Below are 57,671 nucleotides of genomic sequence, written 5' to 3'. Positions count from 1 at the left end.
TACTCCTGTGGGGAATAAACATAAGTAGATAATGTTTGTTGTTTTTCTTTTAAAGTGATTTTGATATTAGGCAAAGCCAAGCTTTTGTCATAGTAATTGATCAGTTCACCCGTAAATTGTGTATTCACACTATCTACACGTTTCACCTTCACGCGATTTGCTGAAACTAGGCTAAAGCGTTCTTCAAAATTATTACAGTTGAAAAATTGACAGACTTGGGTGAACACAGAATTCAGTGCAGGGCTGTTATTTAAAAACTTGGGGTTAAACAACAGAATTTGAAAGATCAACAAACCAATCAATAAAAAATTAATACTTCCCCAAAGTAAGTAGTAACCATTGCCCTGCTTTTTTTCACTTTCAAGATCAGGCGCAGACAAGTTCATTGCAGGAATGTTGCCAATCGGTTCGGTACTAAAATAATTTAGGTTATTCAGATAGGTTTTCAGATCAATATTGGAATGTTCCGCTTTACGCTGAAAAATATCTAAAATATGTTGCGTTTGCGCAAGTTCAGCTGTTGCCTGTACAAAACTGTGGTTTTGAATGTGATTTAACTGTGATGTAACTGAATTTTTATTTTGTGGATAGGAAAATACCAAATGCGAAAGAGCATTAAAGGTATTGTCGCATTTAGGACAACAAACCATCCCTTGCGCAACGGTTAGCTGCGCAACGGTTACTTTATAAACAGACTGGCATTTTGGGCACTTGGTTTGCTTGTCACTCATAACTCAAAAATTACAGTTAGTGGGGATGGCGTTTTCCCGAAATACGACACCAGTTTTCTTCACGTTTTTCGACTTGTACTATATCAAAAAATTCAGAATAAACACTAGAAACTTCAGCAACTTGCTCTTCAATTACACCTGCAAGTGCGAACTCGCCCTCAGATTTAATTAAAGTTGCAAACTCTTGCGCAAGCATCATCAATGGGCTTGCCAAAATATTGGCAACCAAAATGTCTGCTTTTTCATTGCTAATGGTTTCATTGAACTCTTCTGGAAGTGCAACATATAAGTTTTCAAGTACGCCGTTGAGCTCAGCATTTTGTTTGGTCGCTAAAACTGCTTGCGGGTCAATATCAGTCGCATAGACTTTTTTTGCACCGAGCAACAAAGCCGCTACCCCTAAAATGCCTGAACCACAACCGTAGTCGATCACAACTTTATCTTTCACATCAGTTTTACCTAACCATTGTAGGCACAGGAACGTACTGGCATGGTTACCTGTACCAAAAGCCAAACCTGGGTCAAGTTTAATATTGACTGCATCTGCCTCAGGTGGTTCTAACCATTCAGGTACAATCCAGAATTTCTCTGCGATCTGGATTGGCTCGTAGTAATCCATCCATGAGCGTTCCCAAACCTGATCTTCCAAAAATTCACTGCGTAAAGGGGCATCTGGCATTTGCGCACGAATAAAGGTTTCTAAGGCTGCAACATCAATTTCTTCATCTTCGTCTTGTGCATAAATACCTGTCACAATGACTTTGTTCCAGAGTGGTGTTTCACCTGGCAGTGGCTCAAGTAAGTCCTGATTTTCCGCATCATCTAAGGTTACGCTGACTGCACCCAATGAACTGAGCAGGGTTTCAGTAAAATCGACTTGCGCTTGATCAACAGTAATATGTATTTGTAACCACTTCACGGAGATAACCTAAAATTTAATGCGAAAGCGCTATTGTAACTGAACTGGTGCAGACGCTGTTATTTTTTATTCTGATTGCGAAAGGGAAAACTCTATACGATTGGAAGTTTCAAATTCGGTTTATGCTTATAGTCGAATAATGTGACAAAAATATAACTCTAAAAAATATAAGTTAAGAATTTGTTTGAACCATCATCGCTCAATCATCCCCAAAACAGTCAAATTGCTGGATTGGGGATGATTGAGGGACTTGTTTTAGAATGCAGACTGTTCAGAGGCAGATGTCGGCGCAAATTGATTGAGTAAGGTGCCTAAAATTGCCGCAAAGATATACATGAAAATAGAATACACCGCAGCAGGCATGGCAATGGTAGAGCTTGCCATAACAGTTAGGGCAATGGTCATTGCAAGGGTGCTGTTGTGAATGCCAATTTCAAAGGCACAGGCTCGGGCTTGTTGGCTATTCACACCAAAGAAACGCGGGACAAAATAACCAACTAATAAACTGCAGGCACAGAAAAGAGCAGTGGCAAGTCCTACATCTGCCAAATAAAGCATGATGTTATTTCGCTCTTTGACGATTGCGCCAATAATAATCACAATCAGAAAAACCACAGCAAAAATACGTACAGGTTTGTTTAACTGGTCTGCCGTTTGCGGACTAAAATGACGTACCAACATCCCTAAAGTGACAGGGATAATAATAATTAAAAACACCTGCAACACTTTGGTAAACTGTAAGCCGACTTGTTGCCCATCCTGCATAAAATGCTGAATGGCAAAGTTGACAATGAGTGGCAAGGTAAATGCTGCAATCACGGAGTTTACGGCAGTAAGGGTAATGTTTAGGGCAATATCACCTTTATATAAATAGCTAAATAAGTTGGCCGTTGGCCCACCAGGAGATGCTGCCAGTAGCATGAGTCCCACTGCAAGCAGTGGTGGTAAATTCATTAGTTTACAAATGAAGAAAGCAATTGTGGTCAAAACAACTAATTGACAAAATAAAGCAATAAATACTGCTTTTGGGTGTTTGCTCACCCGTTTAAAGTCGTTAGGAGTGAGTTCTAAGCCAAGTCCAGCCATGACCACAGCCAAAGCCAGTGGCAAAAATATTGTGATTAATCCTGAATCCATAAACACTCCTTTGTTTTTATATCTACAATAATTTATTTGATATTTAACTGTTTGTTTAATCTGTGGTTAATTTAATCTTACGCACGTCTTAAATTGTGTTTTTATTGTGGTTGAAACTCTGTTCCTGTTTGTGTCGAAGGGCAAGTTTGGCAGATTGTCTAGCCAACATACTCCCTAAAATAAAGCTGAACATATACATGAAAATGGTGTAAATAGCAGAAGGAATAGCAATTTCAGTGCTTTGCAAAACCGATAGTGCAATGGTTAAAGCAACGGCAGTATTATGAATACCAATTTCAAAACAACAAGAGCGTGCTTGTTGATCAGGCACCCCCGCTAAATACGGTACAAGATAACCAATGAGCAAACTTAAAAAGCAAAATAGAGCTGTTGCGATACCAATAGCGCTGAAATAGTCAAAAACATTGGCGCGTTCGCGGAAAAGTGCATAAAAGAATAAAACGAAAATAAAATAAATGGACATCAAACGCATAGGTTTACCCAATTGTAATGCAATTTGTGGAATCGCATTACGCACCGCCATTCCTACACAAACAGGCACAATAATCAGTAAAAAGACCTGTGCCATTTTTTCAATGGGCATACCAATTTGTTGCTGATCGGTCATAAAATACAGAAAAGACAAATTAACAATAAAAGGCAGGGTAAAGGTTGCCATTACAGAATTCGTTGCGGTTAGAGTAATATTTAGGGCAACGTCACCTTTATAGACATAGCTAAATAAGTTCGAAGTAGGTCCCCCGGGTGAGGCAGCAAGCAGCATTAATCCAATTGACAATAGTGGTGGTAATTCTAAAAACAAACAAATTGAAAATGCTAAAACAGGCAAGATGACCAATTGTGACAAAAGCGTTAAAAAAATGACTTTAGGAAATTGACTAACCCGAATGAAATCCCTTGGCGTGAGTTGTAAGCCTAAGCCCATCATCATCACAGACAAGGTCAATGATAGAAAAAAGGTAAAAAAGCCTGAATCCATAGCACATCCTTTATTCTTTTTTTTGGTTTTAAGTTTTCCTTCTCTTTTGTAGTGTAATTGTTTTTTTTGATTGTGCAATAAACAAAGCAGTCATTTATTTACAATGACTGCTTTGGAGGTTTTATGCTTATATTCAGGTGAGTAGGGTAACCCATCAGTTCGGGAAAAACGATCCCTTCGTGAAGAAATGTGACACCCGACGATGGGGGCTCACATTGCAGCAGGACGTGGTGGCGTAAAGCCTAAAGCACATTTCCCTTTTAACTCCGTACCATTAAATGTAATGACTGTAGTTTGTGCATCTGCCGCACAAGAACGATATAATTCAGGCTCATTGCCTTGTAATTGAATTGCTTTAGATGAACTAAAGAATTGTGGTTCGCAAGTACCATTCCAGATAATTCCGCGATAGGCAAAGCTTACAGGTGCGCCCTGAGTTTTACCTTTACATACTTGCTGGAATTTTTGTGCGTTATAGACGGTTTCGACTTTATCATTTGCCTGCAATGCAAATGGACTGAACAATAAGCCAAAAAACATAGAAGAAAGTAAAATTTTCTTATTCATGATGTTTCCCTTTGTTTCTCATATCTGTGCTATTAGGATAAAAAATAGACAAATTAAAACAATGGTGATCTGGTTAATTTTTAGGTCTAAATGTTTTTATGTACAGTAAAAATGCAAATTTAGATTACAAAATATTAATTATGTAGCAGAATTAGGGGGCAATAAATCTCAATAAATCGACTGAATCTGTCAACTTATGCCACAAGTTTTGCTATAATATTCTGTCTTTATTTTTTATCTCTCCTTGACCATTATGCACTATCCTAAAGTTTACGATGTCATTGTTATTGGTGGCGGTCACGCAGGCACCGAAGCGGCGCTTGCAGCAGCACGTATGGGTCGTCAAACCTTACTCTTAACTCATAACATTGAGACTTTAGGGCAGATGAGCTGTAACCCTGCAATTGGGGGAATTGGGAAGTCGCATTTGGTGCGTGAGGTTGATGCATTAGGCGGTGCAATGGCATTAGCTGCCGATAAAAGCGGGATTCAATTCCGTATTTTAAACTCCCGTAAAGGTGCTGCGGTTCGTGCAACACGTGCGCAGGCAGACCGTGTTCGTTTTAAAGCTGCGATTCGTGCCACTTTAGAAAACCAAGCTAATTTAGATATTTTCCAACAAGCAGCAGATGACCTGATTGTAGAAGGCGATACCGTAAAAGGTGTCGTCACCCAAATGGGAATTCGCTTTGATGCGAAAACCGTGGTATTGACTACAGGTACATTCTTGGGTGGCGTGATTCACATCGGTTTAGAAAAATCCAGCGGTGGTCGTGCGGGAGATCCTCCATCAATTGCTTTGGCGGCGCGTTTACGTGAATTAAATTTACCTGTTGGGCGTTTAAAAACAGGTACGCCACCACGTATTGATGCACGCTCAGTTGACTTTTCTGTCATGATCCCGCAGCCCGGTGATTTCCCATCACCAACTATGTCATTTATGGGTGATGTGTCGATGCACCCTGAACAAGTGAACTGCTATATCACCCATACAAATGAACGCACTCACGAAATCATTCGCGGTGGTTTAGATCGTTCGCCTATGTATACAGGTGTAATTGAAGGTGTTGGTCCACGTTATTGCCCATCGATTGAAGATAAAATTCACCGTTTTTCTGATAAAGACTCGCATCAGGTATTTTTGGAGCCTGAAGGTTTAGATACACATGAATTGTATCCAAATGGGATTTCAACGTCTTTACCGTTTGATGTGCAGTTCGAGTTAGTTCGTTCAATTCGTGGTATGGAAAATGCGCATATTTTGCGTCCAGGTTATGCGATTGAATATGATTACTTTAATCCACAAGCCTTGAAATTTACTTTGGAAACCAAAGCCATTAATAACTTGTATTTTGCAGGTCAAATTAATGGCACGACGGGTTATGAAGAAGCAGGTGCTCAAGGTGTGTTGGCTGGTTTGAATGCGGCACGTCGCGCTTGGGATCAGGAACAATGGACACCAAAACGTGATGAAGCTTATATTGGTGTATTGGTTGATGATTTGATCACACTGGGTACCAAAGAGCCGTACCGCATGTTCACCTCACGTGCGGAATACCGTTTGATGTTGCGTGAAGACAATGCCGATCAGCGTTTGACCCCAATTGGTCGTGAGCTTGGTTTGGTGGATGACACCCGTTGGTCGGCTTACTGTGAAAAAATGGAAGCAGTAGAACGTGAAACAGGGCGTTTACAACATTTGTGGGCTGCACCAAATAACCCAATGGGCAAAAAATTTGTTGAAATGACAGGTGCAGATTTGTCCAAAGAATGTTCTGCAATTGATCTGTTAAAACGTCCAAATATCAGCTTTGCGCAAATTGCTGAATTAACGGGTTCAGATGTTTCTGCACAAGTAGGTGATCAAATTGAAATTGCGGTGAAATATGCAGGTTATATTAACCGTCAGCATGAAGATGTTGCACAATTAAAACGCTTGGAAGATACCAAAATCCCCGCAGATTTTGATTATGATGCAGTTTCAGGTTTATCGCGCGAAATTACCCTAAAGTTAAAGCATGTTTTACCAGAAACTTTGGCACAGGCCAGTCGTATTCCAGGTGTAACTCCAGCCGCTGTTCAATTGGTGATGATCACCATTCGTAAAAATGCACAGTCCCGTAAATCTGCATAAGATTTGATAGTTTGATAAATGCCCGCAATTTAAATATCGCTGGCATTTTTGTGCCACAAAGTAAATCATCTGCTATGTAAAGAAGAAAAGGTGTATAAGAAAAAACTTGATTTCTACTGCGTATCTTATGATTTCACAGCTAAATCAGGAGTAGTTAAATTAACACTTATAGACACACAGAGGAGTAAAAGATGACTTTAAAAATCATTCGTTATAATACAGCTGAACTAGCATGCCCATGTTGTGCAATGCCGAGTCAATTTTAACTTTAACTTCAATCAGTAATCACAATAACTAAGTTTAAAAGAAAACGATAATATTATTGCCCCAATATTTGGGGCTTTTTTAATCCTGATTCTGATGCACCGCATTGTCAACTTCAACAGGCTCAACCTGAATCAGCTTTTTACCAAAACTACGCAACCACCAAACCAATTGTGAGGTAAAAGGAACAGTGGCTGTCACCAACACATCACCATTTTCCAATGTTTCCATGATTTGATCTTTGCTTAATTGGCTTTCATCAAAGTAAATGGCATCAGCTTTTTGCATGGTGAGTTTGAGCTGAATATTTTCAGTGGCTTTGCTGTAATCGACTCTGAAACCTAATTCGCCAGATTCAATATAGGCATCTATGTCAAAATCAACTGGATGCAGGGCGCGTGAATCTAAAACTTTGGCTGCTTTAAAACGATGCAGGGCAAAGGTTTGAATATCAGTTTTGTCAAATCGGGTACAAATTAAGTAAATTACTGCACCTTTTTGCACTAAAGCCAAAGGATTCAGGACATAGGTTTTATCTTCGCCTGAACCGCTACGTGATTGATAAATACATTCCAGTTGTTTGTCTTGCAGTAAACCCTCATAAATTGCCTGCTGTGCATTGCGGTCTACGACGGGCGGAATTAACGGTTGAGTTGCAGGCACAATCCTCACGCGGTTAATCCATTGGCGGACATTGTTTTGAGTCGACAGGCTGCGTCTAGCTAAGTCAAACCATGGGTTCATTTCTTCAATCAAACTTGGTGGTAACAAGTGCTTTAAATGTTCCTCAACCATCATGAAGGTCACCGCTTGAGAGCTGGTCATGTGCGGTAAACTTTGAATCGGCGCATCTGAACGCCAGCGCCAACCTTGTGGTACGGTACCATTACTTTCAATTGGAAAGCGCTGTGAAATTTGATTTAAGTCACGTTGAATCGTACGCAAACTAATATCGATACCTTCACGTTGCAAGACATCGTGTAATTCACGTGTGCCCATCCATTTACCTGTAGAAAGGCGCGATAAAATTTGCCATTGGCGATACAAACTATTCGATGTTTCTTTTTCTTGTATAGACATATTCAATATTTACTAGATCAATGCACACTGAGGAAAACTTGTTCCTCCACACAATAAGAAAACTCGGAATGTTTAGCAAGTTTTTTACTAAAAAAGGGCAGCGTTGCACCGCAGATTTTGCAGTAAATATCACAAAATTGGGATGAGTAAAGTTAATTAAATATTGGAAGTCCAAATCATAAACCACATTTGGATCATTGAGAAAAGCAAGACTGAATAGTTGTGTTTAAGTGAAAACCCGTCAGCATTTTGTATGGTAGATACAGGTTTATGTAAATAAAAGCGGTCTGAGTGGATGAGTGCTGTAGGTTAATTGGGCAAGGCGATTGAGGTGCTTTATCGCGATGAATTATCAACAGACCAGAAGCAGGAGGATGAAACAACCGTGAATTTATCTAGCAGTGATGCGCGAGAAATTTTTTGGTTAGCCCGTTATTTAACCCGTATTCAATATGTATGTCAGCAATTTCCGTTTAAACAAAATGAGGCTGCTTTGACTTATGCACATGCTTTTTGTTTGCCAGCTTTTGATGCTGCTTCTTTAAATGAATTGATTTTAAATGAAGAACAGCCTGCCTCATTTGTGATGCAGCTTGAGCAAACACTGAGAAAAATTAAAAACCTGGCACAGGTTTTCTCTAAATCCACTTATGCTGAATTAAAGCATTGTATTCAAAACGCATGTGATAACGCGAGTTATATTGGCGAAGTGTTACAGGACTGTGAAGCACTATTAGATGCAGAACCACAGCAGATATATTTATTTTTCCAATTGGGGCAGAGAATTGAACAATTAGACCGACAAATTCGGTTAAAGCAATCGACTGAAAAGACTTTGTTGCAATTGGAAATGATTGTGCAATGTCTGAAAGATTTAGGTTGGACATCACTTGTAGATGCATGGGTAGAACTGAAACAGCAACCCGATACCATGCATTTTTATCACTTTAGTGATCATATTCAGCACTTACTTTCGGTGGATTAAGCAGCACCTTGTCATATAAAATTGATCGACAATAAGATCAGAGCTAAATCATATTTCCCTCTTTCCATTACATAATTTACCTCATCTTTTTGGGGAATGTATTCCGCATCATACAGGGCAAATAACTGTCAATATGAGTTTGACTCATCTTTCACGTTCATTGTTTCATTAATGAAAAAAGCAATTATTTATAAATTATGCGTAGTTAGAAAAACATAATGGAAGCCGAAGCTCCCATTAGATCTAAAATTAATTGCTAACTTTAAGTCACTATTATATTTAACAAACTGCACTCTTGCAGCTTTTTGGCGTGATCACTTAGTCGCGTTCAACCGCAAGTGCAACCCCCATACCGCCGCCTATGCAAAGCGTGGCTATGCCTTTTTTCGCATCACGACGTTGCATTTCGTGTACTAATGTCACAAGGATACGACAACCTGACGCACCAATCGGGTGACCGAGGGCAATTGCCCCACCATTCACGTTTACTTTATCTAAGTCTAAGCTTAGTTCTTTGGCAACACCTAAAGCTTGTGCGGCAAAGGCTTCGTTAGCTTCAATCAAATCGACTTGATCTAAGCTCCAACCTGCTTTATTTAAGGTTTTCTTCACAGCTTCAACCGGGCCAAGACCCATAACTTCAGGCTCAATACCCGACATTGCATAGGCTTTAATACGTGCTAAAGGTTGTAGACCTAAGGCTGCAGCTTTGTCTGCGCTCATCATTAACACTGCTGCTGCACCATCGTTGATACCAGAAGCATTACCTGCTGTTACGCTGCCATCTTTTTTGAACGCAGGGCGTAATTTATTCAGGCTTTCAAGCGTAGTATTGGCTTTGATGTATTCATCTTCGGCAAATACAATTGGGTCGCCTTTACGCTGTGGAATGCTTACAGCTGCAATTTCATCTTTAAATTTACCAGCCGCTTGTGCTGCAGCCGCGCGTTGTTGTGAAGTTAGTGCCAATTGGTCTTGTTCTTCGCGGTTTAAACCAAGCTTTTCTACAATATTTTCTGCAGTAATACCCATGTGGTATTGGTTATAAGCATCGGTTAAGCCATCAGCCACCATGCTGTCAATTAACTGAGCATTCCCCATTTTTTGCCCGTTACGTAACTGCATATAGTGTGCGCTCTGTGACATGGATTCTTGACCACCAGCAACTACAATTTCTGCTTCACTGCACTGAATCGCTTGTACAGCCAAATGTACTGCACGTAAACCTGAGCCACATACCACGTTTAGTGTTGTTGCAGGCACTTGCACAGGAATACCCGCAGCAATTGCAGCTTGACGCGCAGGGTTTTGTCCTACACCTGTAGTGAGTACATTGCCCATAATCACCTGATCAACTTGTTCAGGCTGTACTTTGGCACTGTCTAATACCGCACGAATTGCTATTTGCCCCAATTGTGGTGCAGATAAAGAAGCGAGGCTACCCAAAAAACTACCAATTGCAGTACGTTTTGCAGCTACAATGACAACATCGTTCATTTTATATCCTTAAATTTAATGTACATCTTTTTGTATAAGCACAAGGATTTATAACATGTGCTTGGCTGTTGATATATGACTGCTTAAAATAAATTTACCAAAACTGAGCGACTTGGTGCTGCTTCAATCGTAGGTAATGCGCAAAACAGGGTAGGGGCTGGAACTTGTTCGCCCGCATACGGTGTGACACAAGTCTGCCACCAAGACTTAGAATGATACTCTGTACATGCGCGCCATTGTTTGATGACATATCACACGAACAAATAGAGCAGATAGAATTTGCAGTCAACTATCATCCATGAAAAACATGAGGTCGGTATACGCCAACGGAAGTTATGGCTAGATTTTATACTGCTGCGCATGCTTCTTGAATCTACCAAATTAAAAGCGAGAAGAAACTATCGAAGCGAGTAAAGAAAGTCGCTTAGACGATTGCATGCAACAAAACTGCTACATGCAACAGATCCAAAAAAAGAATGCTAAATGCTAGTTGCCTTACGCTGTGGACGAGAACTTAAACGACATAATAACTCATAACCAATCGTGCCATTGGCCGTAGCAACATCATCCACTAATCGGTGTTTGCCCCATAATTCAACTTGTGTGCCTAATTCAACGTCCAAACCTGTGACATCAATGGCAATCATATCCATTGACACACGACCAAGCACGGGCGTTAATTTTAAACCAATCGCAACAAAATTCGGCTGCACAAATGTACGTGGATAGCCATCACCATAGCCAATTGAAACAATAGCGATTCGCATGGCTTGTTCTGCAGTAAAGGTTGAACCGTAGCCAACGTGTTCACCTGCATCAATTTCATTGAGTGCAATGACTTCTGCATTTAAAGTCATCACAGGCTTCAAGTCCAGTGTATGCACATTATGTGCGGCAAAAGGCGTTGCTCCGTAAAGCATAATGCCTGGGCGTACATAATCAAAATGCAATTCGGGATAACGATAGATTGCAGCAGAGTTGCAGCAAGAAGCAAGAATAGGACTGCAATTGTCTTTGACATGCAAAAATTGTGCAATTTGTTGATCGTTTAAAGCATGGTCACCATCAGCATTTGCAAAATGCATGGTTAACACACTGGTAAAACCTTCGGCTTTGAGCATGTGAATCACATCAATAATTTCAGGAATTTTAAAACCTAAACGATTCATGCCGCTGTTGAGTTTGACCCAGACTTTTAAGCCTTGTGCGATGTAATCATCTTTATGTTGCAGTAGCCAATTGAGCTGTGCTTGATGATGCACCACACATTCTAATTTGTGTGCCAACACACTTTGCATTTCTTCAGCAGAAAAGACACCTTCAATCAGGGTGATGGGCTGTGTATATCCCAACTCTCGGATTTCTAAGGCTTCTTCAACGCAAGCGACACCAAAGGCATCGCTATCCTTTAAGGATGCTAAGCAGTCTTTTACACCATGTCCATAAGCATTGGCCTTGACCATACTGACAATTTTCGCTGTTGGGGCAAGTTGTTTAACACGGTTTAAATTATATTGCAGTGCCTGACTGTCAATATAAATTGTTGCTCGGCGCACCCTCGTGACTCCTTGGGAATGACAATTGGTAATTTGTGTTAGATACACTGTGGATTGATAAATAAATACTAAAAATAGTTCTATTTAAAAATATTCACTATTGTAGACTTATCGACCTCAAATAGACATGACCATCTAAGTTTTTGATCATAAATTGTCATAAGATCGAAAAATCTTTTAGGTTATTGATTGCAAGTAATTTGTAAAAGTTTCAGGCTCTATTTTATATAAAATTATACATTCTAAAAGCTATCCTGGCTTTAGATGCTCTCACTCAGGAAAATTCTGAACTGTACGAGTTGGGCAAGAATCAAATGAGTGCGGAGAGTGGGTTCGTAATTTAAATGAACTCAAAGAGAGATTAAACAATGCATTTTAAACTTGGATATGTTGAATAAATGATGAAAATATTTTGTTATCTGGGATGGAGTACTTTATTTTTTTGTCAGTCAGTTATGGCTTGTATGCCACATTCACCCAATGACGTATTTATTGCCCGTTACCAAGATTCACTGGCAGTACAGGAGAGTTCAGACTTCATTTTTGAAATCAGTTCAGGTCAATTTATTTTTCGCTCAATACTAGATGAGGTTAAATATAAAAAGCCTACCCAATGGTACAGTGGATTTTCAGGTAAAAGTACAGCTAAAAACCAATTAATTATTGGTTTAGCTTATGCACCAGATGGTGCTAAACCCCAGCAATATCAAGTAGTTTCATTTGCAACATTAAACTGTAAGAATGACCAGCTTGTTTTATCTAAACCGATTGTCCCATTTTTAGCTTGGAATAAGCAGACCTCAAATTGTTCTACAGTCGATAGAGCAGAGGTTGGGATTTTAGATGGTTTTATACAATATGATCAAGCGCATTACTTAGCAAAACTTCAACAAAAATATCCAACATGTGAACAACTTAATAAAGCATTTCCATCATTTGAAATGGAAGACAATAGTCAAAATTTAAATTTAGTCTCAAGTTGGAAACTATGGTGGGCAAAGTTAATAAGTCAGATTAAATTATGGTTTTAATAAAAAAGACCAATGCAAGCATTACTCTTCATCATCATACTGAGCATAATACTCAGGAGATAAGTTACTAAAACGCGTGTATTGTCCTTCAAAGGCAAGACGTACCGTACCAATGGGGCCGTTACGCTGTTTACCAATAATAATTTCGGCAGTGCCTGCTTCTTTAGATTCTTTATTATAAACTTCGTCGCGGTAAATAAACATGATTAAGTCCGCATCCTGCTCAATCGCACCAGATTCACGCAAGTCTGACATTACAGGGCGTTTATTAGGTCGGTTCTCTAAGGAACGGTTCAGCTGCGACAAAGCAATCACAGGGCAGTTCATCTCTTTGGCTAAGGCTTTTAAGCTACGTGAAATTTCTGAAATCTCGCCGACACGGTTATCGCCCATGCCTGGGACTTTCATTAATTGCAAGTAATCGACCATGATGCAGCCAATTTTACCGCCATGTTGTTTGGCAATGCGTCGTGCACGTGCACGTACTTCCGTAGGGGGTAGGGCAGATGAGTCATCAATATACAAATGCTTTTCTTGAAGTTGTAAAATCGTGCCTGTGACTTTTGACCATTCATCGCCACTGAGTTTGCCTGAACGTAAATTCCCCTGATGCACTTTGCCGTAAGCAGAAATCAAACGCATTGCAATTGAATCTGCAGGCATCTCCATAGAGTAGACAAGAGCAGGCAAGTCATTGTTAAACAGAACACTTTCGACCAAATTCATGGCAAACGTGGTTTTACCCATAGATGGACGCGCAGCGACAATAATCAAATCACCCGCTTGCATACCTGAGGTTTTATTATCTAACTCTACAAAGCCTGTGGTTAAGCCTGTGATGTTACCTTCCATTTTAGAAAGTTCGTCAAGTTTGTCGAATACGTCGGCAACGACACTCGATATGGCTTTTGGGCCTTGTGCTTTTGCATTGTTATTGTGTTGTTCGGCAATTTGGAAAATATTAGTTTCAGCCAAGTCTAAAATTTCACTCACGCTACGACCTTTGGTGTCATAGGCATTTTGTAAAATTTCAGAACTAACTTTAATCATGTTTCTGAGGGTCGAGAATTCTTTAATTTTCGTGGCATAGGTTTCTAGGTTATAAAAACTAGAAGGCGAGTCCGCCATGAGCTGCATTAAATACTCTTCACCGCCCGCAGCTTCAAGCAAATTTTGTTTAATTAGCCAGTCATTCACCAATACGGCATCATAAGGTGAGTTTTCTTTAGACAAAGAATCAATGGCACGGAAAATATATTTATGGCGTGTCGCGTAGAAATCAGACTCTTGTAACACATCACCCACTTGTTCAAAAGATTCGGCCACAGTCATCAATGCAGCCAAAACAGCTTGTTCAATGGCTAAGTTATGCGGTGGGGTACGAAACTCTTTAAGCGGGCTGTTCTCATTTGGTTTTAGATCAGACTTTGCGGTATGTTGCTTTGCGCTAGCAGTCGCCTGTGACATATAAACCCCTGATTTTTAAAACAGTAAATGCTGAATAATGCACGGGGGATAGAATTTGAAACTCATATTCTTTCCACTTCCCGATGATACGCCCTCTAGAAAAAAAAGCGAGTAGATTTTGGCGAAGGAGAAGTCAAAGCGTGCAGGACTATTTAGGAAATTTGTATAATTTGCATATTTTAAAGATAAAAAAAGAGCATGCGATTAGGCATGCTCTTTCTTTTTGCAGAAAATTACTCAGATACGATAGTAACGAGAACTTCAGCAACAACATCATGGTGCAATTGGATTGCGATGTTGAATTCACCAGTGTGACGAAGCGCACCGTTTGGTAAACGAACTTCTGCACGGTCAACTTCAAGACCAGCATTCGTTAACGCGTCAGCGATGTCACGAGTACCGATAGAACCGAAAAGTTTACCTTCATCACCAGCTTTAGCAGTGATTACGATGTTAACTTCGTTCAATTGGTCAGCACGTGCTTGAGCAGCAGCTAAAATTTCAGCTTCTTGTTTCTCAAGTTCAGCACGACGAGCTTCAAATGCAGCAGTGTTTGCTTCAGTTGCAGCAACTGCTTTACCTTGAGGGATCAAGTAGTTACGGCCGTAACCAGCTTTAACTGAAACTTTATCGCCTAATTTACCAAGGTTCTTAATGCGTTGTAATAAGATAATATCCACAGCTCAACCTCACTTATGATTGTCAGTGTAAGGGATCAACGCTAAGTAGCGAGCTTGTTTAATAGCAAGCGCTAATTGACGTTGGTAACGAGCTTTAGTACCTGTAATACGGCTAGGAACAATCTTGCCATTTTCAGTGATGTACTGTTTTAGTGTATCGATATCTTTGTAGTCGATGTACGTAACGTTCTCAGCTGTAAAGCGGCAGAACTTGCGACGACGGTAAAAACGTGCCATTGATGTTCTCCTTAAGCTTCAGCAGAGTCTTGGTTAGCGTGTTGTGCTTCTTCACGTTGAGCTTTACGCGCACGTTTTTCTTCAGCACTCTTAGCCAATAATGACTCTTCAGTGATAGCGTTTTCACGACGGATGATCAAGCTACGAAGGATCGCGTCGTTATAACGGAACAATTCTTCTAACTCATCAAGCGTAGTTTGACCACATTCAACGTTCATAAGAATGTAGTGCGCTTTGTGAATTTTGTTAATTGGGTAAGCCAATTGACGACGGCCCCAATCTTCTAAACGGTGAATTTGACCCTCAGCTTCTTTGATGTGAGTTAGGTAACGTTCTACCATACCCACAACTTGATCGCTTTGGTCTGGGTGTACCAAAAGTACGATTTCGTAGTGACGCATTGTCAGCTCCTTACGGTTTATGCAGCCCCTGACTAAATTGAGCCAGAAGCAAGGAGTCACAACCGAAGTTGTGTCGCAAAATTGCGAAGCGTGAATTCTAGAGCTTTTGCCAAGTAAATACAAGGCTTTGTCTAAGAAAAGATCGGCTTGGATAAAAGAGTAGGGTATTTTGAATCTATGATTAGAGTTTAAATTTTTACTGTGTATTTAAATGTTACTTACTTTTGGTGAGTTTGGTGTGGGAAGTTATTAAAGAATGAATTAATTGAAGGGAGCTAAATAATTGTTGTTGAAATTGTGAAATGTGCAGAGGGTACTCCATTAAAAGATAGAGCTAAACTCTATCTTTTAAAAAAATATGATTTGCGTGCTTGGCGCAGTTGCTGTAAAGCTAAAACATAAACTCACAACCGTAATTAAAATAACCGAAAATAGGAAAAAGCGTTTTGCCCATGATTGATCATTTTCTGCTTTGAAGCCAATGACGCCAATATAGAACCAATAAATACAAAGTGCATTTAAAATAACCAGATACAGCCAGTTTGTATAACCAAATACAAACAGTCCATTCATGGCAATAGTAAATAACACCACATAAATCAGTGATTCAATTTTCGTTCGAAAAATTGAACGAGCAACTGGCAAAATTGGAATACCCGCATTTTTGTAATCATCAAAACGGTAAATTGCAATCGCCCAAGAGTGGGGCATTTGCCAAAGTGCATAACCTAAAAAGATAAGTAGAGCAGCTAAGTCAAATTGATTTGCAACAGCGGTATAACCAATCACAGGTGGGCTTGCGCCTGAAATACTGCCAATAATGGTTTGATGAATTGTTGTGCGTTTGGTCCATAGACTGTAAAAGCCGACATAAACCACAAAACCAATCAGTGCAAAAAGAAAAGCGTATGCGTTAACTCCAAACCATAAAATGTTAAAACCAATGACGCCCAATACCACTGAATAAATCAGCGCAATAGGAACAGAAACAGTTTTTTGCACTAAAGCACGGTTTTGTGTGCGTTGCATTTTTTGGTCGATGTCTTGATCAATAATATTGTTGATCACACATCCTGAGGCGACAACAAGCGTTGTACCAAGCAGAGTAAGCAGTAGGAGAAGGAAATCTACAGAACCTTGGGCAGCTACAAAGTAGCCACCCAAAGTGGTAATAAAATTACCAAAGAGAATTCCTGGCTTTGTCAGGAATAAATACTTTTTTAGCATGACAACCAGTTTAGATCATCATGTTGTAGTGTAGGTAGTTCATGATCCATACAGAACCAACCAAAAGGATGGCAATGGTCAGAATGGTATACACGAATGCAATCACGTTCCAACGTTGCTCTGAAGAAGAATTCATATGCAAGAAATAAATTAATTGAATAAGAATCTGAGCAACTGCTGTAATCGAAATAACAGTAATTAAAATACCACGGCCAAAACCACCTGCCATAACCATACCAAAAGGAATAATGGTAAGGATAACAGAAAGGATAAAGCCAATCGTATATTGCTTAGTGTTACCGTGTGATGCACCAGCAGAGTTGTGATCGTGACTCATTAGAGAACTCCCATCAAGTAAACTACGCTGAATACACAGATCCAAACGATGTCAAGGAAGTGCCAGAACAAGCTTAGGCAAGCTAAACGACGCATGTTCGGAATAGTCAAACCATATTTCTTGATTTGAACCATTAACACGATCATCCAAACTAAACCTGAAGTTACGTGAATACCGTGCGTACCAACCAAAGTAAAGAACGCAGATAAGAACGCACTCACGCTAGGTCCATGTCCAGCATGAACTAAATGGTTGAACTCGTAAAGTTCCATACCAATAAAGATCGCACCGAAAACCCATGTCACGCCTAACCAAGTTAGAACTTTGGCAACATCTTTCTTGTAAGCAGCTAAAACAGCAAAACCGAAAGTTACAGAAGAAATCAACAGGGCAAAAGTTTCTGTTAGAACAAAGCCTAATGACTCGCCAAACAAATCTTTAGCTGTTGGAGTGCCTACTGGAACGTGGCTACTTAATACAGCGAACGCGATGAAGAGTGTACCGAAAAGTACAAGGTCACTCATCAAGTATGTCCAGAAACCAAAGACGGTGATGTCTGTATCATCGTGGTGATGATCATCATGTCCGTGGTTGTCGTGATGAAGTACTTCAGCCATGTCTTAGTCCTTCTTCAAGTGTTTTTCAAGGAGCGCATAGCGTTCGTTTTCAATACGCTCAACTTCAGCAGCAGGAACATAGTAGTCCACTTTCTTCGTGAAAGAGCTCACGATGAAGCTGATGATTGCAGCGATAAATGTAACGAATACTAACCACCAAATATGCCAGATTAACGCGAAGCCCATTACTGTAATAAACATTGCAATAATGAAACCAGCTGCACGGTTGGTTGGCATGTGGATGTCTTCATACTTCGTTGGACGCGCGTATGCAACACCATTTTCTTTGTCAGTCCAGAAAGTATCAATACCATTGATCTTTGGAAGGTGAGCAAAGTTATAGAACGGTGCTGGAGAAGAAGTCGCCCATTCAAGCGTGCGACCATCCCATGGATCGCCTGTAAGGTCTAAACGTTGGTTGCGTTGTAAGAAACCAACCACGATCTGCATAACGAAGCAGAATAGACCAATAGCAATTAACACAGAACCAAAGAATGCAATTGCCAAGTATGGATCCCATTCAGGGTTGTCATAAGTATTCAAACGACGTGTCATACCCATGAAACCAAGGATATACAACGGCATGAATGCAAAGTAGAAACCGAAGAACCAGAACCAGAATGCTGCTTTACCCCAAGTCTCATTCAGTCTCCAACCAAACATTTTTGGCCAGTAGAAAATGATACCTGCGAACATCGCGAATACAACACCACCAATAATTACGTTATGGAAGTGAGCAATCAAGAATAAAGAGTTGTGTACAAGGAAGTCCGCTGGTGGAACTGCCATTAATACACCTGTTAAACCACCGATACCGAAAGTCACAAGGAAGCCAAGTGTCCATAGCATTGGGGTAGTGTAGGTAATACGACCCTTGTACATAGTGAATAACCAAGAGAAGATTTTCACACCAGTAGGAATCGCAATAATCATGGTCATGATACCGAAGAACGCGTTAACGTTGGCACCTGCACCCATGGTAAAGAAGTGGTGAACCCATACAACAAGTGATAACACACCAATTGCAACGGTTGCGTACACCATTGATTTGTAACCGAACAAAGTTTTGCGCGCAAAAGTCGCAGTTACTTCAGAGTAAATACCAAATGCTGGTAATACTAAGATATATACTTCTGGGTGACCCCATGTCCAAATCAAGTTTACATACAACATTGGGCTACCACCCATGTCGTTGGTAAAGAAGTGGAAACCGAAGTAACGGTCAAGCGTTAACATCGCAATTGTCGCAGTTAAAACCGGGAAAGTTGCAATGATAAGTACCGCAGTAACTAATGCTGTCCAAGTGAAAATAGGCATGTCCATAAGTTTCATGCCAGGCGCACGCATTTTGATGATGGTAACAAAGAAGTTAACACCAGTAAGAAGCGTACCTAGACCAGAAACCTGAAGTGCCCATATATAGTAGTCAACACCAACACCTGGAGAGTATTCGATACCAGATAGAGGAGGATAAGCCATCCAACCTGTCGCAGCGAACTCACCTAATGCAAGTGAAGCCATCATTAAACCTGCAGCACCAGCGAATAACCAGAAGCTTAAAGAGTTTAATAACGGGAAGGCAACGTCACGAGCACCAATCTGTAATGGTACAGAGATGTTCATTAAGCCAACAACAAGACCCATTGCCACGAAGAAGATCATGATTACACCGTGGGCGGTGAAAATCTGGTCATAGTGTTCTGGGTGTAAATAGCCTTCACCACCACCTTTTGCAAGGAACAGTTGAAGACGCATCATAAGCGCATCTGCAAAGCCACGCAGTAGCATGATGACAGATACAAAGATATACATGATACCGATTTTTTTATGGTCTACAGTGGTGAACCATTCGTTCCACAAGTAGCCCCATTTTTTGAAGTAGGTAATCCCAGCAACAACTGCAAGGCCACCTAAGATCATCGCTGCAACAGTTACCAATACGATTGGATCGTAAGGAATTGCATCTGGACCTAACTTACCTAAAAAGCTCATGTCTTATTCCCCTTGAGAAGCAGTCGTATGTTCAACTGCTACATGAGTTTCAGAAGCAGGCGCTTCACCAGCCACTACAGGAGCTGAATGGTCAGCACCATGGTAGTTACTCATATAGTTATTGATCACTGATTCAAACAAGCCTTGCTCAACAGAAGAGTAATAAGTCACAGGATGTGGCTGAGTCTTATATGGACCTTCTTTTAAAGCTGTTGCAGCAAGTTTTTTCTCTAATTCAGTTTTGGCGTTACGAACCATTGCGTCAATTTGTTTCTGTGAACGGTTACCGTCACGTAAAGAAGCAAATTCAACTTGGTCTAAAACTGATTTTTGAACAGCTTGAGGATTGATAGTCGTACCTTGACCTGCTTTAACAGCTGATACCCATTGCTCAAAATCAGCTTGAGTTACAGAGTGAGCTTTAAAGCGCATTTGCGAGAAACCATAACCTGAGTAGTTAGATGAGAAACCACGGAATTCGCCCGTGTTGTCTGCTAAAACGTTCAAGTGAGTTTGCATACCCGCCATTGCATAAATCTGACCAGATAATGCAGGGATAAAGAACGAGTTCATTGTGAAGTTAGATGTTAAACGTAAGCTTACAGGCGTTTGCTCTGGGAAGCGCAATTCGTTAACAGTCGCAATGTTCTGTTCTGGGTAGATGAAGATCCATTTAAATTGTTCAGCAATAACTTGAACAGTTAAAGGAGCTTTTTCGGATTCTAGCGGACGGTAAGGGTCGTACTTGTGGGAACCCCACCAAGTTAACCAAGCTAAAATACAAATAATAATAACAGGTATACCCCATACTACAATTTCAATTGCAGTAGAGTGTGACCATGTTGGTTGATAGTCTGCGTCTTTATTCGATGCGCGATATTTCCAACCGAACCACAATGCCATAATTGCAGATGGAATAACCACCAATAGCATCAGGTAAATCGCAGTCATCATCAGGTTACTTTGACCTGCTGCAACTGGACCTTTTGAGTTCAGAAGTACTAAATCACCGCCACACCCAGTTAAGAGTGTAGCCATCGTAGATAAAGACAATACAGCTAAAATCGTTTGTCTCATTTTACAACCTCGGTGAAGAGTCCCATTCCCTAATTTAATATGGGATAGCGATTAAAGTGTCACATGATTAAAAAGATATCAAAAAGATGAAAAAGTCTTCTTAATCATCGGACACCGCTACGTTGTAGGGCATTATGCCTGATATCGACAAACTAAGCTACACATAAAGCGGCTTTAAGTGGAAGGAATAAAAACCAATTTTTATACTCGGAATTATTTGTGCTAATTTTAATTTATTTATATTTATCAATGCTGTAAGAAAAAAGGGATGATCAATCATCCCTGAGTAAATAAAAATCAAATTATTGCTTTACGACTTTGGTTTTGGCAAGTTTATCGTGTAACGCTTGTCGTTTTGCACCAAATGCAAAGCCATAATCTAAAATTGTGATAAAGGGCATAAACATCATATTCAAAATAATGAAAATGATAGAGCGAATAGTAAACACACGCATTAGGCTGACTTTTTCATTGCTTTCAGCATCGACAATTTTAATTTTAGTCAGACGTTTGCCAATACTTTGTCCAGTTTTAGCCAATAGGAAGGCTTGTATGCCCAGCATAATCAATAAGTAAATTGCCATGGCTTGCCAAGCTTGCATTGGAATCAGCTGAAAGAGTTCAGTTTGCAATTGAATGGCTTGATCAGACGTTGTTGCGGTCTGCATTTTTTGTTGCAAACCAGACAATTGTTCAAACTGGTCAGCACTTAAGAAAAAAGAGGGAAGCGCTGCTGCAGGCAACCATAACAACATATCTATAATTTTGGCTAAAGCACGTTGGTTAATGCTCGCCAATTCATTTTTCGTTGCCTGTGTTCTTGAATTTGATAATGCTGAATTTGGTCGTGATGTGTTTGTAGCCGTGTAATCTGTATTTTGAAACGGTGAATGTTCAGGGGCAGGTGGCGTGCTGACATAGCCTTGTGGTTCATATACAAGTTTACCTTGGGTGAGTTCACCTAAAGCTTTCCATTCGCTCATGCCTTGGTGCCAAGCCAAATCTGTCAGCAACACTTGTTGGCTTGCGAGCATTTGGTTGAGCTGCTCTAAGGTGTATGGCCCAGCTTGTTGATTATTTCGTGCCAAGTAAATTTGCATAAATATAAAATCTCAAAAAATGAATTTGAAAAAAAACCCACGCAGGTGCATGGGTTTTCTTTTAACACGTTTTATTACGCTTGTTGAGCTTTTTCTTCAGAAAGGAAGAACCAAGTGTCTAAAACTGAGTCTGGGTTTAAAGATACAGATTCAATACCTTGTTCCATCAACCAACGCGCAAGGTCAGGGTGATCTGAAGGACCTTGACCACAGATACCGACATATTTACCTGCTTTACGGCATGCGTGAATTGCCATAGAAAGTAATGCTTTCACAGCAGGGTCACGTTCATCAAACAGGTGAGAAACAATACCTGAATCACGGTCTAAACCAAGTGTTAACTGAGTTAAGTCATTTGAACCGATAGAAAAACCATCGAAGTGCTCAAGGAATTGTTCAGCCAATAATGCGTTGGTTGGTAATTCACACATCATGATCACTTTTAGACCATTTTCACCACGTTTTAAACCATTTAGCGCAAGCAATTCGATCACACGTTTTGCTTCAGCAACGGTACGTACAAATGGAATCATAATTTGTACGTTGGTTAAGCCCATTTCGTCACGTACTTTTTTCAAGGCACGACATTCAAGCTCGAAGCAGTCACGGAAATTGTCAGACACATAGCGGCTTGCACCACGGAAGCCCAACATTGGGTTTTCTTCTTCAGGCTCGTATAACTTACCGCCAATTAAGTTTGCGTATTCGTTTGATTTGAAGTCAGACATACGCACAATCACTGGTTTGTCAGCGAATGCAGCAGCAAGGGTAGAAATACCTTCAACTAATTTTTCTACATAGAATTCGATTGGTGATGAATAACCCGCAGTACGCGCCATAACTGCCGCACGTGTTTCACGTGGCAAGCTGTCAATGTTAAGTAATGCTTTAGGATGCACGCCAATCATACGGTTGATGATGAATTCTAAACGTGCAAGTCCAATACCTTCGTTTGGAATTTGAGCAAAGTCAAATGCGCGGTCTGGGTTGCCGACGTTCATCATGATTTTGAACGGAAGTTTAGGCATAGATTCGATAGAGTTCTTTTGAACTTCAAAATCTAAAGCACCTTCATAAATGAAACCTGTGTCGCCTTCGGCACAAGAAACAGTAACTTCCTGACCATCAGTCAAAACTTCAGTTGCATTACCACAACCTACAATTGCAGGTACACCTAATTCACGTGCAATAATTGCAGCGTGACAAGTACGACCACCACGGTTAGTAACAATTGCAGCAGCACGTTTCATTACCGGTTCCCAGTCTGGGTCAGTCATGTCTGAAACAAGTACGTCACCTTCCTGAACTTTGTCCATTTCTTTAATAGACGTTACAACGCGAACTTTACCAGAACCGATACGCTGACCAATTGAACGACCTTCACAAATGACCGTACCTTTTTGTTTTAATAGGTAGCGTTCCATAGTGCCGACATTTTCACGGCTTTTTACAGTTTCAGGACGTGCTTGAACGATGTAGATTTGACCGTCATCACCATCTTTTGCCCATTCAATATCCATAGGCGCTTGATAGTGTTCCTCAATAATTAAAGCTTGTTTTGCTAATTCTTGAAGTTCATGATCATTTAAAGAGAATTGTTGGCGATCTTGTTTTTCAACATCGACCACAACTACAGATTTACCAGCCGCGCCTTCTTCACCATAAATCATTTTTTGGTGTTTAGAGCCAAGGTTACGACGTAAAACTGCATGTTTGCCTGCTTTTAATAAAGGCTTAGAAATATAGAATTCATCTGGGTTAACCGCACCCTGAACCACCATTTCACCCAAACCATAAGAAGCTGTGATGAATACGGCATCCCGGAAGCCAGATTCTGTGTCTAGGGTAAACATAACACCCGCTGCGCCTGTTTCTGAACGCACCATACGTTGTACGCCTGCAGATAAAGCAACGACATCGTGGTCAAAGTTTTGGTGTACACGGTAAGAAATCGCGCGGTCGTTGTACAAAGATGCAAAAACTTCTTTAATGGCAATTAATACGTTGTCGATGCCACGGATGTTGAGGAATGTTTCTTGCTGACCTGCGAAAGATGCGTCTGGTAGATCTTCTGCAGTTGCAGATGAACGAACGGCAACCGCAATGTTTGGGTTGCCGTTAGAGAGTGCTTCAAAAGCAACTCGAATTTCTTGTTCTAGTGATGCAGTAAGCGGAGTGTCGACAATCCATTGACGAATTTTTGCACCAGTTTCAGCAAGCGCATTCACGTCATCTACATTGAGTGTTTTTAGCTCTGCTTGAATTTTAGCGTTTAGGCCACTTTGCTCGAGAAATTCACGATAAGCAGCAGCTGTTGTTGCAAAGCCACCTGGTACAGATACACCAGCATTAGATAAGTGGCTGATCATTTCGCCCAAAGATGAGTTTTTCCCACCCACGAGCTCAACATCGTGTTTCCCTAATTTTTCCAGACCAATTACGCGCGCTTCCAAAGTTGTTACTCCACTTTTGCAGTATTAATCACTATCTTGTCATGAAATTATAATAAATCTACTTAGCAATTTGGTTTTACTAAGCGACAGTCATGTAAGATCGGTTTACTATAAAGATTATATAGCACTAAGACAAATATTTAAGGAGAATTTTAATGTCAGAAGGTAAACAATTTAAGCGGAGTGTTTTTTTTATTTCTGATGGAACTGCAATAACGGCTGAAACCCTAGGACATTCTCTTTTAGCGCAATTTCCAAATGTGGACTTTGATATTCATATTCATCCTTATATTACGTCTGAAGAAGCGGCTATGAATGTGGTGGCAGAAATTAATGCTCGAGCACAAAAAGACGGTCAATTACCTTTGGTGTTTGATACCTTGGTTGACCTATATGTGCGTGACATTATAAACACCGCTAAAGCGATTAATTTAGATGTATTTGAAGGCTTAATCAGTAAGCTTTCGGAAGAGTTAGGAACACCGCCAACTACTTTAGTCGGGCAGACGCATGCCGTAACAGATTCTGAATCTTACAAGGCACGTATTGATGCGGTGCATTTCGCCTTAGATAACGATGATGGAGCACGAACACGTCATTATGATAAGGCTGATCTGATTCTGATTGGAGTGTCGCGTTCGGGTAAAACACCGACTTCCATCTACCTTTCTTTACAGTTCGGGATTCGCGTGGCCAACTATCCACTCACTGAAGAAGATCTAGATGACAACCGTTTGCCAGCTGTACTGAAACCGCATAAACATAAGTTATTTGGCTTAATGATTGATGCTGAACGCCTTGTGGCGATCCGTACTGAACGTAAAGCCAATAGCCGTTATGCAAGTTTTAATCAGTGCCAAATGGAATTGCGTGCCATTGAGGGCATTTATATTTCAGAAGGGATTAAATATTTAAATGTATCTGAAATGTCGATTGAAGAAATTTCAACTCGTATTTTACAAATGACAGGTTTAAAACGTCGTATTGGTTAAACAAACTATATGTATTTAAAGAGCCAAAAGATTATTTTGGCTCTTTTTTATTGGATTTTAATAGAATAAAAACCAATCTACTATTTATTTATATGATATAGCTTTTAGCGTGACTTAAAATGTAGTGATAATGGTATCAATTGGATGTTCTTGCCCATCAATACTATGCACACTATTTGCGCAGACTTTAACAATTGGCCAAGTAATCAAATGGCAATTTTCACGTTGTAAAGCTAAATAATAATGATCAGATTTGAAATAGTGTTGATGAGTATCAGCAATGTTGGGTGTGAGTTGACGTTTGAGCCAAGTGTCTTTGATTTGAGCATCTAAAAAGCGCAAAGCCAAAATATTTTTGACGCGGTTATTAAACAAGCGTCGATTTTTAAACATCAAAGGATGGCTAATTAGACGATGGATACCACGCTCGGTACTAGGTAAGACAAAATGCGGTGCAATTTGAAAGACTTGAACAGATGTTGCCTGCTGACAAAGTCTGTCGAGTTGTGCCACGCTGTCCTGATTTGCGCCAATAACTGCAACGCGTAAACCAGTGAAATCATGGTGTTTGATTTCAGTTGCAGGAATACATTTGCCTTGGAACTCTTGAAAATCTGTCAAACAGTTTTGAAAAGCGTGTCTATGAACGTCGTGTTTAGGACTGACCATGCTGAATCTCTTGATTTATTCATTTTATAAATTAGAACGTTTGCTCTATTTTGTTGGGGCAGTGCTGTTTGGTAAAGTCTTTTGTGCAGGCGAGCCAGTCATTCCTAAAGATTGAAAATTAATTCGACGGAGATTTAAGTAGCAGAAAACAAGAAAATACAAATTTTATGTATTTGAAATAATTTCCAATCTAGTTGGAAGCTGGTAATGGTGGTATTAATTTATTGATAATAATGGTGTTATTTTCAACACAAGCGGGGTTTGGTTTTATAATCCATAAATATGAGTCTAAATCAATATTAGCCGCTTCACCAGCACCATAGGCAACTCTATCGCCATTTTTATATGTTTTATTATCTATGACTCATACATCATTTCTTGAATCCCAGTAAGCACGTTGAGTTGCAAAAATAGGCAAAAAATTCGTCTGGTTTACTGAGAAGTATAAACATTTTCCTTCAAGGGTAATTATTGCTTCACTGTAGCTAGCATTACTTCCATCACCTGAATATTGTATTTTGGTATGATGATTTCTGTTTGATTATTCAGTGACGATTCAGAACAGCCTAGCACTGTAAACAAGGTGCCAAAGAAAACGGGTAGAAGCTTCTGTTTAAAAATTAACATATGATCCAATAATACCTTAAGAATTTAGTTACCTTACAGCCCTTGATTTGGCTGTAAGGTGTGTTGAATGAATTAAATATTTTTCTTCATTTGCATGAGTAAATCAAAGTTGTATAAGCGTTTTTCTGTGTCATAGATATCACAGGAAAAAATAAACTCATCGACATCATACTTTGCCAATAAGTTTTCTAATCCTGCTTTGACTGTAGCCTTAGAACCAATTTGTGCCATGCCATAAAAACTATCGACGGACATTTTTTCTGCAGGCGACCACAAACCTTCCATACTTTCGACTGGAGCTTTGAGTTTTAGGCTTTGTCCACGCATTAAACCTAAAACACGCTGATAGGCACTGGTCGCTAAAAATTCTGCTTCGTGATCGGTATCTGCAACCACGGTTGGCACACCCATTGACACATAAGGTCGTTCTAAATATTCCGAAGGCTCAAAATTGTCCCGATATAACTGAATGGCTTGAGCAAGCATACGCGGGGCAAAGTGTGAGGCAAATGAGTAGGGTAGTCCTAATTTTGCAGCTAGCTGTGCGCTAAATAAACTTGAACCGAGTAACCATACAGGAACGTGTGTACCTTGTCCTGGCGTAGCAACAATCCGTTGTTGTGGTTCAGCATCTTTGAAATAATGAAGAATTTCTAAAACATCTTGCGGAAATTGATCTTCAGTTTCTTGGCGCCCACGACGTAGCGCGCGCATAGTAACTTGATCAGTGCCTGGAGCGCGACCTAAACCAAGTTCAATACGATTAGGATATAGAGTCGCTAAAGTTCCAAACTGTTCAGCGACCACTAACGGAGCGTGGTTAGGGAGCATAATACCGCCCGAACCGAGTCTAATTTTTTTAGTATTTGCTAATAAATAACCCAAAAGTACAGCTGTTGCCGAGCTGGCAATGCCATCCATATTATGATGTTCTGCCAACCAAAAACGATCATAGCCGAGTTGTTCTGCGTGTTGAGCTAATTCAAGTGCATGATGCAGCGAAAACTGTACTGACTGATCATCACGTACAGGCGCAAGCTCAAGAATGGCAAATTTTGTGTCTTGTAGGGAACGCATCATTTATTCCAGCTTGATAAAGATAGTTTTATCATACGACGGTGCACTAGTTTTGTATATCGAAAATTTTCGATATATGGGCGAGTCATGAGATATTACTGCTTAAGAGCGCAAGACATTCAGAAAATAAAGCATACTTTATAAATGCATTTATCCATGAAAGTCGTCAGCAAACAAAAAAGCACCCGAAGGTGCTGAATGTTAGAAGTATCGCAAGTAATTAACGACGTTTACCATTTTTATAGTGACCTAAATGTAAGCCATTGTCTTTGCGATAACGGTCATTATAACGGTAATCATTGTAACGGTAGCCACGGCTATCATAGCGGCGGTCATAACGATCATCGTAGCGTTTGTTGTCATAGCGGTCATCACGACGGTCTTCGCTAACTTTTTGACCTAATACTGCACCACCTGCTGAACCGAGCCCTGCACCGACATAGCCACCATTGTTGCCCGCCATATTGCGACCAACGCTATATCCACCAGCCCCACCTAAAGCAGCACCAATCATGGCGCCATTACGGTCACGTTTATTGGCAGAAGCCGCCGCACCACCTGCACCACCAATGGCAGACCCAATCATTGCGCCAGTTTGTCCGCCCATTTGCTGACCAATCGCAGCGCCGACAGCACCACCCAAGGCGGAGCTTACAGCAACACGCGTACCGTTGGCATGTGCAGTACCCATAAGCAAGGCAGAACTTGCGATAACACTACCTAATAAAACACGATTAAGTTTCATGCGGATGCTCCTAATATTTATCGATATGCTATGTAATGAAGATATAGAACCAGATGGCAAAGATCGTGAAGGCTAATGAGGTCAATTTGCTATATTTGGTAAAGACTTTGTAATTGGACTCCTAAATTACTTCATATTGGTTAGGATTGGATTTGAGTGGATATAAGAAAAAAATTATAAAAAAAGCATCAAACCTGTGTTGATGCTTTTTTGCTGATCTATACTTGCTCTATCTATTCTTTAGACTTAACGACGGTTGCGTTTTTTCTTCCATTTACGTTCTTGGTAACGGTCATATTCTTTATCTTTTGAGATTTTATTGCCGAGTGCGGCACCACCGGCTGCACCTAAAGCTGAACCAATATATCCACCATTGGTGCCACCCATATTTTTACCAACGGTATAACCCGCACCACCACCCAAAGCTCCACCAATTGCAGATTCAGTACGATGACGTTTATTACTTGCCACAGCTGCACCACCTGCACCGCCTAATGCAGCACCCAATGTTGCTCCAGTATTGCCGCCCATATTTTTACCAATTGCTGTACCTGCAACACTGCCTAAAGCACTAGCTGCGGCAACGCGCGTGGTATTATCTGCATAGACATTGGCACTGAGCATAGAAGCTGAGGTTAAAGCTGCAGTCATTAACATAGCATTAAGTTTCATGTTGAACTCCATGTCCTTTTACAGGACTTATTTATGATCAATTTCGATGGGCTCAATTTAACAAAGTACCGTTTATAAAATGTGGAGAGTACAGACGAGATTGATGTGCTTTGGTGTGGGCTTTGTATGAGTTTGATTAAAATTGCAAAAAAAATAATCAAATACATGCGCTAATTGCAGCATTTTATGAACTTACATGGACCACAGTGCACCAAAGCATAATCTAAAATGCCACTTGCACTTGAGCAGATGAGTATTGCAAACATCGTACAGACGGAATAATGATGTTATTTGATTGGCAGAATCGGTAAACTATGCGCAATTTTTATTTCGCTGTGCTGCGTGTTGCATGTAACAGCCTTTGCATTGAGATTTTTTAAACAATGAAAGAATCGTTGCGTTTACGATTAGATCAGCTTTCTGACAGGCATGAAGAGTTGACTGCTTTATTGGCAGATATTGAAGTGATTTCAGATAACAAGCGTTTTCGTGAATTATCACGTGAACACAGTGACTTAGAAGAAATTACGGCAGTTTGGTCACAATACACACAAGCCGAAGCTGATATTGAAACAGCTGAAGCGATGTTGTCTGATCCTGACTTTAAGGAAATGGCGCAAGAAGAAATTAGAGAGAATAAAGCACTGATTCAGCAACTTGAAGCTGATTTAAATATTTTAATGATTCCCAAAGACCCGAATGATGCCAACTCGGCTTATTTAGAGATTCGCGCAGGGACTGGTGGCGATGAAGCCGCAATTTTCTCGGGTGACTTATTCCGCATGTATAGTAAATATGCAGAAAGTCAGGGCTGGAGAATCGAAATTTTATCTGAAAATGAAGGCGAACACGGCGGATATAAAGAAGTCATTTGCTTGGTGAATGGCGAAGGTGTATATGGCCGTTTGAAGTTTGAAAGTGGTGCGCATCGAGTGCAACGTGTTCCTGCGACTGAATCGCAAGGTCGAGTGCATACATCTGCATGTACCGTTGCAATTTTACCTGAAGTAGATGTAGATACTACGGTAGATATTAATCCTGCCGATTTGCGAATTGACACATATCGCGCGTCGGGTGCCGGTGGTCAGCACGTCAACAAAACTGACTCTGCAGTGCGTATTACCCACATTCCGACGGGGACTGTGGTGGAATGTCAGGAAGAGCGTTCACAGCATAAAAACAAAGCTAAAGCGATGGCGTTATTGGCATCGCGTTTAGAAAATGCCAAACGTGCAGCGGCAGATGCAGCGACTTCAGAAATGCGACGAGATTTGGTGGGTTCGGGTGACCGTTCTGAGCGTATTCGTACCTATAACTATCCGCAAGGACGGATAACAGATCATCGAATTAACCTGACTTTATATAAGTTGGATGCGGTAATGGAAGGTGATTTAACTGAATTGTTAGATAGTCTGCATCGTGAATATCAGGCAGATCAGTTGGCAATGCTTGCACATCAAAACGGTGGTTAATGAATATTGCACAAGCCTTGGCGCTACGTGGTGAAGTCGACAGTTACGAGCGTCAAGAAAATATTTGGTTGCTTGAGCATTTTTTAAGACTGAGTGCGCTGGAATTAAAGTATCGTGCAGATCAGGAATTGAGTGCCGAACAAGAGCAAATGTACGTGCATGCTTTAGCACGTATAGCAGCAGGCGAGCCTTTGGCGTATATCACAGGTTCTCAGCCATTTTGGACACTGGACTTAAAAGTCACGCACGATACTTTGGTGCCAAGACCTGACACTGAGATTTTGGTCGAAACTGTATTGTCTTTGCCATTACAACGTGATGCTGTTGTTGTCGATTTAGGTACAGGTACAGGGGCAATTGCTTTGGCTTTAGCATCTGAACGTCAAGGTTGGCAAATTACTGCAACCGATATTTACCTCCCAACGCTTGCAGTTGCCCAAGAAAATGCAAGTAAATATGCTTTAAATCAGGTGCAATTTGCCTGTGGTGCATGGTTTGAAGCATTAGCTTCTGAAGCTGAACCACGTTTTGATTTGATTGTCTCTAATCCTCCGTATATAGATGCTAATGATGCACACATATCTGCTTTAGCAGCAGAGCCTGAACGTGCATTGGTGGCAGCAGATCAGGGTTTGGCAGATATTGTGCAGATTATTTCGCAGGGTAAGTACTGGCTAAAAGCAAATGCTTGGATTGCACTGGAACATGGTTATGACCAAGCATTAGCTGTGCAAGCGATTTTTGCAGAACACGGTTTTTCGGAAATTCGTACAGTCAAAGATTATGCAGGCAATGATCGGGTGACTTTGGCGCAATGGCTTGTTGGCGAATGATCGAATCAGCTAAAGAACCTGTGAGATTTACTTCTTTGCTCGCAAACATAGACAAATGACGAGCAGGGTCTAGGTTTAAGACTCATATACGAGTCTCAACTCAACTGATTTCAGCTTAGGTTGCCTTTCACTGCCAAAATTGCAGGCGGTAATTCCTCGCCAAGTGAACTCAGCATTTCTCGTTCAATTAAACGCACCATAGAGTTGAGTGGCAAATCATTGTCTTGCAAGCCAAAAGGTTCTTCAAGTTGTTCGCTGAGTGCATCTAAACCTAAGAATAAATAGGCAATTAAACCCACTAAAATGGGTGTCCAGATTCCTAAACTTGCTTCTAAACTAAAAGGCAAAATAAAGCAGAAGCAATACACAGTGCGGTGTAACAGAACCGAATAAGAAAAAGGCAAGGGGGTGCTGAGAATTCGATCACAACCTGCTTGCACATTACCCAATTCAACTATGTGTCGATTCAAGCCTTGATAAATAATATCGGAAATTTCACCTGTTTTAAGTGCGCGGACTAACTCTTTTTGAATGCTTTCTAAAATAAACTGTGCAGCATTGATATGTGGAAATAAAGCATCATAATCTGCAGGTGTCAGATTGACTTTGTTTTGGTAAAAATCAATGGGTTGGTTTTGATTGCGTAAACGGTTGCGCAATAAATTACTAAACAGCATCACCCGATACATCAAGACTCGACGCTGCTGATCTGGCAATACGTATGAGTCACGTGAAATATGCCGTGATGTTGCGATTAACGTCCCCCATAATTTTCGACCTTCCCACCAACGCTCATAACTGGCGTTATTTCTAAAACTGAGGAAAATCGACAAAATAATCCCGAAAATAGTAAAGCCAATAGCAGGTACGCTAGGCACTTGAAAAAAGTGGTGGGAAGATAAATACACCAAAATAGTAGAAAGGATGACCACAATTGCAAGTGCCGGTAATACCGTGGGCAAAATTGTCCCATACCATGCAAACAGGAGAGTAAAGCTGTTGTTTTTATTGCGAATAATCATCTTGATCCATCCTTAAATCTTCCTTAGTGTTTCATAGACAAACAACACTTATCAAGTTGGTAACCAGCTTTTGATTTAAAAAGTAGCAAGCAACTTAAATTCTTTTTTTATTCGATAATATAATAGGCAATAAAAAAGTGATGCCATCAAAACATCACTTTTCAATACTTTCAGCAACTGAATGCTCAAAGTTTTAGCTTACATCGGGTAATCTTGCAAACAGTCAGGAATTTCAACGTGTGCCAAACTGTCTGTTTCTAAAGCTAAACATAGCGCAACAATTATAGCGGTATCGCTCAGGTGTTCATCTTTAAGTGCTAAACCCGCTTGCAAAGATTGTAAATCTTCTTGACAAATATCTAGGGCTTGCGCTGTTTCAAGTGCATCTTCTCGTTTGAAAAATGCGGACATGACTTTACGTAACTGCTCTTCTGAGGTATCTAGAATACTTTGATTAAGTAATTCGTCTAATTGGTCAGAAGCTTGGTTGAGTGAGTGAGAGAAATTTTGAACTAGAGTTTGTTCAAGTACATCCATCATCTTAAGCATGGGTAAACCTCCAAAGATGCTCGTACATTTAATATTACAGGGGGAGTATGACAGCCGAAGTGCATAAAATTTATGCTTTAAATAGATTGAAAAGTAAACTATATTTCATCCTTTGGCAATGCTGCGCCGATGAACGTTCAGTTCACTGCCATGATTGAAAGCCCTGTGAGGAGTCTTCTTTTATCATTAAGTTGTTTGTAATATGCCGAAAAGAGTGCGTTGATAGTGGGTGATAAGTCACGCAATTATGTGTTTTCAGTTATGAGCTTTTAGTACATTGTCGAGATGTACCATGATTGACCTGATCCATTTTTTAAATGTACGATGAATAGTACGAGGATCATGGAAATTTATTTGATCGCTAATTTCTTGAAATGATTGTTGAGTTTGCTCAATAATTCAATTGCCATAGCTCTACGGAATTCATTTTTATTGCTGCTAGCTAGTGCCTTCCTTCTTAAAATGCGCGTTGGTTCTTTGCTTCAGACATAATAAATTGTTGGGTTAATTCGTTCAGTTCTCACCATTCAACTGGTGCTAAGCAAATTTATGGTTTAGGGATTTCATGGCTCAGCCCATGTGGGTTTTTTTAACGCTTTAAAAAACTAAAAGACGTTTGTTTAAATGATCAAGACTTCATATTCACCAACCACGTTTAATTCACCTAGAAAATACCCAGTACCAAATTAAAATTTTTTAAAATATCCTCCAATTTAGCTTTTAAATGCTCGGCTGGGTACATCCATTTTGACAAGAGTCATTTTGGCAAGAGTTGATAAATATCAGGACGAATTTCGTGGCTGTCCATGCCAAAAAATTCATCATTCATGGCGTTTGCTAATGCATTCCACAATTGCCCGTATTGAAGATTAGGCACCCGAGCTTTATTGGCGTTTAATAGCTCTATAGGAGTTCCGCCGTCGTTAAAAATCGTATGTATATCCCTTGTTGCTGTACAGCGTGAAAGCTTTATAGACTAAAGCAATTACAATTGAAGCTTTGCTGTACGCGAGCTGAGTTGCATTGTTGGGATGGTGCGGTATTCCATTTACAAGTTGAGTGTTCAGATACATCATAGTCGATGCAGGGTTTGGAAAGTGTACTCTAGCTTGTGCGTGATTAATTTACTTCTTAAGTTGTATTAAACTGAAAATTTATAAGGAAAATATAATGAAAATTCAAGGAAAAGTCTGTGTCGTCACGGGTGGTGCATCGGGTTTAGGTGCTGCGACTGCAAAACATTTAGTTGCGCAAGGTGCAAAAGTTATTTTGGTTGATATGAATCAGGAACTTGGGCAGCAACTTCAACAGCAATTGGGCGAAAATGCAGATTTCGTGGCTGTAGATGTAACCGATGAAAACCAAGTACAGCAGCTTTTTAACCATATCGAGCATAAATACGGACAGTTAAATGGTTTGGTGAATTGTGCAGGCATTGCACCATCAGCCAAAGTCTTGGGACGTGATGGTTTGCATGATTTGGCGATGTTCCAAAAAGTGCTGAATATTAATGTCGCGGGCAGTTTTAATATGATCCGTTTTGCAGTACAACTTATGGCGAAATATGACTTAGTCGCCGATGAAGAAGAACGTGGCGTGATTGTGAATACTGCTTCTGTTGCTGCGTTTGATGGGCAAATTGGACAAAGCGCGTATTCTGCATCAAAAGGTGCAATTGTGGGAATGACATTGCCTTTAGCACGTGAACTGGCACGTGAAGCTATTCGAGTAATGACGATTGCACCTGGTATTATGGAAACCCCGATGCTGAAAGCATTGCCACAGCAAGTACAAGATGCTTTAGGGCAAATGGTGCCATTTCCACCACGTTTGGCAAAACCCGAAGAATTTGCACATTTGGTAGGCCATATTTTTGAAAATAGTTATTTAAATGGTGAGGTGATTCGTTTAGATGGCGCAATTCGTATGCAACCGAAGTAAGCAGTGAGAATGCTGAATGGCTTTGTTGCACAAAGATTTCATAACTATGTGATTTTAAAAGTTTTGATTGTTTTTTTTGATCCAAAATTAAATTTATTTAAATCAGATGCTTACATATTTATGCAACAAACCCCTTATCACGTAGGTTTGCGATGCACTTTTGAGCAAGTCGCTGCACATTGCGTATCTGTTTAAATACAGAACAATTCAACCACCAGCATGACGGTTTGCTTTGAATAGCCGTTATACTTAACGTTTTGGTTATCAGCATAGGGCATTTTCTTGGAAAGCGTATTCGATACTCAGTTAGAATTGAGTGATGCAGAAATGCATCTATATAGCCGACAAATTTTATTGGATGGCTGGGATATTGAAGCACAAGAAAAATTAAAACTTGCCAATGTGCTGATTGTGGGGTGTGGCGGGATTGGCTGTTTAAGTGCAGAATTACTAGCACGTGCAGGCGTGGGTAAAATCACACTAATTGATGCCGATGTGATTGAAACCAGTAATTTACAACGACAAATGGCTTATACCCCCGCAGATTTAGGCTTTTATAAAGCTGAAATTCTTGCAAAAAGACTAATGCAAATTAACCCTTATATCGAAATTGTTAGTTTAACCACGCTGTTAGATGCGAAAAATGTGGGTACTTTAATTGCCCAACAAGATCTGGTTTTAGATGGTTGTGATAATTTCAGCACCCGCTATCTAGTTAATCAATATTGCCGACAATTCAATGTGCCTTTACTCAGTGCCTCTGCCATTGGTTTTCATGGGCAAATGTTTATGGTTGAAGGGGACTCAGCGTGTTATGAATGTCTGTTTCCGAAAGAACAACATGCCAATGAAAGTTTGCGCTGCGCCGACAGTGGCGTATTGGCCACCACTCCCAACGTCATGGCCAGTTTACAAGCCCATCATGCTTTGTTGTACTTGGGTTTAGGCAACACCGCGCTGAAACAAAAGCTATTACTTTGGGATGGTTTAAGCATGAAACAACGCTTATTGTCTTTTGATCAAGATCACAACTGTCCAGTTTGTCAGGCAAGATAGCCTTTTTACAGGTCAATTTTTTGTTAAACTCACACTACTTTAATATGACTCAGACATGATGAAAAATAATATCTGGTTAGATGGTTTACGTTCAGTTGCTCGCATGGGTGAAACTGCCGTAGTGGCAGCCAAAGCAGGCATTAAATATGCCACTGAAAAGCCAAGTAATGCCAAACTCATGCGCGAAACATTTGAATCTTTAGGTTCAACCTACATTAAACTTGGGCAGTTTATTGCTAGCACACCATCATTGTTCCCACGTGAATATGTCGAAGAATTTCAAGGTTGTTTAGATCAAACCCCAACTTTGCCGTTTAGTTATGTGCAGCAGGTATTGGCATCTGAATTTGCAGGGCGCAATTTAGATGAAATATTTGCCTCAATAGATGAAAAGCCTTTAGCTTCAGCATCGATTGCACAGGTACATGCTGCAAAATTGGTAAGTGGCGAAGATGTGGTGATTAAAGTGCAAAAACCGGGGGTAGAAACTATTCTCTATACCGATTTAAACGTCTTGCACTGGGCGACCAAACTGCTCGAAAAAGCTGTGCCTAAAGTCAAATTTGCGTCATTGGCCGATATTGTCGAAGAAATCAAAACCCGTATGGTGCGTGAAGTCGACTTTATTGAAGAAGCACGTAACTTAGATGATTTTATTAATTATCTGAATGTGACCCAAAACAAAAAAGCCACTGCACCTAAGGTTTATCATCAATATTCCACCCGTCGAGTATTGACCATGCAGCGCTTGTATGGCGTACCTTTGACCGATTTTGATGTGGTGAAACAAGTATCCAACGACCCATCGCAAGTGTTGATTACTGCCATGAATACATGGTTTGGTAGCTTGATGATGTGTAACAGTTTTCATGCCGATTTACACGCAGGTAACCTGATGTTACTTGAAGATGGACGTGTCGGCTTTATTGATTTTGGTATTGTTGGACAGCTAAATCCTGAAGTGTGGACCGCATGTATGGCATTTATGGATGCTCTGCAAAATACCAACTACACACTTATGGCGGAAAATATGCTCAAAATGGGCATGACCGACAAGCAAATTGATACTCAGGTTTTAGCAGCAGATTTAGAGCGTTTATTTGGTGGTGTATTGCTGGCCGATCCTCAAGAATTGCTGACTTCTAACCCCGCTGATTTAAATGACATAATGCTCGATATGGTTGCTGTGGGTGAGCGTCACGGAATCCGTTTCCCACGTGACTTTGCTTTACTATTCAAGCAAATGTTGTACTTTGACCGTTTCATGCGCGTTTTAGCACCCTATACCGATATTTATGCCGATCAACGATTGCAGATGGTACAAAGCATTGATCCGAATTTATTGTTAAATCATTAATTACCCATATTGGTCGAATCAAGTCTTCTGGTTGCATATTTTAAAGCCACCGATCTTTTGTTTTATAAATTCAGTGTGGCTTTAAAATAGGGTAAACATCTCTTTTAATAGAAGGAGATCGTTGACTTTAAAATGAAATATAGAGTGTGATCATGGACGTAATTATCATTGAAGGCTTAAAGGTAGAAACAGTCGTGGGCTGTTTTGCATGGGAGCGTCAGATTCAACAACCGCTCATGTTGGATTTGATCATTGCCACCAATTTAAGCCAAGCTGCAGCTTCAGATGAGCTGCAAAACACGCTCAATTATGCAGAAATTTGCAGCATTTCAGCGCAAGTGATTCAGCAGGCTGCGCCAAAATTGATTGAGCATGCCGCACAATTGGTTGTGGATGCACTTTTTACGACTTTTGCAGCTATTGAATCCATTACCATCACCATTCGTAAACCTGCCATTATTCCAGAAGCCAATTCTGTAGGAATTCGTCTTGAACGCCACCGAAACGATTTTTGCCCTCGCACTGGCGAGTAACTGCGAAGCACCACGTCAGTTTAAAAGTGCCTATCAGCAAATTGCTGCATTGGGTGAAGTGCAATTTTCGCATATTTATCTGATTCCATGCCGTGATGGGATTGGTGCAGACTATTGGAATTCTGCTTGTTTGCTAAAAAGCCGTTTAAGCTTTGAGCAGCTGAATATCATCCTCAAAGAATTGGAAGTTGCAGCAGGGCGTGTGCGTCCATCGCATGATATTCCGCTGGATATTGATATTATTGCGTGGGGTGAAAATTTAGCTCAAATGCAATTCAATCCGAAAAAACTGCCACTGGCTTTAGATGTTAAAATTCCAATGTGGGATATTTGGCAAGATGAGGCTTTTGTGCATCCAGAGCATGACTACCCAATTGTGAGTTGTGAAGAATAAATCAGCCAATAAAAGGGGTAGATTCGTACTACACATCTTTAAATTTTGGCTGTGATCTGTGATCTCGTTTCGGTTAACATCACCGTGTCATATCTTGCTGATATATTTGTATGAAAAACCATCAAAAACAATATTTTTCTGTATTTATACGGCTTTGCACTTAAAAAATATCCACAAAATCTGCGGATAAATCTTGGGATAAGTCAAGATCGGCTCTTTCTCTGTTATTTTTTGATCGTTTTAATCGAGATGTTTTCTATTCCAATGACATAAAAAAACGCCCACAATTGTGAGCGTTTAAGTGTTATCAATTCATTAAATATAATAACTGGTCTTGGTCATGAGCTTGGAAATCGCAGTCATGGTCAAACGTACAGGTACAGGCAAATCTACACCACCTGCTTTGAGCGCCGTATCGCGATGATGCAATTCATCTTCATTCATTTGGACTAGAATTTTACGTGAACGATCATCTTGTTCGGGTAACTGGCTGATATGATGTTCTAGATGCAGGCTCACTTGACGTTCAGTTTCTGCGACAAAGCCTAAACTGTATTTATCGCCCGCAATACCTGCTATTGCACCCATCCCAAAAGATAAACCATACCATACAGGATTAAGCAAACTGGTATGGCTGTCTAACTCTTTTAAGCGGTCTTCGCACCATGCTAAATGGTCTTGTTCTTCAATCGCTGCCTGTTCCATTTCACGACGTACATTAGGCAATTTCGCAGTTAAAGCCTGACCGTGATATAGGGCTTGCGCACAGACTTCGCCACTATGGTTTACTCGCATTAAGCCTGCAACATGACGTGCTTCACTCACTGCCAATTTTGTTTCAACCGTATTGCCTGGGTTTTCTCGTTGAGCCGAAGTTGTGCCAGGTACTAAACTACGCAAGGCTTGGTCAAATGAATGAATAAACTTGTCGATGCCTGTGTAATGACGCATGAAATTAATCCTCCAAAGAGTCTTGTGCAGTATCTAACATTGGCTTGAGCTTTAACAAGAGCCAAAGGGTGAAAACAGCACTTAAAACAGCAGTAATACTAAATAGAACTTTTAAATCAATTTCTAAGACGCTTAAAATTAAAATCGAAAAAATGGCAGATGACACCATAAAAATGGCGTTGAGAATATTATTGGCAGCAACCACACGTGCACGGTGCGAACGAGGGGAATAAGCTTGCATCATGGCATATAAGGGTACAATGTAAAAACCGCCACTAATGCCCAGCAAAGTGACTGCGCACATGACATGATAATAGCTCCACCCTTGCTGAAAGACTTCGCTTAATCCCAAAAGTGCCCCCGTTTTTTCCGGTACAAAAGCCAATGCGCCCGCCAAATAAAAAGCAAAAATGGTTAAACCGACTGCGCCAATAGGCACCATTTTAATATTGACCTCTGTACCGCCTATTTTACGGCACAGCAAAGAACCTACACCAATACCTACAGAAAATAGCGTCAGTAGTAAACTCACCACGTTTTCAGAGGCATGCAGATTTTGTTGAGTGAGTTGGGGAATTTGGGTTAAATAAGTTGCCCCATAAAACCAGTACCAAGAATTGCCCAATAAAATGAGAAAAATCATGGGTAGGCTTTTGGCATATTTTAATGTCTGAAAACTGGTACGGAAAAAATTCCAGTCAATTTGGATGTCGGGTGCTGTAACGCGTTGCGTCAGTACAAAACGGCTTGAGACATAACCAATCAGTGCAATAATCACCACAGTTAAGCTAATCCAGACTAAATTTCCTGCAGATACTGAAATCACTGCACCGCCTAGAATCATCCCTAATAAAATTGCAATAGATGTACCTGACTGGAAAATTGCATTCCCCGACATCAGTTCATGCGGTTTTAGCACTTCAGGCAAAATGGCGTATTTAATTGGACCAAAAAAGGTCGATTGTGCGCCCATTAGAAAAAGGGCAGTCAGCAACAACCACAAACTTCCTAACAAGAAACCTGCAGTCGCAATCAGCATGATGATAATTTCCAGCAATTTGATGGCACGTACCAATTGGGCGCGTTCATACTTGTCTGCCAGCTGTCCTGCGGTGGCAGAAAAAATGAAATAGGGCAAAATAAACAGCAAGGCAGCCAAATTGTTGAGGGTGCTGACATTTGCAGATTGCTGGCTAATCAATCCATAGGTAAAGACCAAAAGCAGCGCTTGTTTATATACGTTATCATTGAGTGCGCCAAAGAATTGGGTGAGAAACATCGGCAAAAAGCGACGACTCTTTAACAAATGTTCATTTTTTTTCATGCGTGATTAACTTCGTTTAGTTTTATTAAGAAATGTGACCGCTTGATATAATTGTACAGAAAATCATGTATGATGTTTCAAGTCTTGTCACTGATGTAAAAATCAAATAAATTGGTGTTTATACGCGGGTTGATTGGGGTTTTTCCATAAAAATTAAATCAGTTTAGAGTTTTTTTATGCTTGTAAATACAAACTTTAAAAAATCAGTACTGTGTTCCAGTATGCATGCCATTTTATGCTGGAATATGCCGAAAAAGCTCGGATTAAGTCTGTTTTTAGGTTTAGTTGCATCTTCAAGTTTTGCAGAAAGTCTTAAGGTACCTAACTCCAACACCCAACTCGCTGAAAATCGTACATTACTGCAGACTCCAACTGCTGAAGAAGCACAAAATTTAGCGGAAGAAATTAAACAATTGGCTGCAGCACAAGGAAAAGACAGTGCCGAAGATCTGCAAAAAATTGAAGAAGCTTTAGAGCAAACACAAACGCCTGAATTTAATAGTCTAGAAATGCTGAAACAGCAACAACAGGCAGGGGCATCTTTTGCTGAATTTCAGCCTATCGAGTTTGAAGACTTAGAAGATTTACCCATTGCACCTGTAGATCAGCAACTTGCCAATGAAATTTTTCAAGTAGCCCAACAAGCTAAACAAGAAGCGATGCTAGACCGCAATGGTCAAGAGCCTGAAACATTGGTGCAAGATGCGACACAGCAGGAGGTGCTACAAATTGATCAAGCGCCTGTAAATATTGATCAACTCATGACAAGCATTCAGGCAGACAGAAATTTTGTAGTGGAAGCCAATCCCTCAGACACCTTGACTGAATTGGGTTGGATGACGCAGGTCGAAAATGCCGATAAACCCGGTTTTTTCAGACGTTTATTGTATAAAGTCCGTCCACCGCGTGAGCTAAACACAGCCAAAGTGCCGCGTATTAGTGCTGATGTAGTCATTACCGCAAATAGCGCTAATGGTACACAAGACTCAATTGGACAAGTGTCGCCCAATGCTTATCGTACAGCGGTAGATCAGTTAAGTGCCAATATTAAGGCTAAATTGTCCAGTTTTACCCAGGAATCTTTTGCAGATTTTCCATCTGCATTGCCACAATTGCGTACGCTGTCAAATCAGGCTGCGCAAGCGGTGGGTTTTTATAATGCCGAGTTTAAGTTTGAAAAACTCAGCGAAAGCCGCGTGCGAGTGCATGTTGTGCCAAATCCACCTGTGGCGATTAAACAGCAAAATATTGAATTTACAGGCGAAGGACAATACGAGGCACAATTTCAGGTTATTGGTGTCTTGCCTGATCAAGAAGTAGATGATGTGTTTAATCATGGTTTGTATGAACAAACCAAAAAACGCATTACCGATGCAGCTTCAGATAACGGTTATTTTGATAGTTACTGGCGTCTGCATGACGTGAAAGTCGCTCAACCTCAAAATACAGCCGATATCAATTTACGTTACGAAACAGGCGAGCGTTATAAACTCGGTAACGTCGAATTTCGTATGAGCGATCCAAACCAAGAATTCCCTTTGGATATGGATATTCTGCAAAGTTTGGTCACTTGGCAGGACAATGCCGACTATACTTTTTGGCGTGTGAATGGTTTGGCCAACAACCTCACCAACTCACGTTATTTTAACTACACCTTGGTGGATACAATTCGTCCTGATCCTGTAGAGCATCCTTTGGAATTACCGCCTGATATTCAGGCTTTGGTCGATCAACAAAAACTCTCCATTTACGAGGCCACAGCAGCCGATCAAAAACGGGTGGTATCATCTCAGGAAGTGACACAATCTGTGGTGAACGAAGCTGAGTTTGCAGGAACAGAAGAAGGCACCAGTAATGATAAATTGCGCATACTACAAGCACAGCAAGAAGATAAACAATCGGAAGAAGAACGCTTAAAACAACAGGCACGTATTGATAAAAAAATTCCTGTGATTGTGACTTTAAATGCAGACCGCTTAAATAGTGCCGAAGTCGGTGCAGGTTTTGGAACTGACACAGGCGTGCGTTTGCGTGGGCAATATCGCCGTGCCATTGTCAATAAACGTGGTCACTCTTTCGATGCCAACTTGGAGCTTTCGCAAATTCGTCAAGCCATTGATGGACGCTATAACATTCCTTATAACCATCCACTGAATGATTATGTTGCGTTGGTTGGCGGTTATGAGCGTGAAGAACGTGACGATGTTGCACAAGGTGGCGGCTTGATGATTGAATCTGCGGTTGCAGGTGTAGACCGTGTGATTAAAAAACCAATGGGCAGTTGGCAACATACTTTTGGTTTACGTTATCGACTAGATCGCTTGACCGAAGATGGCACTGTGTTTTTAACTAAACCTGATGCGTTTATTGCCAATGGTGACGTCGAGCAACAATCGTTATTGCTTGGCTATGAAGTTTCACGTACTGACAGCAACCGTCGTGTTAATCCAAGCAAGGGTTTCCGTCAAATTTATAAAGTAGAACTAGGAAGTGAATCACTGCTCAGTGATGCAGATTTAGCCATTCTGAATGCAGGTTGGCGTTTTATATATTCATTGGGTGAAAATGACGACCATCAGTTTGTCGGGCGTAGTGACTTAGGTTATATCTACACCGAAGATTTTAATAAAGTGCCGTATAACTTGCGTTATTTTACCGGAGGCGACCAGTCTTTACGTGGCTTTGACTACAAGTCTTTATCACCACAAATCGAAGGCTTTAAAATTGGTGGTCAGGCTTTGGCAGTAGGTTCATTAGAATATAACTATCAATTCAAAGAGGGTTGGCGCGCAGCCGTATTTAGTGATTTTGGTAATGCTTACGATAAAGACTTTAGCAACGATCCCGAATATAGCGTAGGTCTAGGGGTGCGTTGGGCATCACCGATTGGTCCAATTCGGATAGATGTGGCTTCTGGCATTTCAGATGACAATCATCCAATCCGTTTACATTTCTTTATTGGCTCTCAACTATAAATTTAAGACTTAGAGAACATTATGGCTGAAGTTGAACAGCAACCAGTAATCCCAGTAACGCCACCTAAAAAGCGTCGAATACTCAGGAGTGTTTTATTGTCACTGCTGTTGATGCTGGTGTTATTGGTGTCCGCTTTGGTGTTGATGTTCTCAACAGACCGTGGCTCAAAGTTCTTATTAGATAGTGTGTTGCAGCGCCAAGAAATTATTCATTATGAATATGAAGGCGGTAATTTATGGCGCGGGATTATTTTGCGCAATATCATCGTCAGCTTAAAACCTGTTGATGTCAAAATTGACCGTGCCGATGTCATTCTTGGTTGGCGTGCCATACTAGATAAGGAAATCCATCTTAACCGTGCCGATGTGCGTAATCTGCGGATTTATCCAAAAGGCCCACCGAGTGATGATCCATTCAAATTCAATGAAATCCGTTTACCTTTTGTTTTGCGTTTAGATACTGCCGATGTCGATCATTTATTGATTCAAACCGCTTCTGGAACTCAGGTCGAGTTTTACGATATTCATTTAAACAATGCCTTATGGTCAGGCACAGAGCTTAAATTTGAAGACTCCAAGATGGATATGGAGTATTTGAATGTACGTAATGCCATAGGCAATATGAAGTTTGAGGGTAAATATCCGCTTAATGTGGTGGGGGTTTTAAATATCCCATCTTTACATAACAGCTTAAATATTCACGATATTAAGGTGGTTGGCAAAGGCACGCTCGATACAGTTCAGGCAGGTGTTGCAACAAATACGCCTGACTTGCTCACAGGATGGGTAGTGTTGCACCCTATGCGCAAACAAGTGCCCATGTTTGGTGAGTTACAATTTAAAGACTACCGTTGGCCGATTTTGACCGAGCAGGAACTTTTTACTCAAGCGGGCGCAGCCAAATTTAAAGGCGACATTAACCGTTTAGATATTGATGTCAATACGGATTTGAGTGGTAAAAATATTCCTAAAGGTCAATATTCAGGTTTGATGTATACCGATTTAGTTCATCAACTGAATATCAGTAATTTAAATGCACAACTCATGCAAGGTGCAGCTAACTTGGCGGGTATCGTCAATTGGGATAAAAAAGTGAGTTGGGATTTAACAGGGCGTTTGGATAAAATTAATCCTAAAGATCCAATAATTCCTCAAGTGGTCAAAGACTTTTTACCGCCAAGTTTAGATGCCAATTTGACTTCTAAAGGTCATTTGGAAAAAGGTACGCATTTAACTGCACAAGTTGATTTTGACCAATATGAAACTTGGAATTTAAAACTCGATCAAAACCCTGCGCAGGGCAAAGCGGCGAATCCTATGCTGCTTGATGTGCGTTGGAATAACATAGACCGTGCTGTGCCGTATGTGGGTTGGTTAAAAAGTGAGTCGGGTGATGTGCAATTGGCCTTAGTAGAAGGTCAGCAAGATATTTTTGTGGCGAGTAAAGTCAGCACACATGAAAAAACCATGTTACCTGCGGGCATGTACCAAGCCAAATTGAATTTAAAGAATAATCGTTTAAATATTCCTAATTTTAAATTTGATACTGCAGATAGTCATTTGGCAGGCAGCGCCGTCATTGATTTACCAACTGATAAACGTCAGTTGAAATGGAATGCGGTATTGGCTGCGAAAAACTTTAATCCGCAAAGTATCAGCACCGCAGCACCTGTTAATGTGTTAAATGGGCAGTTTAAAGCCAATGGTTTTGCATTGCCGAATCAGCAAATTATTCATTTGAAAGATATTAATTTGACAGGGCGTTTGGTCAATCAAAATGAAAACGTACATTTAACTGGGCAAAGCACCATCGCTTTATTGTTCCATGATGTGAAAGCTGGTAGTGGCTTTAAAAGTTTTGCCGTGAATTATGATGGTGGGTTAAATGCCAGTGCCATTCAAGGCAGTGAAGGACATTTAAAACTAAAATTATCGGGTACGCCGGAACTAATTAAAATTAGCGACTTACGCCATAATGGTGTTGCAGGGCAAATTGTGGCGGATGGTTTGCTGCATTTGAATCAGGGGGTGAGCTGGAATTTAAACGCTTCTTTAATTCGCTTTAAGCCGCACTATTTTGTGTCCAGTGTACGTGGTGAATTATCGGGCAATATTCGCACTCAAGGTATTTGGTCAGACACTCAAAAACGGATCAACATTGAACGTCTGAATTTGGCAGGCATGCTCAATAATAAACCTGTACGTGGTACGGGGAATTTAGCTTTGTTGATTGATGACAATCAAAAAGGCTTTTTTCCACGACAGTTTGAAGCCAATAATCTATTTTTGTCTTATGCCAAAAATCAATTACAAGCGACGGGGAATGCACAAAATCTGCGTATTAAAGTCAATGCGCCTGCTTTATACGAAATTTATTCAGGGTTGCGTGGGCGAGCTTATGGCTATATCAATGTACAGTCGCAGCCACGCTTACAAGCCACTGCCAATCTTGCAGTTGATCAATTTAGTTTAAATAATATTTTTAGTGTGCGTAAATTGCGCCTACAAGGTGAGTTGCCAACTTCAGAAAATACACCAACACTGATGAAGGCATCCATTGAAAATTTACGCAGTGGTAACCGCGGCATTGATCACGGGCAAATTTCTTTGGCAGGTACACGTCAGGCGCATATTTTAAAACTTGAAGCTGAAAATAAGCTGAGTAAGTTTTATGTGCAATTGGCAGGTGGTTTAAATGCACAAAATGATTGGATGGGACAAATTCAGAAAGGGGATTTTGACTCGTTAAGAACCCACTTGGCACAGCGCCAAAACGCAGCCGTCATTTATCAACATAAAACCAATGAGCTGTATGTAGGTGCGCATTGCTGGATGAGTCAGCAAAGTCAATTGTGTTTTGATCAACCTATTCGCGTGAGTAAAACCAAAGCCAATGCTTCATTTGTAACTCAAAACTTAGACTTAAATGACTTTTCTGCATTTATGCCTGAAGGTTTGGCGATTACAGGTAAGGTCAATGGATATGCCAAAGCGGCATGGGCAAAAGGTCAAAAGCCAAAAATTGATGCTCATTTGGTAACGCGTGATGGCGTCATTGGACTTGCTGGGGACGATCCGCAAGATATTGGCTCTACCTTGCGCTATGAACAAGTGGCTGTGGTCGCAAAAAGCATTGCCGAAGGGCTGAAATTGCGTGTAGATGTGAAAACACCTGAAATTGGTACGGGTTATGCCAATCTACTAATCGATCCTTACGCTAAAAATATGCCAATGCGCGGTGAAATTGCCTTTGATCAGGTACAACTCAAAGTTTTTAAACCGTTTGTTGCCGATGTGCGCACAATGGCAGGGACTTTGTCTTTTGCAGGGAAAGTCAACGGGACTTTGACTTCACCATTGCTCACAGGTGAAATGCGCCTGAAAGATGGTGCGATCAGCATGATTTCGTTACCTGTAAATCTGACCAATGTGCAGGTCTATTCCTCTATCCGCCAAGATCAAGCCAGCATTAATGGCGCATTTAACAGCGGTGGTGGTGTAGGGCGTTTAACGGGCAGTGTGGATTGGAAAAATGATCCGCGTATTCAGTTAAATTTAAACGGTAAAGACTTATTAATTCGTCAAGCACCGCTAATTACTGCAATGATTACGCCAGATGTATCCTTAGATGTTTTACCTTTCCAGAAAAAACTGAGTTTAAAAGGACGTGTAGATGTACCTCGGGCTTTAATTTCTATGCCTGAAGTGTCTGCACCTGTGGTTAACGTATCTTCGGATGTGCGTGTGGTGCATGAGGGACAAGATCAGCTGGCATTGTTGCGTTCAGCTCGTCCATGGGATATTCGTGCCGACCTTGAGCTGAATTTGGGTGATCGGGTTATTTTCCAAGGGTTTAATAGTCGTATTCCACTGCTTGGACGTTTGTATTTATCCCAACGTGGTTTAGAAACTGCAATGCGTGCCAATGGTGCGATTGGGGTAAGCCAACGTGTGAAAATTGAAGCCTATGGACAAAGTCTGGATTTGAACCGTGCAATTGCGCGTTTTAATGGCCCAATTTCTAACCCAACTTTAGACATGGATGCCAATAAAAACGTACAGGGCAGTATGGTCGGCTTTAGAGTCACAGGCACAGCCAGTAGTCCGAATATTCAGGTGTATAACGATGCAGGCTTATCTGAACAAGAAGCATTAAATGCCTTGATTACAGGTCGTATCAATGAAGGTACCAGTGGCTTGAGTCAGACCGAAAGCTTTAAGTCAGACGTCAACAATACCATTGCCGCGGCTGGTATTAGTATGGGCTTAGGGGGTACACGTGCCTTGACCAATCAAATTGGACGCACCTTTGGTTTAAGTGGCTTGGCGCTTGATGCTCAGGGTACAGGTGATGATACCCAAGTCAGTTTGACGGGTTATATCACCCCAGACTTGTTTATCCGTTATGGCGTAGGGGTTTTCACACCTGTCAATAAATTGACTTTGCGCTATCAAATGAATAAACGATTGTATTTGGAAGCCAGCCAAGCTTTAGAACGTGCCGTGGATATTTTCTATAACTGGCGCTTCTAACAGCAACCTTACTTTAAAATGCGTTCTATCAGAGCGCATTTTTTAAGCTTGTGCATGGATAGTTTCGTATTTATGTCAACTTTTGATTATCATAAGCACAACAGGAGAGCTTCAATGAAAAAGATTTTGGTGGTGACTGCAGTGCTTGCATTAATGGGTTGTGCAGAAAAGAAACCCTTAACCCCTGAAGAACAATGGCAAGGCTATTGCCGAAGTGTTGGCAATGCTGCGCGTACCATCATGCTAGATCGTCAAAATGCGATTGAAAAAGAACGTGCCATTGAGCATGCCAATAAAATTGAAGATGACATTACCCGTAATTTTATCTCAGAGATTATTGAGCAAGTATATGCATTGCCACTTGAAGAAATTAATGCTGATGTTGATGCGGCACGTGAAAAAGTCCGTGCGAAATTTACCGAAAAATGTATTGCGACACCTCATGATAAAATGCCTAATTACAAACCGTTCTAAAGGAACGGTTTTTTTGTGAAATAAAATTGAAACATGTTTTGAAGTTTTTACTATTTTTTACTGATAAATAATCTAAGTTAATCAAACGTCTAAAACAAAATTAATAACAAATAAATTGTGACAAGATCTAAATCTTAAAACTAGTAAAGCTTATCTTTTTCATGAATAATAAAAAAACAACAACAGTAGGAGCGCATAATGGAAGTAGTTGCTTACCTGCAGAATGCAGATTTGCTCTTAGAAGATGAACAAGGTGTCGCGGTGATTGGCGGCAGTTATTATGTGTTGAGTTTAGGTGATCGGTTATACTTACGTCAGCAAATTGATGCACTTGCAAAGATATATCAAGTTCAAATTACATTTACCAGCGCAGAACATTGCATGCTGCATGAAGATGAAATTCAAGTCAAGTTTGAAGGTAGTCGTGAACAATTACAGCACTATCTTCAAGCCACAACAGTACACTAAGGTGGAATATCCAATACAGGTAAAAAGAGGCAACATTTAGTTGCTTTTTTTTGATGGTTAATTTTAGTCAAAAGTTAATATGTGCAAGAAAAGCGTGTTCTAAGTATTGATTTTGCTTAATGTATAAACGATATGAGGATCATTTATTTATAAAATAACGGGCATCACGAAGAAACACTTGTAGTGCATTAACTTTTAACTGGAATTTTAGTAAAATTTAGCAGTCCATATTATTTGCGTAGCTTTATTTAAAGCAGGAATACGTAAATAATTTTTTAAAAAAGAGGAATAACACCGTGCTAGAAGCTTACCGCCAACACGTTGAAGAACGTGCCGCACTCGGAGTCCCACCGAAGCCACTTGACGATGCTCAAACAGCTGCATTAGTTGAATTATTAAAAAACCCACCAGCTGGCGAAGAAGCATTTTTAGTTGATTTACTAGAAAACCGTGTGCCTGCAGGTGTTGACCAAGCGGCATACGTTAAAGCTGCTTTCTTAGCTGCTGTAGCAAAAGGTGAAGCAACCTCTCCACTCGTTTCTAAAGAGCGTGCTGTTTACTTACTAGGCACAATGCTTGGTGGTTATAACGTAGCACCTTTAGTAGACCTTTTAGACAATGCTGAATTGGGTGGCTTAGCAGCTGAAGCATTGAAAAAAACTTTGCTTGTATTTGACGCATTCCATGACGTAGCAGACAAAGCAAAAGCAGGTAACGAAAACGCGAAAGCAGTTTTACAATCTTGGGCTGATGCTGAGTGGTTCACATCGCGTCCAGATGTTCCTGAAGAAATCAAACTTACAGTCTTCAAAGTAACTGGCGAAACCAACACTGATGACTTGTCACCAGCACAAGACGCATGGAGCCGTCCAGACATTCCATTGCACGCAAATGCGATGTTGAAAAACGTACGTGATGGCATCAACCCAGAAGTTCCTGGTGAAGTTGGTCCATTAAGCCAAATCAAAGAATTGATCGCCAAAGGCAACCAAGTTGCTTACGTCGGTGACGTTGTAGGTACAGGTTCAAGCCGTAAATCTGCAACAAACTCTGTACTTTGGTTCTTCGGTAACGAAATTCCACACATTCCAAACAAAAAAGAAGGCGGTTACTGCTTAGGCGGTAAAATTGCGCCAATCTTCTTTAACACAATGGAAGATGCGGGTGCGTTACCTGTTGAGATCGATGTTTCTAACATGAACATGGGTGATGAAATCACGCTTAAAATCGACCATGCTGCTGCTAAAGTAGCAGCGTTCAAAGACGGCGTACAAATCGCTGAATCTGAACTTAAAACTCCAGTGCTTCTAGACGAAGTACGTGCGGGTGGTCGTATTAACTTGATCGTTGGTCGTGGTTTGACAACTAAAGCGCGTGAAGCTTTAGGTCTTGCACCATCTACTTTGTTCCGTACTCCAGTACAACCTGCTGACTCTGGTAAAGGCTTCACTCAAGCTCAAAAAATGGTAGGTCGCGCTTGTGGTCTTCCAGAAGGTCAAGGTGTTCGTCCAGGTACTTACTGCGAACCTAAGATGACAACTGTTGGTTCTCAAGATACAACAGGTCCAATGACTCGTGACGAATTAAAAGACTTAGCATGCTTAGGTTTCTCTGCAGACCTCGTTATGCAATCTTTCTGTCACACAGCTGCGTATCCAAAACCAGTTGACGTACAAATGCAACACTCGCTTCCTGACTTCATCATGAACCGTGGTGGTGTTTCTTTACGTCCAGGTGACGGTATTATCCACTCTTGGTTAAACCGTATGCTTCTTCCAGATACAGTAGGTACTGGTGGTGACTCGCATACTCGTTTCCCAATTGGTATTTCATTCCCAGCAGGTTCTGGTCTTGTAGCGTTTGCTGCAGCAACTGGTGTTATGCCACTTGACATGCCTGAGTCTGTACTTGTGAAGTTCAAAGGTAAAATGCAGCCTGGTATCACGCTTCGTGACCTTGTACATGCGATTCCTTACTACGCAATTAAAGAAGGTGACTTAACTGTAGAGAAGAAAGGTAAGAAAAACATCTTCTCTGGTCGTATCTTAGAAATCGACTTAACAGAAATGGAAACTGACTTGACTGTTGAGCAAGCATTTGAATTATCTGATGCTTCTGCTGAACGTTCAGCTGCTGGTTGTTCTATCACACTTTCTGAAGAGAAAGTTGCTGAATACCTTCGTTCAAACATCACTATGCTTAAGTGGATGATCTCTGAAGGTTATGGCGACGCGCGTACTATGGCTCGTCGTGTTGAGAACATGGAAAAATGGTTAGCGAACCCATCACTTCTTAAAGCTGATGCTGACGCTGAATACACGAAAGTGTATGAAATTGACCTTGCCGACATCAAAGAACCTATCCTTTGCTGCCCGAACGATCCAGATGATGCAAAACTTCTTTCTGACGTTCAAGGCGACAAAATTGATGAAGTATTCATCGGTTCTTGTATGACAAACATCGGTCACTTCCGTGCTGCTGGTAAGCTATTAGACAAAGTTCCTGGTGGTTCTTTATCTACTCGTCTATGGTTAGCGCCTCCAACTCGTATGGATGAGCGTCAATTGATGGAAGAAGGCTTCTACAACACTTATGGTAAAGCTGGTGCACGTACAGAAATGCCAGGTTGTTCATTGTGTATGGGTAACCAAGCACGTGTAGCGCCGAACACAACTGTTGTATCAACTTCTACACGTAACTTCCCGAACCGTTTAGGTCAAGGTGCAAACGTATACTTAGCTTCTGCTGAGCTTGCATCTGTTGCTGCGGTACTTGGTAAGTTACCAACACCAGAAGAATACCAACAGTACGCTTCTCAAATCGACAGCATGTCTGCTGACATCTACAAGTACTTGAACTTTGACAAGATGGAAAGCTACACAGACGCTGCTGCGAACGTAGACACTAAAAAAATTGCTGCTGCTCAGTTGACCTAAGTCAGAAAAAGCAAAGCTGAATAAGCTTTGCTTTAACGCAAAAGCAAATTTATGATTTGTTTGAGTGTTGAGCAATAAGTAAGGTAAGGGCTGATGATTCAGCCCTTATTTTTTTGTAAAATTACCACTCATCTTAAAATAATGAGATGCATCTCACAAAATATATAAATTTCGATATATAATTAAAGAATAAATATAATTTTTGGTAAAAAACTTAATTAAATTAAATGTTTATTTTTAATTTTTTTAAAAAATTGTTTATTTTTTAGTAGCTTACTATAATGAAAAAAAGAAATTGTATGTTTTTTGAAATTTTTAGTTAACTTCTCATCTGCACGCAGCTTTTAAGATTTCAGACGCCAAAATATAAAACTGAGATGTTCACATGAATATAATTGAAACAGTTTTTGACTTTAAAGCGCTTTCAACGCAGCAACAGCACTATTTTTTTGAAAAATTATATCAATTTGACCAAATAATTTTCCCTAATTCTAGCTTAGAGGAATTCAAAGCATTTGTTTATGCGCCAGATGCGATTGCAGTGACGATTATTCATTATCACTGTAATGGAGAATTAGTTGGGCAAAACGTCATTCCTATTCTTCAGATTCAGTGCAATAACCAAACTATGTATGTCGTGAATTCACGTGCAGGTTTTTTGCCCGAATACCAAAAGCAAAACCTCACTATTCAAAGTGCGGTTAAAGCGATGTTGAATAGACGTTTTAAACATCCATTTATTCCTTTATGGTTCGTCATTACGATTAACCAGCCTAAAATATATTCTTTATTTGCCTCACGTTCACAAAACTTTTTCCCAAGGGTGGGGAAAAGTACACCGAAAGAATATTGTGAAATCTTAAAGATTATGGCGGCGCGTTATCCAGAAGTGCAAAAACGCTGCAATGGTGTTTATGTGCATGAAACTACGTCTCCAATGCGAAATGTAGCGCAATTGGAAAGCTTAAGAGCGCATCAAGATGTACACTGCAATTTCTTTTTACAACATGCTCCTGACTATTTTGATGGTTGGGGGATTATGTGCATTTGTAAGTTAGACAGTCGCACATTATCAGAAACGGCTATGAATTTAGCGCTAAATCGTAAAGTTAGTTAATTGCTAGAAAATATAAAATTTGAAGGTTTGCATATTGCTCAACTGGTGTAGCATCTAAAGTAAAAGAGCTTCTATAAACAAACACAACATTCAATGCCATGCAGTAATCTGACATCACATGATGACATTTCTTTCTCGTTTATAGCTGCAACTTATTGCGTAAAGTAATGGTCTTGGTGTTTACAGTTACGACAAAATAATGACACGTAATTTTCTGCGTCATAATCGACTGTCAGTTCATCAGAACCACAATGCATGCAGCGTTTGAGTGAATAAAATTTAAGTCGCGCTTCAATTTTTTTCCATGAACGCCAAACGGGTTGGAAGAAAATTCGCTCGTCATATCCTAAAAATCGGAAGAACAAAATTTCGCTCATATAACTGAACGGTAAATTAGGTGGACGTGGCAGTGTCGAGGTTTCCCATTTTTCATTTACTGCACGTTCACGATACTGCTGTAAGGTTTTTTTTAGCAAGTTGGTATTAATAAAGTTTTCGTTGCGCGGTTTAAGTGCTTTTTGTTGGTACAAATATTCCAGTGCAGTTTGGATTAAGTAATAAATTTGTCCAACCGCAAGAACGTCTAGTAAGCGGTAGCAAAAAGTTTGAAAACTATGGTTTCCCGCAATTTGTATGCCCCAAGTCCGACAATAAAACTGCATGAACTGCACAATTTCTTGATACAATAATAAGTACAGCGCATCTTTAACTTCATCTGCCGTTTTAAACGGTGTGCCCATGCTTAGGTTTTCATAAAACCAGTTGCGGAGTTGCTGGGCGATACTGAACAAACTGGGTTCTGAATATCCATCTAATCGGACATTAATGTAATATTGTTGTGCATTTTCGGCAAAATCTTTAGCAATCAGAATTTGTTCTTTCAGCAAGTGTTTGATCATGCCGTGCTGAAAAAAATAGTTGGGGGTAATATTCAAATACTTAATTTTTTCCCAATCTATAAATTCTTCATGTGGAATATGTTCCTGTGCATGCTGATCTAAAATACTCAATAAGAATAATTTATCTATAAAACGCAGCTGATTTAATTCGCGTTCAGGTGCATCCTGTTTTTTTAATTTTTGTTGTTCTTGCAAGCGGGTTTCCGCCATGATTTTTTTACGTTGCTGGGTGCAACTTGAGCAATGACAGTTTTGTTGTTGGCTATTTTGAAAGATGCGATGTTCACAATGGCTACATTGGTGAAAATTTAATTCCTGCTCATATTGTTCTGCTTCTACCCAATACATAGATGCCTGACACAAAGGGCATAATGTGCTTTCATCTAATTGTTTTTGCAGAATTTGTAGCATTGTGAAATAGAAGCTCAAGTAAATGGTTATATAGCATTATACATGCCTTGTGAACTGAAAAGGGGAAGCTTCTGTGCTTTTGATCATCATCAAAATTAGCATGTGTTGGTTGTATTTGAAGCGAAGTTGCGTATCGAAATATTAAATTTACAGCTAATAGCAATACAGGTATTGATTTATATCGTCTGCTTTTATGTTACTTGTACAGGATTAGTCCAGATAGGATTGAAAAGCTTGGGTTGAGCGCCCATATCAATCAGCAGTGTTAATTAAGATTGAAATAGATTGTGCGCAGACAGATGCTGAAAGTTGTCGTATGATCATTGCAACTTCACAAAAACAAGCGCATCGCCACAAAGAATGAGGACAAGATGAATATTGCAGCAAATCCTATGGTTGAAGCCAACCAAACTATCTATTTAAAAGACTATCAAAAACCTTCATTCTTGGTGGATGCTGTAGAGCTAGATATTCAAGTCTATGCAAATTACACCCAAGTGGGTGCAACATTGAAAATGCAGCGTCAGACTGCAGGCGATTTGGTGTTATTGGGGCGTGATTTAGAATTAAAATCCATTATTTTGAATGGTACTGAATTATCAGAAAGTGACTATCAATTAGATAGTGAGCAACTCTGCATTGCAAATGCACCCGATCAGGTCACGTTAGAAACCATCGTGATCATTCATCCTGAAAGCAATACGCAACTCGAAGGCTTATATCAGGCAAGTTCTGATTTATTTGTTACGCAAAATGAGCCTGAAGGTTTCCGTAAAATTACCTTCTATCCTGACCGCCCAGACGTATTATCGTTATTTACCACACGTGTCGAAGCCGATAAAAAATATCCTGTGTTGTTGGCAAATGGTAATTTGTTAGAAACAGGCGAAGCAGGTGAGGGTCGCCATTATGCGATTTGGCAAGATCCGACCAAAAAGCCAAGCTATTTATTTGCTTGTGTGATTGGTGATTTGGCAGTCATGAAAGACCATTACGTGACATCTGAAGGACGTAATGTAGCACTGGAAATCTATGCTGAAGAAAAAGACATTCCAAAATGCAAAATTGCCATGCAAGCGTTAAAACATTCGATGCGTTGGGATGAAGAGCATTATGGCCTACCGTATGATTTAGACAATTATATGATCGTGGCGACCAGTGCTTTTAATATGGGCGCAATGGAAAATAAAGGTCTGAATATTTTTAATACTTCATGTGTGTTGGCAGATGAAGAATACACCACAGATGCCGCAATTATGCGTGTGCAGTCTGTCATTGCACATGAATATTTTCATAACTGGACAGGGAACCGTATTACTTGTCGTGACTGGTTCCAACTATGTTTGAAAGAAGGTTTAACCGTTTTCCGTGATCAATCTTTCTCTGAAGATTTACAGTCTGCCGCAGTACAGCGTATTGATGATGTGGCGGTACTCAAAGCACATCAATTCCCTGAAGATTCTGGGCCGTTATCGCACCCACCACGTCCAGATCATTTTGTAGAAATTAATAACTTTTATACCGCAACAGTCTATGAAAAAGGTGCGGAAATTAACCGCATGATGTCAACTTTACTTGGTAAAGAAAAATTCCGTAAAGGAAGTGATGAATATTTCCGTCGTCATGATGGACAAGCAGTGACGGTTGAAGATTGGGTCAATGCTTTAAGCGCAGGTTCAGGTGTCGATTTATCTAATTTCCTGACTTGGTACAATCAACCTGGCACACCAAAACTTGAAGTGCAGGGCGAATACGATGCGACTACACAGGTTTATCGCTTAAATTTAAAACAAAGCCTGAAAAGTAATGCCAAATATCCAAATTTAAAAGCACTACCTATTCCTGTTGCACTGGCACTGTTCAATGCTGAAACAGGCGAGCAATTTATTTTGCAGTCTGACGCTTTGGTTGAGAATTCAGTGAAAGATGGCGTGTATTTGTTTGATCAGGGGCAAGCAAGTATTGAATTTAGTGGTGTAACAGCACATCCCGTTGTTTCTTTATTGCGTAATTTTTCTGCACCTGTGAATTTGGAATTTAACTATTCTAATGATGAATTGGCATTTTTAATGCAGCACGAAACCAATGGTTTTAACCAGTGGCAGGCGACTCAGACGCTATTGGAACGTATTTTATTGGAAGAACATGCGGCAGATACTTATTTGCAAGCCATGAAAAATACAATACCTGCTTTAATTGAAAAAGATCCTTTGTTGGCATCGCGTATTTTTGATGTTCCTTCCGAAAGCTATTTGGGCAGCCGCATAGATCAAAATTATCAACCTGAAAAAATTCAGCAACAACGCAATGCGTTGTTAGCTACATTAGCTCGGGAACTTGGTGCACTCTGCAAAGAAACCTATTTAAGTCTTGATCCAGACATGCAGCTAGATTTCTCTCAAGCGATGGGTGTACGTGCGTTAAAAAATATCATGTTGGCATTAATGGCACGTCAGGGCGATGCCGAAGCGTTTGAGTTGGCACAGCAGCAATACCATACCACTCGAAATATGTCTGAGCGTTTAGGGGCATTGCGTGTCTTGGTATGGAATGATGCACCGCAGGCCAAAGCTACTTTGGAAGATTTTTATTCACGTTTTAAAAATGAAGCTTTGGCACTTGATCAGTGGTTTATGGTTCAAGCTTCACATCCTAAAGCGACTGCTGAAACCATTCATGCATTAACTGCGCATCCTGATTATGATTTGGGCACACCAAACCGTATTCGTTCAGTCAGTGGAGGTTTAAATAGCAACCCTGTGAATACATGGAGTTTCGGTGTTCAGCATTTTATTGACTTAACCAAGTATTTGGACGACAAAAACCCAATTGTAGGTTCGCGTTTATTGCAAGTATTGTCACGTTGGTACACCTTGGCAGAGCCACAGCGTAGTCAAGTACAAGCTGCATTGCTAAGTTTGCAGTCTGTAGTGAAATCTAAAAACGTGGTTGAGACCTTAAATAGTATGTTAGGGGTTTAAACTATAAAATTAAAAGCCATTTCATCCATTCGTTGAAATGGCTTTTTTGTGGCTGGAATATATTAGATCTCTTGCGAAAGTAAAAACCACCTCAATCTAAGTTTCATGAGATATCAGAACTTAAACCGTTTTTCAGATTCTGAATTTAAACGCTTGGTTGGCGTACCTCGACCA

Annotated in this window: 47 protein-coding genes (1 of these 47 running past the window's edge); 18 read left to right on the top strand and 29 right to left on the bottom strand. The window is 40.4% G+C overall.

Features of this window, described 5'->3' with window-relative positions; all coding sequences use genetic code 11:
• The 5 genes from L6C30_RS06320 to L6C30_RS06300 form a co-directional block, all read right to left on the bottom strand.
• A protein-coding gene (locus L6C30_RS06320; protein WP_230245092.1) for a DUF3426 domain-containing protein crosses the window boundary here: on the bottom strand, positions 1-731 show its 5' portion. Its footprint begins 124 nt before the window's first position; 731 of the gene's 855 nt are visible here — the first part of the coding sequence; it begins with the start codon at positions 729-731; its stop codon lies off the left edge, out of view.
• Positions 732-747: 16 nt separating this feature from the next.
• Complete coding sequence (gene prmA, locus L6C30_RS06315; protein WP_230245091.1) at positions 748-1,650, bottom strand: 50S ribosomal protein L11 methyltransferase; 903 nt, start codon at positions 1,648-1,650, stop codon at positions 748-750.
• Between the two features lie 255 nt (positions 1,651-1,905).
• Complete coding sequence (locus tag L6C30_RS06310; RefSeq protein ID WP_230245090.1) at positions 1,906-2,787, bottom strand: bile acid:sodium symporter family protein; 882 nt, start codon at positions 2,785-2,787, stop codon at positions 1,906-1,908.
• Between the two features lie 88 nt (positions 2,788-2,875).
• A complete protein-coding gene (locus L6C30_RS06305; RefSeq protein ID WP_236162647.1) occupies positions 2,876-3,787 on the bottom strand; it encodes a bile acid:sodium symporter family protein in 912 nt (303 codons plus the stop codon).
• A gap of 210 nt (positions 3,788-3,997) precedes the next feature.
• A complete protein-coding gene (locus L6C30_RS06300; protein WP_230245088.1) occupies positions 3,998-4,354 on the bottom strand; it encodes a hypothetical protein in 357 nt (118 codons plus the stop codon).
• 253 nt (positions 4,355-4,607) lie between these two features.
• Between L6C30_RS06300 and mnmG the strand changes: the two genes are divergently transcribed.
• Complete coding sequence (gene mnmG, locus L6C30_RS06295; protein WP_230245087.1) at positions 4,608-6,488, top strand: tRNA uridine-5-carboxymethylaminomethyl(34) synthesis enzyme MnmG; 1,881 nt, start codon at positions 4,608-4,610, stop codon at positions 6,486-6,488.
• 345 nt (positions 6,489-6,833) lie between these two features.
• Here mnmG and L6C30_RS06290 read toward each other — a convergent pair whose 3' ends face one another.
• Positions 6,834-7,832, bottom strand: coding sequence for a YafY family protein (locus tag L6C30_RS06290; RefSeq protein ID WP_236162648.1), 999 nt, complete (start codon positions 7,830-7,832; stop codon positions 6,834-6,836).
• Positions 7,833-8,217: 385 nt separating this feature from the next.
• Here L6C30_RS06290 and L6C30_RS06285 point away from each other — a divergent pair, with 385 nt between their 5' ends.
• Positions 8,218-8,817 (top strand): hypothetical protein, encoded by a 600-nt coding sequence (locus L6C30_RS06285; RefSeq protein ID WP_230245639.1) that lies wholly within the window; start codon positions 8,218-8,220, stop codon positions 8,815-8,817.
• Positions 8,818-9,135: 318 nt separating this feature from the next.
• On the opposite strand, the gene L6C30_RS06280 is transcribed toward L6C30_RS06285, so the two are convergent.
• Positions 9,136-10,314 carry an acetyl-CoA C-acetyltransferase gene (locus L6C30_RS06280; protein ID WP_230245085.1) on the bottom strand — a complete coding sequence of 393 codons (1,179 nt, stop codon included), beginning with the start codon at positions 10,312-10,314 and terminating at the stop codon, positions 9,136-9,138.
• A gap of 479 nt (positions 10,315-10,793) precedes the next feature.
• Positions 10,794-11,870: an alanine racemase gene (gene alr, locus L6C30_RS06275; protein WP_230245084.1), complete on the bottom strand. Its 1,077-nt coding sequence runs from the start codon at positions 11,868-11,870 to the stop codon at positions 10,794-10,796.
• Between the two features lie 464 nt (positions 11,871-12,334).
• Between alr and L6C30_RS06270 the strand changes: the two genes are divergently transcribed.
• Positions 12,335-12,901, top strand: coding sequence for a hypothetical protein (locus tag L6C30_RS06270; protein ID WP_230245638.1), 567 nt, complete (start codon positions 12,335-12,337; stop codon positions 12,899-12,901).
• Between the two features lie 21 nt (positions 12,902-12,922).
• Here L6C30_RS06270 and dnaB read toward each other — a convergent pair whose 3' ends face one another.
• The 11 genes from dnaB to ppsA all read right to left on the bottom strand — a co-directional run bounded on the left by dnaB (position 12,923) and on the right by ppsA (position 24,489).
• Positions 12,923-14,368, bottom strand: coding sequence for a replicative DNA helicase (gene dnaB, locus L6C30_RS06265; RefSeq protein WP_004973149.1), 1,446 nt, complete (start codon positions 14,366-14,368; stop codon positions 12,923-12,925).
• Positions 14,369-14,601: 233 nt separating this feature from the next.
• The gene (gene rplI / locus L6C30_RS06260; RefSeq protein WP_004973150.1) at positions 14,602-15,048 is read right to left on the bottom strand and encodes a 50S ribosomal protein L9; all 447 of its coding nucleotides are present in this window, start codon (positions 15,046-15,048) and stop codon (positions 14,602-14,604) included.
• Between the two features lie 9 nt (positions 15,049-15,057).
• Positions 15,058-15,285, bottom strand: coding sequence for a 30S ribosomal protein S18 (rpsR, locus tag L6C30_RS06255; protein WP_004719336.1), 228 nt, complete (start codon positions 15,283-15,285; stop codon positions 15,058-15,060).
• A gap of 11 nt (positions 15,286-15,296) precedes the next feature.
• The gene (rpsF, locus tag L6C30_RS06250; RefSeq protein ID WP_004973153.1) at positions 15,297-15,686 is read right to left on the bottom strand and encodes a 30S ribosomal protein S6; all 390 of its coding nucleotides are present in this window, start codon (positions 15,684-15,686) and stop codon (positions 15,297-15,299) included.
• A gap of 348 nt (positions 15,687-16,034) precedes the next feature.
• Positions 16,035-16,913, bottom strand: coding sequence for a heme o synthase (gene cyoE, locus L6C30_RS06245; RefSeq protein WP_230245083.1), 879 nt, complete (start codon positions 16,911-16,913; stop codon positions 16,035-16,037).
• Positions 16,914-16,923: 10 nt separating this feature from the next.
• A complete protein-coding gene (locus tag L6C30_RS06240; protein ID WP_004973158.1) occupies positions 16,924-17,250 on the bottom strand; it encodes a cytochrome o ubiquinol oxidase subunit IV in 327 nt (108 codons plus the stop codon).
• On the bottom strand, positions 17,250-17,867 hold the full coding sequence (cyoC, locus tag L6C30_RS06235; RefSeq protein WP_019837982.1) for a cytochrome o ubiquinol oxidase subunit III: 618 nt from the start codon (positions 17,865-17,867) through the stop codon (positions 17,250-17,252). The genes L6C30_RS06240 and cyoC overlap by 1 nt, the downstream gene beginning before the upstream one ends.
• A gap of 3 nt (positions 17,868-17,870) precedes the next feature.
• A complete protein-coding gene (gene cyoB, locus L6C30_RS06230; protein ID WP_019837981.1) occupies positions 17,871-19,859 on the bottom strand; it encodes a cytochrome o ubiquinol oxidase subunit I in 1,989 nt (662 codons plus the stop codon).
• Positions 19,860-19,862: 3 nt separating this feature from the next.
• Entirely contained in the window at positions 19,863-20,936 is a 1,074-nt protein-coding gene (gene cyoA, locus L6C30_RS06225) for a ubiquinol oxidase subunit II (protein ID WP_236162649.1), read from the bottom strand.
• 302 nt (positions 20,937-21,238) lie between these two features.
• Complete coding sequence (locus L6C30_RS06220) at positions 21,239-22,036, bottom strand: RDD family protein (protein WP_019837979.1); 798 nt, start codon at positions 22,034-22,036, stop codon at positions 21,239-21,241.
• A gap of 74 nt (positions 22,037-22,110) precedes the next feature.
• Positions 22,111-24,489 (bottom strand): phosphoenolpyruvate synthase, encoded by a 2,379-nt coding sequence (gene ppsA / locus L6C30_RS06215; RefSeq protein ID WP_019837978.1) that lies wholly within the window; start codon positions 24,487-24,489, stop codon positions 22,111-22,113.
• Positions 24,490-24,644: 155 nt separating this feature from the next.
• Here ppsA and L6C30_RS06210 point away from each other — a divergent pair, with 155 nt between their 5' ends.
• Positions 24,645-25,481 (top strand): pyruvate, water dikinase regulatory protein, encoded by an 837-nt coding sequence (locus tag L6C30_RS06210; RefSeq protein WP_019837977.1) that lies wholly within the window; start codon positions 24,645-24,647, stop codon positions 25,479-25,481.
• Positions 25,482-25,595: 114 nt separating this feature from the next.
• On the opposite strand, the gene L6C30_RS06205 is transcribed toward L6C30_RS06210, so the two are convergent.
• The 4 genes from L6C30_RS06205 to L6C30_RS06190 form a co-directional block, all read right to left on the bottom strand.
• Complete coding sequence (locus L6C30_RS06205; RefSeq protein ID WP_019837976.1) at positions 25,596-26,150, bottom strand: hypothetical protein; 555 nt, start codon at positions 26,148-26,150, stop codon at positions 25,596-25,598.
• Positions 26,151-26,849: 699 nt separating this feature from the next.
• Complete coding sequence (locus L6C30_RS06200; protein ID WP_230245081.1) at positions 26,850-27,854, bottom strand: LLM class flavin-dependent oxidoreductase; 1,005 nt, start codon at positions 27,852-27,854, stop codon at positions 26,850-26,852.
• Between the two features lie 220 nt (positions 27,855-28,074).
• A complete protein-coding gene (locus tag L6C30_RS06195) occupies positions 28,075-28,599 on the bottom strand; it encodes a hypothetical protein (RefSeq protein WP_019838268.1) in 525 nt (174 codons plus the stop codon).
• A 246-nt stretch (positions 28,600-28,845) separates the two neighbouring features.
• Positions 28,846-29,271: a glycine zipper 2TM domain-containing protein gene (locus tag L6C30_RS06190; protein ID WP_019838267.1), complete on the bottom strand. Its 426-nt coding sequence runs from the start codon at positions 29,269-29,271 to the stop codon at positions 28,846-28,848.
• Between the two features lie 383 nt (positions 29,272-29,654).
• On the opposite strand from L6C30_RS06190, the gene prfA reads away from it, so the two are divergent.
• Positions 29,655-30,743 carry a peptide chain release factor 1 gene (gene prfA, locus L6C30_RS06185; RefSeq protein ID WP_230245080.1) on the top strand — a complete coding sequence of 363 codons (1,089 nt, stop codon included), beginning with the start codon at positions 29,655-29,657 and terminating at the stop codon, positions 30,741-30,743.
• On the top strand, positions 30,743-31,576 hold the full coding sequence (gene prmC / locus L6C30_RS06180) for a peptide chain release factor N(5)-glutamine methyltransferase (protein ID WP_230245079.1): 834 nt from the start codon (positions 30,743-30,745) through the stop codon (positions 31,574-31,576). The genes prfA and prmC overlap by 1 nt, the downstream gene beginning before the upstream one ends.
• A gap of 110 nt (positions 31,577-31,686) precedes the next feature.
• On the opposite strand, the gene L6C30_RS06175 is transcribed toward prmC, so the two are convergent.
• The 3 genes from L6C30_RS06175 to L6C30_RS06165 all read right to left on the bottom strand — a co-directional run bounded on the left by L6C30_RS06175 (position 31,687) and on the right by L6C30_RS06165 (position 34,054).
• Positions 31,687-32,598, bottom strand: coding sequence for a bestrophin family protein (locus L6C30_RS06175; RefSeq protein WP_070152005.1), 912 nt, complete (start codon positions 32,596-32,598; stop codon positions 31,687-31,689).
• Between the two features lie 198 nt (positions 32,599-32,796).
• A complete protein-coding gene (locus tag L6C30_RS06170; RefSeq protein ID WP_236162650.1) occupies positions 32,797-33,147 on the bottom strand; it encodes a hypothetical protein in 351 nt (116 codons plus the stop codon).
• A gap of 757 nt (positions 33,148-33,904) precedes the next feature.
• Positions 33,905-34,054: an AraC family transcriptional regulator ligand-binding domain-containing protein gene (locus tag L6C30_RS06165; protein ID WP_236162661.1), complete on the bottom strand. Its 150-nt coding sequence runs from the start codon at positions 34,052-34,054 to the stop codon at positions 33,905-33,907.
• Positions 34,055-34,317: 263 nt separating this feature from the next.
• Here L6C30_RS06165 and L6C30_RS06160 point away from each other — a divergent pair, with 263 nt between their 5' ends.
• The 5 genes from L6C30_RS06160 to L6C30_RS06140 all read left to right on the top strand — a co-directional run bounded on the left by L6C30_RS06160 (position 34,318) and on the right by L6C30_RS06140 (position 38,428).
• The gene (locus L6C30_RS06160; RefSeq protein WP_236162651.1) at positions 34,318-35,088 is read left to right on the top strand and encodes a 3-hydroxyacyl-CoA dehydrogenase; all 771 of its coding nucleotides are present in this window, start codon (positions 34,318-34,320) and stop codon (positions 35,086-35,088) included.
• Positions 35,089-35,415: 327 nt separating this feature from the next.
• The gene (locus tag L6C30_RS06155) at positions 35,416-36,144 is read left to right on the top strand and encodes a HesA/MoeB/ThiF family protein (protein ID WP_236162662.1); all 729 of its coding nucleotides are present in this window, start codon (positions 35,416-35,418) and stop codon (positions 36,142-36,144) included.
• A 58-nt stretch (positions 36,145-36,202) separates the two neighbouring features.
• The gene (locus tag L6C30_RS06150; protein ID WP_236162663.1) at positions 36,203-37,501 is read left to right on the top strand and encodes an AarF/ABC1/UbiB kinase family protein; all 1,299 of its coding nucleotides are present in this window, start codon (positions 36,203-36,205) and stop codon (positions 37,499-37,501) included.
• Positions 37,502-37,653: 152 nt separating this feature from the next.
• Complete coding sequence (gene folB, locus L6C30_RS06145; RefSeq protein WP_236162652.1) at positions 37,654-38,034, top strand: dihydroneopterin aldolase; 381 nt, start codon at positions 37,654-37,656, stop codon at positions 38,032-38,034.
• Complete coding sequence (locus L6C30_RS06140; protein ID WP_026438245.1) at positions 37,991-38,428, top strand: 2-amino-4-hydroxy-6-hydroxymethyldihydropteridine diphosphokinase; 438 nt, start codon at positions 37,991-37,993, stop codon at positions 38,426-38,428. The genes folB and L6C30_RS06140 overlap by 44 nt, the downstream gene beginning before the upstream one ends.
• 315 nt (positions 38,429-38,743) lie before the next feature.
• Here L6C30_RS06140 and coq7 read toward each other — a convergent pair whose 3' ends face one another.
• Together coq7 and L6C30_RS06130 are read right to left on the bottom strand one after the other, a co-directional pair.
• A complete protein-coding gene (gene coq7 / locus L6C30_RS06135) occupies positions 38,744-39,379 on the bottom strand; it encodes a 2-polyprenyl-3-methyl-6-methoxy-1,4-benzoquinone monooxygenase (RefSeq protein ID WP_004973212.1) in 636 nt (211 codons plus the stop codon).
• Positions 39,380-39,383: 4 nt separating this feature from the next.
• Entirely contained in the window at positions 39,384-40,703 is a 1,320-nt protein-coding gene (locus L6C30_RS06130) for an MFS transporter (RefSeq protein ID WP_019838255.1), read from the bottom strand.
• A gap of 176 nt (positions 40,704-40,879) precedes the next feature.
• On the opposite strand from L6C30_RS06130, the gene L6C30_RS06125 reads away from it, so the two are divergent.
• The 6 genes from L6C30_RS06125 to L6C30_RS06100 all read left to right on the top strand — a co-directional run bounded on the left by L6C30_RS06125 (position 40,880) and on the right by L6C30_RS06100 (position 53,206).
• Positions 40,880-43,678: an autotransporter assembly complex family protein gene (locus L6C30_RS06125; protein ID WP_236162653.1), complete on the top strand. Its 2,799-nt coding sequence runs from the start codon at positions 40,880-40,882 to the stop codon at positions 43,676-43,678.
• Between the two features lie 21 nt (positions 43,679-43,699).
• Complete coding sequence (locus L6C30_RS06120; RefSeq protein ID WP_236162654.1) at positions 43,700-48,211, top strand: translocation/assembly module TamB domain-containing protein; 4,512 nt, start codon at positions 43,700-43,702, stop codon at positions 48,209-48,211.
• 114 nt (positions 48,212-48,325) lie between these two features.
• Positions 48,326-48,685: a hypothetical protein gene (locus tag L6C30_RS06115; protein ID WP_236162655.1), complete on the top strand. Its 360-nt coding sequence runs from the start codon at positions 48,326-48,328 to the stop codon at positions 48,683-48,685.
• 198 nt (positions 48,686-48,883) lie between these two features.
• Entirely contained in the window at positions 48,884-49,153 is a 270-nt protein-coding gene (locus L6C30_RS06110) for a hypothetical protein (protein ID WP_070151968.1), read from the top strand.
• A 296-nt stretch (positions 49,154-49,449) separates the two neighbouring features.
• Positions 49,450-52,089, top strand: coding sequence for a bifunctional aconitate hydratase 2/2-methylisocitrate dehydratase (locus tag L6C30_RS06105; protein WP_236162656.1), 2,640 nt, complete (start codon positions 49,450-49,452; stop codon positions 52,087-52,089).
• Between the two features lie 385 nt (positions 52,090-52,474).
• A complete protein-coding gene (locus L6C30_RS06100; RefSeq protein WP_236162657.1) occupies positions 52,475-53,206 on the top strand; it encodes a hypothetical protein in 732 nt (243 codons plus the stop codon).
• 152 nt (positions 53,207-53,358) lie between these two features.
• Here L6C30_RS06100 and L6C30_RS06095 read toward each other — a convergent pair whose 3' ends face one another.
• Positions 53,359-54,516, bottom strand: coding sequence for a hypothetical protein (locus L6C30_RS06095; protein ID WP_236162658.1), 1,158 nt, complete (start codon positions 54,514-54,516; stop codon positions 53,359-53,361).
• Positions 54,517-54,887: 371 nt separating this feature from the next.
• On the opposite strand from L6C30_RS06095, the gene pepN reads away from it, so the two are divergent.
• A complete protein-coding gene (gene pepN, locus L6C30_RS06090; RefSeq protein ID WP_236162659.1) occupies positions 54,888-57,497 on the top strand; it encodes an aminopeptidase N in 2,610 nt (869 codons plus the stop codon).
• Positions 57,498-57,671 lie beyond the last annotated feature (174 nt).

The sequence above is a fragment of the Acinetobacter sp. KAM396 genome, assembly GCF_021602765.1.
Classification (GTDB): Bacteria; Pseudomonadota; Gammaproteobacteria; order Pseudomonadales; family Moraxellaceae; genus Acinetobacter; species Acinetobacter towneri_A.
This window is presented reverse-complemented; position numbering and strand designations above follow the sequence as displayed.

Excerpts from the sequence above, each read along its gene's own strand:
- L6C30_RS06240 (WP_004973158.1), bottom strand. The coding sequence starts at position 17,250 with ATGAGTCACGATCACAACTCTGCTGGTGCATCACACGGTAACACTAAG.
- mnmG (WP_230245087.1), top strand. The coding sequence starts at position 4,608 with ATGCACTATCCTAAAGTTTACGATGTCATTGTTATTGGTGGCGGTCAC.
- cyoC (WP_019837982.1), bottom strand. The coding sequence starts at position 17,867 with ATGGCTGAAGTACTTCATCACGACAACCACGGACATGATGATCATCAC.
- dnaB (WP_004973149.1), bottom strand. The coding sequence starts at position 14,368 with ATGTCACAGGCGACTGCTAGCGCAAAGCAACATACCGCAAAGTCTGAT.
- L6C30_RS06155 (WP_236162662.1), top strand. The coding sequence starts at position 35,416 with ATGCATCTATATAGCCGACAAATTTTATTGGATGGCTGGGATATTGAA.
- L6C30_RS06120 (WP_236162654.1), top strand. The coding sequence starts at position 43,700 with ATGGCTGAAGTTGAACAGCAACCAGTAATCCCAGTAACGCCACCTAAA.
- L6C30_RS06195 (WP_019838268.1), bottom strand. The coding sequence starts at position 28,599 with ATGAAACTTAATCGTGTTTTATTAGGTAGTGTTATCGCAAGTTCTGCC.
- L6C30_RS06270 (WP_230245638.1), top strand. The coding sequence starts at position 12,335 with ATGCCACATTCACCCAATGACGTATTTATTGCCCGTTACCAAGATTCA.
- L6C30_RS06110 (WP_070151968.1), top strand. The coding sequence starts at position 48,884 with ATGGAAGTAGTTGCTTACCTGCAGAATGCAGATTTGCTCTTAGAAGAT.
- L6C30_RS06095 (WP_236162658.1), bottom strand. The coding sequence starts at position 54,516 with ATGCTACAAATTCTGCAAAAACAATTAGATGAAAGCACATTATGCCCT.
- prfA (WP_230245080.1), top strand. The coding sequence starts at position 29,655 with ATGAAAGAATCGTTGCGTTTACGATTAGATCAGCTTTCTGACAGGCAT.
- folB (WP_236162652.1), top strand. The coding sequence starts at position 37,654 with ATGGACGTAATTATCATTGAAGGCTTAAAGGTAGAAACAGTCGTGGGC.
- L6C30_RS06100 (WP_236162657.1), top strand. The coding sequence starts at position 52,475 with ATGAATATAATTGAAACAGTTTTTGACTTTAAAGCGCTTTCAACGCAG.
- L6C30_RS06210 (WP_019837977.1), top strand. The coding sequence starts at position 24,645 with ATGTCAGAAGGTAAACAATTTAAGCGGAGTGTTTTTTTTATTTCTGAT.
- rpsR (WP_004719336.1), bottom strand. The coding sequence starts at position 15,285 with ATGGCACGTTTTTACCGTCGTCGCAAGTTCTGCCGCTTTACAGCTGAG.
- L6C30_RS06280 (WP_230245085.1), bottom strand. The coding sequence starts at position 10,314 with ATGAACGATGTTGTCATTGTAGCTGCAAAACGTACTGCAATTGGTAGT.
- L6C30_RS06200 (WP_230245081.1), bottom strand. The coding sequence starts at position 27,854 with ATGCGTTCCCTACAAGACACAAAATTTGCCATTCTTGAGCTTGCGCCT.
- L6C30_RS06190 (WP_019838267.1), bottom strand. The coding sequence starts at position 29,271 with ATGAAACTTAATGCTATGTTAATGACTGCAGCTTTAACCTCAGCTTCT.
- L6C30_RS06300 (WP_230245088.1), bottom strand. The coding sequence starts at position 4,354 with ATGAATAAGAAAATTTTACTTTCTTCTATGTTTTTTGGCTTATTGTTC.
- L6C30_RS06220 (WP_019837979.1), bottom strand. The coding sequence starts at position 22,036 with ATGCAAATTTACTTGGCACGAAATAATCAACAAGCTGGGCCATACACC.
- prmC (WP_230245079.1), top strand. The coding sequence starts at position 30,743 with ATGAATATTGCACAAGCCTTGGCGCTACGTGGTGAAGTCGACAGTTAC.
- coq7 (WP_004973212.1), bottom strand. The coding sequence starts at position 39,379 with ATGCGTCATTACACAGGCATCGACAAGTTTATTCATTCATTTGACCAA.
- L6C30_RS06150 (WP_236162663.1), top strand. The coding sequence starts at position 36,203 with ATGAAAAATAATATCTGGTTAGATGGTTTACGTTCAGTTGCTCGCATG.
- pepN (WP_236162659.1), top strand. The coding sequence starts at position 54,888 with ATGAATATTGCAGCAAATCCTATGGTTGAAGCCAACCAAACTATCTAT.
- L6C30_RS06310 (WP_230245090.1), bottom strand. The coding sequence starts at position 2,787 with ATGGATTCAGGATTAATCACAATATTTTTGCCACTGGCTTTGGCTGTG.
- L6C30_RS06160 (WP_236162651.1), top strand. The coding sequence starts at position 34,318 with ATGAAAATTCAAGGAAAAGTCTGTGTCGTCACGGGTGGTGCATCGGGT.
- L6C30_RS06130 (WP_019838255.1), bottom strand. The coding sequence starts at position 40,703 with ATGAAAAAAAATGAACATTTGTTAAAGAGTCGTCGCTTTTTGCCGATG.
- cyoB (WP_019837981.1), bottom strand. The coding sequence starts at position 19,859 with ATGAGCTTTTTAGGTAAGTTAGGTCCAGATGCAATTCCTTACGATCCA.
- L6C30_RS06205 (WP_019837976.1), bottom strand. The coding sequence starts at position 26,150 with ATGGTCAGTCCTAAACACGACGTTCATAGACACGCTTTTCAAAACTGT.
- rpsF (WP_004973153.1), bottom strand. The coding sequence starts at position 15,686 with ATGCGTCACTACGAAATCGTACTTTTGGTACACCCAGACCAAAGCGAT.
- L6C30_RS06170 (WP_236162650.1), bottom strand. The coding sequence starts at position 33,147 with ATGCTTAAGATGATGGATGTACTTGAACAAACTCTAGTTCAAAATTTC.
- L6C30_RS06125 (WP_236162653.1), top strand. The coding sequence starts at position 40,880 with ATGCTTGTAAATACAAACTTTAAAAAATCAGTACTGTGTTCCAGTATG.
- L6C30_RS06115 (WP_236162655.1), top strand. The coding sequence starts at position 48,326 with ATGAAAAAGATTTTGGTGGTGACTGCAGTGCTTGCATTAATGGGTTGT.
- L6C30_RS06175 (WP_070152005.1), bottom strand. The coding sequence starts at position 32,598 with ATGATTATTCGCAATAAAAACAACAGCTTTACTCTCCTGTTTGCATGG.
- L6C30_RS06305 (WP_236162647.1), bottom strand. The coding sequence starts at position 3,787 with ATGGATTCAGGCTTTTTTACCTTTTTTCTATCATTGACCTTGTCTGTG.
- cyoE (WP_230245083.1), bottom strand. The coding sequence starts at position 16,913 with ATGCTAAAAAAGTATTTATTCCTGACAAAGCCAGGAATTCTCTTTGGT.
- cyoA (WP_236162649.1), bottom strand. The coding sequence starts at position 20,936 with ATGAGACAAACGATTTTAGCTGTATTGTCTTTATCTACGATGGCTACA.
- L6C30_RS06290 (WP_236162648.1), bottom strand. The coding sequence starts at position 7,832 with ATGTCTATACAAGAAAAAGAAACATCGAATAGTTTGTATCGCCAATGG.